This is a genomic window from Brackiella oedipodis DSM 13743 (genome assembly GCF_000621025.1).
In the GTDB taxonomy this organism is placed as follows: Bacteria; Pseudomonadota; Gammaproteobacteria; order Burkholderiales; family Burkholderiaceae_B; genus Oligella; species Oligella oedipodis.
The window spans coordinates 385,521-443,191 of record NZ_KK211205.1 but is presented as its reverse complement, the minus strand read 5'-3'; the positions used below and the strand labels follow the sequence as shown (position 1 = coordinate 443,191).

Below are 57,671 nucleotides of genomic sequence, written 5' to 3'. Positions count from 1 at the left end.
CCTAGCCAATATGGCGCGAGAAATTTTTGGTACCCATTGGATTAAGCTGGAGGTCATCGGTGATGATTACACTTTGCAACCCGATCCCTTCGCGCTCGTCGAAGCCGCTAGAGAATTGATCCAACAAGGCTTTTTTGTGTTTCCGTATTGCACTGATGATTTAGTCACGTGTAATCGGCTCTTGGACGTTGGCTGCCAAATCTTAATGCCTTGGGGCGCACCGATTGGCTCTGGTCAAGGCTTGATCAACACCTATGCGCTCAAAACCCTTCGGGCGCGTTTACCTGAGGTTCCTTTAGTGGTTGATGCCGGGATTGGCAGCCCTATGCATGCGGTCTTGGCCATGCAGATGGGCTTTGATGCGGTGCTTTTGAATTCGGCCGTGGCGCAGTCGCATGATCCAGTGCGCATGGCCGAAGCCTTTAAGTTGGCGATTCAAGCTGGCCGTCTAGCCTATCATTCGGGCGTTATGGCCCAACAAGAAATGGCCGTGCCGAGCACACAAGTGACGGGTCGCCCATTTATGCTCTAAGCACAAGTGTTGCCTGAGCAACAGCGCCTTAGCGAGCCCCTTGAGTACGCTGGCTAAGGCGCTTTTTTTAGTTCAGAAAGAACTGTAAAATGCCATAAAACACTAAGCCGATTAAAACGCTCAAACCAATGTTTTTGGACCATTTAGCGCAGGCAATGACCAGAGCGACCGTCAGCAAATAAGCGATGGCATTAGCATTATCAGGCGCATGACTAACATCATCAAAAATCACCACTAGCGTCGTGGACAATAAGATAGCCGGTCCCATCACCGCCAGACGGCCTTGTGCAAAATTTATTTGTTTGCCCGTCAAATGCAAAATAATAAAAGGTACGGCGCGCATTAACCAAGTAAATATCGCTAAAGCAAGAATCGCCCAGAAAAAACCATTCATCGCTCGTCTCCTTGTAGTGCGCTCGCCTCATCCTGGAGCGTCACAGCGGCCGGTTGCGGCGCGGGTCTATAGCACAATAGCGCGCTTAACGCCCCAGCAAAAATCGCATAACTCGATTGTTGGCTATAGAAAAAGACCACGAGGCAAACCACACTGCTAATGATTAAGGCTAAGGCCATAGACTTATTAATACACAAGACGGTTAAGGTCACGAATAAAGACGGTAATGCAAACACTAAGACGTTTTTGAGAAGGGGGAAATGCTGCAGTAATTGATCACCCAATACTACGCCTGTCACGGTCCCTATTTGCCAACTTAACCAAGCAGTCACACCAACACCCATATACCATGCAAAACGGCCTGCAGGCGGCACTTCTTTGAGTTTTAAGAAAGCCGTGGCAAAGACTTCATCTGTCAGAAAGAACGCCATGAGTAAGCGTTGTTTAGTGGATGGTGGTAACACATGACTCAATATAGGGCCGTAGAATAAATGTCTTGCATTCAATAGCGTCACTAGCAGCACCATTGAACTTAAGGCACCATACATTTTTAGGATCATAAATTGACCCGCCCCCGAATAGACTATCAATGAGATAAGACTTAATTCAGGCAAGCTAATCCCTAAGCCCGCACCACTAATGCCAAAGGTTAAAGCGACCGGCAAATACCCTAATACGATTGGAATGGCACTACGTATTCCTACTAAAAAATAATTGTTCCTCATTTCTCATCCCTACTTAGCATGGCAGACACCCAGACCTAGGCGGGTCATCATTGTAATCTTGTAGCTTATTATGGTGTGGTATCAATGCTGCAAATGCTGTCTTAGTGTCCTGATCCAGGATCCTTAATTTGCAATAATTTGTAAACAAAAATTTTACAAAATTTATCAGATTATGCGGTTAAAAATGCAATTTTTGAGAAATTGAACTGGCTTGAGCTCAACGTTTTTTATGTCAGCGCTCATCGCTAAAAGAATATTAGAAGTGAGTAATTTCTGGCAAAAGCACTGTCTGGCGCGACTTCTGACAATTTTGCACAGGTTTTGTGCGTATCTTTTATTGAATATTCTTTTTTAAACTAAAAATAATTTTAAAAAAATTTATAGATTATTATAAGTTATTGTTTTATAAGGGTTTATTAAAGACTTAACGAACTTATCCACAAGCTTTGTTACGCACAATTTCTGTGAATAACTTTGTGCATAGAACAGTAATCAAGCCCCTAAGCTATTGATATTCCCTAGATTTAATTACTACTGGATAAATTTTATACACTAAAAATTCGTCTAAATTCATGGTCTTGATTTTTTAAAAAAGTTGTAGATCACCAAAAAAATGCTCTGTTTTTTGGCGGCAATTTTGCGTCGATCAATTTGGCAACGGCTCAGTGATCCAAGCGTTGCTTATTTACATTCATGCATATTTTTTAAATTAATTTGAAAAAAGGTGTTGACAAGGTCTCAAAAAAGCTGCATAATTATATCTTTCTACGGGGGGCTGGTAGCTCAGTTGGTAGAGCAGCGGACTTTTAATCCGTTGGTCCCGAGTTCGAGTCTCGGCCAGCCCACCATTTTTTTCCCCTTGTCTATGACCTATCTGGTTGTAGCCGCCTCTAGTTCTTACACTTCTTCTTATATCTCTATCCTTTTTCTTCTCCCCTTAACTTTCCCTCATTCTTCTATTGTCTTATTCTTAATTCCACTTTTTATTTAAATATTTTGGATATTTCTCTGCAAAGTATTTAGTGGACTGCGCCTGTGCTGGTCACTAAGCCCCTTAGAGCGATCCCATCTCGTCATCCCTAGCTTTTTGGGACGTTTGAACTCTTTGTATCGTGTCTACCTCTTAACGACGTAAAGTAGATGGGGATTGGCTACCTTTGGCACGGCTATGTGATTAAATGGACTCACAAAATATCATGGCCGCTTAGACAAGCGCCACGAAGGCGATGCCATGACATACAATAAACCAGTGTTTTACATACCCTAAGGAAAAACTATGTCTGCATTGGCCTCTACTTGTCGTTTTGCCGCGACTCGATTCAAGTCAAGTTTCACGCCAGTACTGGCTGGTTCCCTGGTGGCTCTGTTGAGTGCCTGCACTTCACATACGCCAAACAAGGAAACAGTCGTCACCGATACTGAGCCCTTAGTTTGCCACTCAAACTATCAATGTACGCGTTACTGGTCGCGAGCTCAGCAGTGGATCTCCAAGCACTCGCCCTATAAAGTACAGTCGGTCAGCGATAATGAAATCAGGACCTTTACGCCTGCCTTTTACTCAACCGCCATCGCCGTTAAAATCACTAAAAAAGCCCAATCCGATGGTTCCTATCGGATTGATTTTTACCCAGATTGTGCAGGTTTTGGTAGTTGCCAGCCCACTAAAGAAGAAGCCACTGCTGACTTTAAGCGCTATGTGCGCTTAGCCGATGAGGCGATAACGATTCCCGAAAAAAGCTCATAATAAAAGCCGCCCTGAGGCGGCTATTTGGGATTAGAGGCGATCACACAAGCGTTTTGCGTTGGTATTACTCGGATCACTTAAATCTAGTTTTTGGGCCTGCTTGGCCGAACCTACACGGCTGTTAGTGATGCGTCCCTGCCCCATATGTTCACTATAAAAATCGATGCGATGAGTGACGGCCATTTGGGTTTGGCAATTGAGCGTAATATTAGCAATAGCTGATCCAGCTTTAGCATTAACCGTTTGTGCTGAACCTTTAAAATCCGTCAACAGATCAAAAGTGACACTGCTACCCTCTTTGTCATACTCAACATTCGCAATATAGCTATCGGTTTGACCGTCTGCATCGACGGATTTCCAATTAACTTCACTACCACATGCACTCAATATAGCCGTGAGTGCAATGAGTCCAACTATTTTTTTCATTTTTAGAGCCTCATTCAATAAAAATTCAGGAACGTTTTAACCATTGACGCAGGGCTTTACGTTTGCTTTTTTTGAACGCTTTGAAACGATGATAAAGCCCACCCATCAGTGGTTGCCGTGCCAGCCATAAACGCTTGATTAACCATGAGCCAGGGCGATCCCTATCACTAATACGATAAATATAGCGCGGATCCATATAAGCCTTATTAAAACCAAAGGCTTGCGTTGTATACAGAATTTCAAAACCATGCGCTTGAGCGATTTGCACATAGTCATCATCAAAGTAACCCTGTGGCCAGCATAATTGATTACTACAGGTCCCTAAATGCTGTAGCAAAGACTGACGTGACTGTGCCAATTCATACTGCATTTTTTGGTTCTTTTCGGTAGCAGGTAACTGTTTATCCCAACGTGTATGAGTATGGGTATGGCTATGAAACTCAAACGTGCCTGCGGCTTGCATGGCCTTAACTTCGGACCAACGCAGCATGACTTTATCAGCCTGATGATCTTGAATTAGCTGCTGACTTCTTTTGTGATCGTAAGCTTGAGGCAGCACGGCATTAGCCATCCCCGCATGGGGTCGTGCTTCTCCGGAACCGATCAAATCAGTAATCAAAAACAGCAAGGCATGCATGCCGTATTTTTGTAATATAGGATGCGCATACACCCAATTATTCAGATAACCATCATCAAAAGTCAGCAAGACCGACTTCTCTGGCACGGGTTGGCCTGCTAAAAAAGCAGCAAACTGCTGACCCGTTAAGGTGTGGTAACCCGCGTGCTGTAGCGCCTTTAGTTGGGACTCAAAATGCTGTGGAGAGGTATTAATCATGCCACCTGCAGGACTGACATGATGAAACATGACAACGGGGACGATCTGGCTCATGATATTCCTTACCGTTAGCTACAGGGCTAACGTTCTGGTGAGATCCTAACCTCGGCGCCGCGCCGTTTGACTTCTAAGCCCTCAGATGTCAGGATTTTGAGGCCTTCTAGGCCTTTGATATAGCTCGAACCTTGCATTTGCATGACTCGGATCTTATTACGCATCACTGCTGGATTATGTTTTGGTCGGCCAAACATCCATATTTCGTCTAGCATCCTTGCGGTATTGAACTCGCCTAAATGCTTAAGATCAGGACCAATACTAAGCATATGCCCTTCAAGACCAAACACGGGTAGGGTCTGGGTATCGCACTCATAAGTGATAACTTGGCCACCCTCATAGCGTTCACCCGTATTCAAATCCCACCACGCATAACCAGCAGGTAAATATAAAGTCTTTTGGTCTGAGTCGTCGAGAATGGGCGCGACGAGTAAGGCAGGACCAAACATATATTGCTCATCAAACTCGGCTGCTTGAGCATCTTCTGGGAAGGCCAGCGCCATAATGCGTTGTACAGGTAACCCGGTACGAACGCTATCTTCGATAATCCCCAAAATATAAGGCATCAGGCGATAACGCAAGGCCAACCACATTTGCGCACATGCCCTGCTTTGTTCATCAAGTTGCAAAGGCAAGAGCTCAGCTTTGGCCATAAACGTAAAATTACTGCTAAACACCGAAAAGGCCAGAAAACGTAAGTAGGTTTTTGACGCAAAGGCGCCACCTTGGAGATGGCCGAACTCATGCACGACACACGTAGTAGCACTGGCTTGGAGACTAAGCAATTGACGATAAAGTTGCTTAATTCCTTGCCAATCATTACTGGCGAGCGGACGCTGAATCCAGGGTGTGCGCTGCGTCATGGGTGCGACAAAATCGCGGTTTACCAAGGCCTCTGGCGGCGTCGATTTGGCGCTGAGGGCCTGATATAAAGATTGCTCCAAGAGCATTGGATATAAGGTTCTTAGTACCGCCCCACTCTCCCCTTGACGGTTCTCAACCTCGTCGGGAATATGCACATCCGCAAAACTTAGCTGGCAACTCTGACCTTGTTCAAATAACTGTTCATGGCGTTCGCGCCAAAATTGCAGAGCATCTTTGTAAGTGAGATCAAGTAAACCAAAGGGCTTGCCGCCGGAAGCGGCCGTACCTGGAAATTGATAAGCTAAACCGTCGGGTCCCAATAATAACCAAGCACGGTCTTCGAGTTCCTCGAATAATCGCGTATCGGCCAACACACCAGGAAAAGTCGGAATGACGCAGTGCCAATCTTGATTCTTGAGGTCATCAAAATAATGCCGTGGGTTATCTTCAAGGCGATTGCTATCAAACTCCAATTGGAGGCGATCCGCTTGGAAAGTGATGAGTGAAGGGTTGGCAAACTCTAATGTGTCTAAAGGGATTCCTTGCTGACGACATTGCTCAGCTAAATCAATAAATTCAAATTCTTCTTGTTGTGGCAGCTGTTTGAGACCTAATCCCATGGCCGCAAAGCTTGGCTGACCGCTGCGCCCCGTTAAAGCCGTGAACTGATTAAAAACCTCAGCAACGTCACCGACGAATACAAAAAGGTCTAGCTGTTGATCTTGCAGCTGAATTTGATAGCTATTAGTGTCCTCTTGAGTGCCCACACTATGGATGCTACGACCCGCGCTATTTACAAATACGCCCCACCCCTGTGGACTCCAGGCCAAGGGTAAATATTCAAATTGAGCCTCATCAGAGACGATTTGCTCTGTGCGGCGATTAAAATTCTGTGCCGTCGCCCCTAAGCCATAGACAGGCTCTTGGGGTTGCAGATTAAATAACAAAGCCCAGTGATCCTGATCAAAGGCAAAAGCACTGTCGTAATGTGTGGCTGTGCTGAGCACTAGACGATTTTTGAGGAGAAATCGTAACTCGAAGTTATCTTTGGAAATTTGTAGACAACACTCGCCTTGCTCGATCTGCCAGGCCTGCTCAAGCTCGGTGAGTTGTAACTCTCCAATGGCTTCGGGACGCGCCAAAAATAACTCTTGCAATAATTTCTGACGTGAGCTGGGTGTCTCAAAGTGTTTGCTAAGACCACAACGTAATCGAAACACCCCAGGGGCACTCGCTTCTACCTTAAAAATATAATCTGGATGGTTGGTGTGAAACTCAATGAAATTAGATTGATTTGAAAGGCTTCGGAGTTGCTCAAATAAAATCATAATGGCTTTGTTCTTGTCATCCGCGCAATGCGGCTTATATAAAACATATCTCTGAGCCGCTCAAGGACTTTCCAGCGGCTATAAGCTATTATTTTGACTGATTTTATATAAAATATAAAGCCCATCTAGGGCTTTATACAAATCTTTCGATATAGCGCAAATAAGGCCCTAAGAATCACTCAAAAAACGCCTATATCCTGCTTCAAGATGCCACCGAGGCGACGTTTAAATTACCTGAGGCCAATCGCCTGCCATAAATCCCGCTCTAAGGGGATAGGCTCATCCTCAAGGGCTGATGCCAGCAAGTCGCCAGCCAAGCGACTCCAGGTCAAGCCATGAGAGCCATAAGCCGAGGCCATCCATAGCCCTTGACACACTTGAGCAATCACCGGTAAGCGATCGCACACAATCGCGCGACTACCTGACCACCCCTGATAGGGCAAAACCGGCGTTGTTTTGAATCTAAGCAGAGGCATTTTTTTCAGTAAAAGGGCTTGCGCTTGCTCACTAATCGGTGCCTGGGGTTGATCACGCTCGTATGTACTGCCAATCACATAATGCGCATCTGTCGGTAAAACATATCCCTCAGCGCCTATATTCATATTGAGTTGTGTGTAGCACTCATCTTTGGGTACGTACATAATTTGGCCACCCACTACATGCAGGCTAGCGGCGATTTTGGGTAATAAGCTCTGGCCTTGGCTAGCATTAGGGCGTTTTTTATGCTGTGCTGTGTTTTGATCTAAACCACTATGACGCAATAGCGTCAGGCTTTGATGCGCAGCGGCAAGCACCACCTGAGCATAAGTACGGCAGCCTTCAGAACTTTGTAACTGCACGCTTTGATCCGGATTTAAACAAAGCTTGAGCACCTTGGCTGCACAACGCTGTATACCGGGCTGCTGTGTTAAATAGCTAATAAGCGCTTGTGGGTTGATTTGCCATGCATAGGGCCAATATACTGCCGCTTGTTGTAAGTCGATACCACATAGGGCTTGCGCCTCGGTATTCGAGAGCACCCTGACCCATTCTTTAGGAAAACTTGAGTCCTGAATAATCTGCGTCAGTGCTAAGCCATAGCCCTGTTGTCGATTAATTTCAAGCGTACCCGTTTGTTTGATAATACTGGCGGGCAACTCACTCCAGCAGGCATGCGCGCGCATTATGCCGGCGCGACTCAAGCGTGATTTCAGATCATCATCGGCACTGATAAAAGGTGTCATGGCGGCAGCCGTATGACCGGCGTGCATGGCAGCGGGATTGGCAGCATAAGCAGGATCATAAATAGTCACTGACCAACCTCGCTCGGCCATGGCATCGGCAATGCCTGCGGCGGCCAAGCCGCCACCCACAATGGCCATTTGTTTATGTTGCGCTTGACTGTTAAAACACAATGGCGGTCGATAACTGTATAAAAGTTGGCAATGCACTTGCCAATCGCCGGACTCAAACCGCAGGTGCTGACGTCGCTTCAGTCCTGAACTTTGCAACAGCGCTAGCGCTTGACCATCAGCGTCTATGTTAGAAATTAATGCGCTTTGTTGCCGTGCTTTTTTGAGGTAGAGCGGCACAATGGCAGTCTCGGCCTGCCATTGCCAACGCACATAGACATCGACATTAGCCAACCACTGCTTTTGCATGCTTTGAGGCTCGACATAGGCCACGGTAATACTTTGTCGACGTGCTGTACCCAGCGCATGATTAGGCTGACACAGACGATCTAAACGCTGTACACCAGGCAAGGCTAAGGCCCAGCGACGTTGCAATTCACATCCCACAGGTAATAGTGACGGGCAGGTCTGACTTAAAAACTCACAGAATGGCTGCCAAAACTCATTGCCGGGCGCTTGTTCGAGCGCCAACATAATATGAAGATCCTGGGCCTTTACCTGTTGTTCATGCCATTGCAAAAGTATAGGTAATAGCAGCAGACCCGCATCACTTTCAATCAGAATATTATGGGCTGTTTTGCTGGCGGCGCTCTGGCTATACGCCTCTAGAGCTTGGCATAGCAATTGCCGACACGATTGGAACTGCACTTGGCGGATGACCAGTGTAGTATTCAAACAAATGGCAGAGTCTATATTTTGGGCAATAAGGGGGCTTAACATGCCCCTATTCTATACCTTTGTTTTGCTTTCGTAAGCCAGCCGCACAGGCTTTTGCTGTCAATAGACAATCCGTATTAAAACTGTCATATAAAAACAACTATCACCATGTATAATAGCGGCTAGTTACGAATTCACCCGCTTGTCTTAAGCATATCGCTCACAATATGCGCTGGTCCTGATTTACCATCGGGTTGATTAAACACAAACTGGTAAAGACTATGAATGATTCTACTGAAAACAACAACACCAAGACGAAAGTAGATGCGCGCTCCATGCCTAAGCGCTTGGATCCCGAAGACGCCCAACATGCCTTAGAAAAGATCGAGAATATTCTCAGGCGTCAAGAGAACAAAGAAGAGCGCCTAGAAAATAAGCATGGCTCGCTTAGCAAAGCGAAGCGTTTAGCGCTGACACAGCAATATAATTTAGAACTCAGCAATGTTCTTGAAGGCCTGCATCCAGCCGATATTGCGTTTATTCTGGAATCCCTGCGCTCAGAAAACCGGCATCGTATTTGGAATTTAGTCAATGCCCAATACGATGGTGATATTCTCCTAGAAGTCGAAGATTGGGTCCGTGAAGAGCTGATTGCTTCGATGAACTTCGATGATCTCTTGGCGGCTACCGAAGATCTCGACGCCGACGAATTAGCCGATTTGGCCCCGGATTTACCACCAGAAATTGTGGCCGAGGTACAAAAAGGCTTAAGTGATGAAGAGCGCAATCAACTCTTGGCCGCCATGGGCTACCCAGAAGGTACTGTGGGCTCGATCATGGACTTCGAGATGGTGCGTGTCCGCGAAGATATCACGCTCGAGGTGGTGGCCCGTTATTTGCGCCGTCTTGAAGAACTGCCAGCGCATACCGACCAACTGTTTGTGGTGGATCGTCAGGACATTTTGCGAGGCACCTTAGCGCTCTCGACGATTCTAGTCAACGATGAAGAAACCATGGTCAAAGACGTCATGGAGACCAATTATTTGTGTCTAGATGCCGAAGACGATGATGCCGAAGCCGCTTCGGCGTTCGAGCGCTATGACTTGGTATCAGCACCCGTGATTGATCAACAAAGTCGCTTGATCGGTCGCGTCACGATTGACGATATCGTGGACGTTATTCACGAGGACTCGCGTGAACGTGATTTATCCCGTGCGGGTTTGCAAGAAGATGACGTGTTCTTGCCAGTTAGCAAGGCTATTCGCAACCGAGCACCTTGGTTGATTGTCAACTTAATTACGGCGTCTACGGCCTCTCTGATTGCTTCACAATTTGAAGGTACTGTAGAAAAAATCGTTATTCTCGCCTTCTTAATGTCGATTGTGGCCGGGATTGGAGGCAACTCTGGCAATCAAACCATGACCATGGTAATTCGTGCCATTGCCGTAGGACGGGTCAATACGCATAACGCCAAAGCCATTTTAACGCGTGAATTTATTGTCACCATCTTAGTGGGCATCGGCGGTAGCTTAATTGCTGCGGGGTTTGCATGGTATATATCGCATTCCCTCAAAATCGCCCTCGTTATGGCCGTCGCCATGGTCATGAACATGCTTATTGGCGCCACGATTGGTGTGATTATTCCTGTCGTCAGAGCGAAATTTGACAAAGACCCTGCCCTCGGTTCCTCCGTGATGCTCACTTTTGTCACAGATTCATTAGGCTTCTTTATTTTCTTGGGGCTAGCCCAAGTATTTTTATTGTAGTCTGGCTCAGTTAGCTGCCTATCGCCTAACTAGGCACTGTATACCTTAAGCAAAAAGCCCAATATCAACACGAGATATTGGGCTTTTTTGTGACGAGGAAGGCGGCTTTAGCTTAATTTACCATGGCAATGCTTGTATTTTTTGCCGCTACCGCAAGGGCAAGGATCATTACGGCCGACATGACGCATCATATTCTTAACCGTTATACCACCAGCGGAGACATCGCCATTCTCGTGGATATCAGCGGAGGCCAGTGCTTCTTCATAGCCCTCGGAATGATGCAATTGCATATTGTCTAAATTCGCATCGGTCGAATTGGCTTGATTAGTGGCTTCGGCGGCCTCTTCTACTTGTTCGGCACTTTGCACTTGAACGGTTAGCAGGATTTTGACCACTTCATCGCGAATCCGATCCAACATATGGGAAAACAAATAAAACGCTTCTTTTTTGTACTCTTGTTTTGGATCTTTTTGGGCATAGCCACGCAAGTGAATACCTTGACGTAAATGATCGAGGCTGGCTAAATGTTCACGCCAACAACGGTCAATCCGATCCAGAACGACCGAACGCTCGAACTGATTCCAGCTGTCTTTACCCACTAAATGGATTTTGTCGCGGATCGTATCCTCGGCGACTTGCAACACCTCTTTGAGAATGTCTTCATCATCCATTTCATCGTTGGCGGCGACTTTTTGGCGTAAATCAATGCTGAGATTAAATTCACTCTTAAGGGCATTTTCGAGAGACTCTAATTGCCATTGCTCTTCCATAGAGTCAGCGGGAACATATTGCCGAACAAAGACGGTGAGACTATCGTAACGCAAGCCCTTGACCATATCGCTGATAGAAGCCTCTTCGAGTACTTCATTACGCATGCTATAGAGCACTTTGCGTTGATCATTCGCGACATTGTCGTACTCGAGCAATTGCTTACGAATATCAAAGTTGCGACTTTCTACCTTGCGTTGTGCAGATTCAATCGAGCGTGAGACGAGACGAGCCTCAATCGGTTCGCCATCCGCACCTAAACGGTCCATAATCGTACGAATACGATCGCCCGCAAAAATTCGCATGAGCGAGTCATCTAAGCTTAAATAAAAACGTGAAGAACCAGGGTCCCCTTGACGTCCGGCACGACCTCGTAGCTGATTATCGATACGACGAGATTCATGACGCTCTGTACCAATAATCCGCAAACCACCCACGTCTTTGACTTGTTGATTGATAGGTTTCCAGGCCTCGCGGATAGCGGCAATTTTTTGTTGGCGCTCTTCGTTACTTAGATTAGGATCGGCATACACCTCGTTAATTGGTTTTTCTATGCTACCGCCTAATACGATATCCGTACCCCGGCCCGCCATATTGGTAGCGATAGTGATTTTGCCAGGTTTACCGGTTTCGGCAACGATTTGAGCCTCGCGTTCGTGTTGCTTAGCATTCAGTACATCGTGCGGTAGTTTTTCTTTTTTGAGTAAGGCGGAAAGCACCTCTGAGTTTTCAATGCTAGTGGTACCCACAAGCACAGGCTGACCACGCTCGTAACAATCACGAATATCTTTGACAATGGCTGCGTATTTTTGCTCATCATCCTTAAAGATCTGATCGTTTTGATCGAGACGAATCATAGGTAGATTGGTCGGGATAATCACGGTTTCAAGGCCATAAATATCCTGGAACTCGTACGCCTCGGTATCGGCTGTACCTGTCATACCTGCCAGTTTGTCATACATCCGGAAGTAGTTCTGGAACGTAATAGAGGCCAAGGTTTGATTTTCGTTTTGGATAGGTACCCCTTCTTTGGCCTCGACGGCTTGATGCAAACCATCTGACCAACGTCGACCCACCATAAATCGACCCGTGAATTCATCGACGATCACGACTTCATTGTTCTGGATCACATAATGCTGATCTTTGTGGAACAAATTGTGGGCACGCAAGGCCACGATAAGATGATGCATCAAGGAGATATTACGAGGATCGTAAAGTGATTGATCTTCGGGGAGAATCTGTAATTTACGCAAAATCTCTTCGGCATGTTCATGTCCTGCCTCTGACAAATACACTTGTTGGGCTTTTTCGTCGAGCCAGAAATCACCTTCAGGTTCTGGTTCGCCTTGGCGTGGTTCACCCGCCATTTTGGTGAGTAAAGGTGGCACTTGATTCATCACACGATATAAATCGGTGTTGTCTTCGGCTTGACCAGAAATAATCAGTGGTGTGCGTGCTTCGTCAATCAAAATAGAGTCAACTTCGTCCACAATGGCGTAATTGAGGCCTCGTTGGCGGCGATCCTCGACTCTAAACTCCATATTATCGCGCAAATAATCAAAGCCGAATTCATTATTCGTCCCGTATGTAATATCGGCTTGATAGGCTTGGATTTTTTCGGGATTGGATTGATTGGAGTTCACAACCCCCGTGGTTAAGCCCAAAAACTCATAGAGTCGACCGTTATTGCGAGCATCGCGTGCGGCTAAGTATTCGTTGACCGTGACCACATGCACACCCTTGCCGGATAAGGCATTTAGGTAAACCGGTAAGGTACTCATGAGTGTCTTACCCTCACCCGTGCGCATTTCGGCAATTTTGCCACAATGTAAGACAATACCACCAATTAATTGCACATCAAAATGGCGCATCCCCAAGACACGTTGAGCCGCTTCTCGCACCACAGCAAAGGCTTCTGGCAATAAATTATCTAGGCTTTCACCTTTTTCGATGCGATCCTTAAATTCTGCGGTTTTTGAGCGTAAGTCTGCATCGTTTAACGCTTGCATCTCAGGCTCGAGCTTATTGATTTTGTTAACAATTCTTCGGTATTGCTTTAGTAAACGATCGTTACGGCTACCAATTATTTTTTTTAAAATAGATTTCATGTCTTACTTATGTCTGGATTCGTCAATAAAACTTGTTGTGACAACCATTGCAAGTTAATTTTTGATTTTAACCTATCAATACGCGCTTTGGCTTATTTAACGTCTAATTGATCTGATTCTTGTTCGAATTCGTCAAGGCCTTGATGCGCTCCAGCATCGGTAAATGACTAGCCACATATTGGCGATAATCCTTGCCCATGACCAAAAAAGGATTCACCGGCACGTCATTGATACGGATTTCATAATGCAAATGCGGTCCTGTGGCATAACCAGACGTGCCGACATTGCCAATCAATTGTTGTTTGCTAACAATATCTCCCTCTTTGACGGTGATCTTGGACAAATGGGCGTAGCGCGTCACAATCTGATTGCCATGATCGATATCGATGACACGCCCATAACCAGTTTTGGTCCCCGCAAACACCACAAGTCCACCACTAGAGGCCTGCACGGGACTACCATAGCTCAAGGCCAAATCTACGCCCGTATGCAATTTATAAGTGCCTAAGATGGGGTGATAACGATAACCAAACGGCGAAGAGACTCGAGCTTGCAACATACTGACAGGATATGCGGTTGGCAAGCGCTGCATATTCACATCGCTATTATTAATGATGACTTCAAGAATATTGAAACGATCCTGTTGTAAAGACAGCTTGTTCTTAAGTACATCTAAATCATGGCCAATTTTTTCGGCCGAGTCCGCGTCTTTAGTCTCGTCATTAGCGTTCTCAAAGCCCTCTTCATCGGGTTTTTGCTCATTATCAGTAATCTCTGAAGGGAGCAATTGCGCCTTACTGAGTTCCTCATGAATCATGGGCAATTTATCAGCCATGAGTGTGCTCAGACGTTCTAATTTTTGGGCTTGCACGTTCAGTTCGGCCGTGCGACGCGATAACTCAGTTAAATGTTGGCTGATGAGTTCCTGCTCGTTTTGGTTTTGTAATACACTATGAGTATCCGCGTGTTCTTGCAGTTTTACGGTGCTGCTAGCACCCCAATAGCGTTCAAGCAACATGCCGCCTAGCACTGCCAAACCTAGACTCAAAATCACCAAATTAAAACGCCAAATTTTATGAGTTTTGGTGCGATGTTGCGCATCAGGCACCTTATTTTTTGGCAACATACATCCTCTTTTTATGTTTAATTCAGACCAAAAACAATCGTCTTTTAGGACGGTGACTGAATGGTTGGGACAACACCCCAAACAGGCCCATTTGCTCCAGCAAGTCCAACAAAATATAGCCCTCAGTAAAGACCTTGAAGCGGTCCTAGGCGCTCGTCTTGCCAAGCAATGCCAAATCCTAAAAGTCGAACAACAAACACTTTATGTGGCCACAAGCTCTCAAGCCTGTGCCGCCAAAATACAGCACCTGCTGCCGTCGCTATTGCGTCACTATCAAGACAAGCAACACAGCATCACGAACATACAGGTTAAAGTATTAAAACAAGAAAACGATTCGCTAAGTCGTCATGCAGACAAAAAGCTAACACCCGATTCGGCTGTTGCCGCCTCTTCAACTAAAAGGCTGAGTCAGTCAGCCCCTTCAGGGGGCGCCAAAGCCGCCTGTGAAGCCTTACAAAAACAACTAAAGCCCGGTCCACTTGCGGATCATATCGCTCGTTTGCTTGAACGTTGGCAGTAGAGAAGAATGAAGATACTCAAAGATGAGTACTAGAATAAACAACCGTAAATAACAAGGTTGAGTGACTCATGTGGCCACTTATAGGTCAGCGCGATGAAACGCGCAACACGCTAAACAAATCGAAGCTGGACTATACACTTTAGAATTAATTGTTAGTCCAGCCCAATAAAATGCACAATTTAAAACGACATTAAAACGACATCGGCTAAGCTACCAAAATATAGCTATAACAATAGTCTGATGCCAACTAGGCAAGACGCCAGTCTACACTAAACCCCTCTGCGCCCTGAGCGTGGGTTTGTTCATTTTCGAAAGTGACAATGCGCCATGCATCGGGTTGCGCATATAATTCACGCACCAAGCGGTTATTAAGATCGTGACCAGACCTGCACGCCACATAACGAGCCAATAAGGGCTTGCCTGCCAAATACAAATCACCAATCGCATCTAGGATCTTGTGTTTGACAAACTCATCATCATAGCGCAGACCCTCGGCGTTAAGAATGCGATATTCGTCTAGCACGATAGAGTTGTCTAGACTACCACCACGGGCTAGACCGATAGAACGTAAAGCCTCTACATCAGAAGCAAAGCCAAAGGTACGGGCCCGGGCAATGTCCTTAATGTATGAATCCTTACCAAAATCGATTTCGGCAAAATTAGCGGTCGAATTAATCGCGGGATGCTGGAAATCAATTGAAAATGCCAAGGCAAATCCCTTGTAAGGTTCGAGGCGAGCCCATTTGGCTTGGGGACCCTCACCGAGTTTAACTTCAACCGGTTTGGTGACTTCAATGAAATACTTAGGGGCTTTGAGTTCGACAATGCCGGCAGAGCGCAATAAGTAAATAAAGGTACCTGCGCTACCATCCATGATAGGCACTTCTTCGGCCGTAAGATCAATATGTAAATTATCGATACCCAAACCAGCTAACGCCGACATAATATGCTCAACTGTGGATACACGATGTGAACCATTGACAAGCACTGACGCTAGCTGAGTATTACCTACCTTGTCAGCTAGGGCTGGAAAGCTAATGGTTTCTGGAGTGTCGGTGCGATGAAAAATAATACCCGTATTGGCTTCTGCGGGCCGGAAGGTAATCTCAACACGCTTGCCGGAGTGCAAGCCGACGCCCGTAGTCTTTACGATTTGTTTAATAGTGCGTTGTTTTAACATTATTATTCCCTACGTCAACTATTGCTATTATACGTGAGTCATCATTTCCACAAGTCGATTTTATGGTTTGTATGACAATTTTTCATATTGTTGGGTCGTTGATTCATACAACTACTTTACAACGCATCGACGTCCAACACCGTAATTCAACCGTTATTCTGCAACTTGATACAGCAAAATCCTTAGCACTATTCAATAAGTGCTAAGGATTAAGCGCATGCTTGCAGTCACACAAGCTAATTAAGGATGTGATCCTAGATAATTAGTTGGCTTGACGCTGTAAAAACGCTGGCACATCAACATCGCTCGACTCTGAAGCTGAGGATGACGTAGCACCAAAAGATGAGCTCGTAAAATTATTACGTGGTGCAGGCGCTCTCATACCGTAACCCGTATTGAGGCGGCTTGCCCCTGAACGTGGCGAAGAGAATGGATTGAATGCTTGACGAGCAGCTTCAGAACGGAATGGGCCAGAACTGACATGATCAGTACCCGTTGCTAATTGTTCTTGACGGGTATTATCAACAACCACTTCTGGACGAGCCGCACTTAAACCGCTGGCCAATACCGTCACACGAATAGCATCACCCATTGATTCATCAAGAACCACACCATGTACAAAGGCTTCGGCATCTGAGCTGACTTGAGCCTGACTACTGATAATGTTGATAATGGTTCTAATTTCTTTATTAGAAAGATTATCAGGGTGACCGGTAATGTTGACCAATAAACCACCTGCAGCGCTGAGGTTGACACCTTCTAGTAATGGGCAAGCAATGGCTTGTTCTGCGACTTTTTCGGCACGATTTTCGCCAGAAACGGTCGCCGTACCCATAAGCGCCTGACCTTTGAAGCTCATAATGGTGCGTACATCTTCAAAGTCGACGTTAATTAGACCCGCGACGTTTACGATTTCTGAGATACCTGCACAAGCATTATAGAGAACCTCATCGGCTGCCGCTAAACATTGGAGTTGCGTAGCATCTTCGCCAACAAGTTCGGCGATGTTATCGTTAAGGATAACAATCAAGGCATTTACATGTTTGGACAATTCAGCGATGCCTTCTTCGGCATTGCGTTTGTGGCGACCTACTTCGTAGCTAAATGGTTTGGTTACCACGCCCACGGTAAGAATGCCTAATTCACGCGCGACTTCAGCCACGATAGGGCTCGCACCAGTACCGGTACCACCGCCCATACCAGCAGTAATAAAGAGCATGTCAGCACCATTGAGGGCGGCGCGAATTTGTTCGCGAGAAGCTTCGGCGGCTTCACGACCTTTTTCAGGTTTGGTGCCCGCACCTAAGCCTGATTCGCCAAGTCTGATTTTGAAGTGAGCAGAGGAGTTTTCTAAGGCTTGTGCATCGGTATTGGCACTAATACACTCTACCCCTTTAATGTTTCTGTTGATCATGTGGTTAACGGCATTGCCCCCAGCGCCGCCAACACCAATCACTTTGATGACGGCTTTGCGGGATGCATTTTCTTCCACATTAAAACCTAAATCATCTTCTACATTAAAACCTAATTCTGCTACCATGCTCTGACTCCTTTTGCCCCAAAAATGAAAAATAGCTATTTTTGAGAATACAACTCAAACATAAAGCCAGCGTAAAACTCGTCTTTGTGTTTGAATTGACTCTCAATAAAAAATCCTAGTTCGTTGTACGTATTATGCCTTAAAACCGTCGCAACTTACAAGCCAATTTACAAATAATTTCATTAAAAAAATCAATCATTTAGAATATAAAGATAATCTATTTTATAGTCACTCTTAAGAAATTACTTTAAGTTTAAGGTGTAGCTATCTTGATTCTTAAAACAATGATTGAAATAGGTTCTTAAGGTAGCCAAATATACCTTGCTTAACCCTACCTGAATCTTGGATATTGAGTTGCAAACGCGCTTCGCGAACTAAGCCCATGGCGGTAGAAAATTTCGGATCTGTGACTAAATCTGATAAGGCACCATGATAGATTGGACGTCCAATTCGGGTGGGGGTACGAAAGCATGCTTCAGCCAATTCCACAATGCCTGGCAATAAAGCACTGCCGCCCGTAATGACAATAGATTTGATTTTGTCACGATAGCCAGACTGGATTAAATGGTTATTGACCTCAATCAGGATTTCTTCGACACCTTTTTGGATGATATCGGCTAACTCACCACGTTTCATGATACGTGGCCCTCTTTCACTCAAACCAGGAATTTCGAAGGTTTCTTCGCCATCGACTAATTCGCAAAAAGCCGCACCATACTGCAACTTAATATCTTCGGCCACGTTGGTAGGCACTCTTAGCATACTGGCAATATCTGAAGTCAGTTGTTGCCCCCCCATTTCCATAATTGAGGTATAGCGTACGGTACCGCCATCATAAATAGCCATCCCTGTCGTGCCACTGCCAATATCAATTAAGCACACCCCTAGTTCTTTCTCTTCTGGGGTTAAGCAGACTTGACTGTCAGCCAAGGGTTGTAAGATCAACTCTGAGACTTCGAGACCGCAACGACGAACACATTTGATGATGTTTTGGACGGCACTATGAGAGCCTGTGACAATATGCACCTGCACCTCCAGACGTGTACCGGCCATGCCCTTAGGCTGGATAATGCCTTCTTGGTTGTCGAGGGTGTAATGTTGGGTAATGACGTGCAAAATATCGTGCTCAGCGGGGGTGTGCACAGTTTGTGCCGTCGTGCGCACGCGCTCAATATCCGCTTCGCAGACTTCTTTTCTGTCGGCAACCGCTGCTACGCCACTGGAGTTAAAGCTACTGATATGAGCGCCACCAATACCGGTAAAAACTTCGCGAATATTACAACTGGCAAAAAGCTCGGCTTCGTGCAAGGCATTTTGGATAGATTCGACCGTGTGATCAATATTGACGACAACTCCTCTGCGAATCCCATTGGACGGCACGCAGCCGTAACCTATAACCTCAAACTGATCCTCTTCGGGCAAACTTTCAGCAACGATAGCAGCAACTTTACTGCTGCCAATATCTAAACCAACAATAATTTTTTTAACAAAGTCTCGACTCATTTTTTCTCACTATCCGAAGTAGCTAAAGTTATAGCAAAACCTTTAGTATAACGAAGGTCTACTTGTTTTATATGCTTTCCTTGTACTCTTTTTAATAAAGCTGGCCAAGAGCGAACAAAGCGTTCAATCGTAGAAGCAAAGGTGCCCGCCCCCATACTGTCGTAGGGATTAGCCGTCTCCGCGCCAGGGTCGCGGCCGAGAATTAAGCGTGTGTCATTGCTCAGTTCTATGCTCCAGGCATAGCGTTCATTCAGCGAGAGGCTCTTGATACTGAGTTTAAGTGGAGCTAACCAGCGAACCAGCTCAGCATAACGCTGAACCACTAAATGCTCGGAACCTTCGGGGCCATAAAACTGAGGAAGTTGATCCTCGGCCTCATATTGACCACGATTAGCCACAAAGACTTCGCCCCACGTATTGATCATGGCATTATCGTTCCATAAGGCAAAAGGTTCATGCTCTTCAATTTTGATTAAAAGACTATTGGGCCATAAACGGGTAATGTCGGCTTTACGAACCCAAGGTGACGTTTGCAGTAATTGTTGCACCTCTGGCAGATCCAGCGTAAAAAAATTGCCATTAATGCGACCCGACAAGGTGGCATGAATGGTAGCTGGTGAGACATAGCTTAATTTATCGCCTTGTTTGGGCTGTATAGCGACACCAGTAATATTGAAATACGGCAGATGGATGACGTAGTTAAGCAAAATGGCAAGACAAAACAATAAGGCCATGATTAACATAGGCCCCGTAATTAAGGCGATTTGCCGTGCCAGTGTATAACTTAAACCTTTCAAGATCTATCCTTTGGGTATCGTGATATTTATTTTACACGACGCCTGCGATAATATTTTTAAACAAAGATCAACATAACTCATGCCCGCGGCTTTAGCGGCCATGGGTACCAAGGAGTGCCCCGTCATCCCTGGATTGGTATTGATTTCTAGCACATAAGGCTGTTGCTTTTGATCTAACATCACATCGACACGCCCCCAGCCTTCGCAACCAATGCTTTTGTAGAGGCGTTCGCTATAGTCTTGTAAGGTTTGGCGCAAATCCTCACTAATTTCAGCAGGACAAATATATTGCGTATCGTTAGATATGTATTTATTGGCAAAGTCGTAATTACCCTCTGGCGCAATAATTTCTATCACTGGCAAGGCCTTGGCTTGCTCGTCTTTGCCTAACACCGCTACCGTCAGTTCACGTCCGATAATACATTCTTCTGCTAACAAAGTGCTTTCAAAGGCTTTGGCCGTTTGTAAAGCCTCGGCCAACTCATCAGCGTTGTGGATTTTGGTTAGGCCTAAGGTCGAGCCTTCGTGAGGCGGTTTCAGAATCATGGGGTAACCGAGGCTATCGGCGGCTTGCTGCAAATCGGCTGCGGTTTTGACAATATGAAACTTAGGGGTCGGGATCCCTTGTTCTTGCATGATGCGCTTGGTCATGATTTTGTCCATAGCGATGGCCGATGCCATAACCCCACTGCCCGTATAAGGCAGGCGCATGACCTCTAGCGCGCCTTGGACACTGCCGTCTTCACCCAAGACACCATGGAGTACATTGATGACTCGCTCAAATTGCTGCGCACTTAAATCATTCAGATCTTGTTTACCCAGATCAAATAAATGGGCGTCAACACCCGCCGACTTCAGCGCCTCATACACATTTTTGCCAGAGCTCTCGGAGACACTGCGCTCGGAAGAAAAGCCGCCATACAGTACACCGACCTTACCAAAATCCTTGCTATTTACGCTCATGCCATCTCCTGAATTTTTGCTGGTACTTTGCTGATGGAACCCGCCCCCATCACCAGCACGACATCTCCGTCTTTGACAAAATTTAAAATAGTGTTGGGCAAATCATCGATTTTGGGGGTAAAAACAGGGGTCAATTTGCCATGTTCTTGTAGGGCTTGACATAAATCAGCACCTGTCGCACCGCTAATCGGCGCCTCACCGGCGCTATAAACATCGGTTAGTAGGACTTCATCGACACTACTTAGGACATTGACAAAACTCACAAAGCAATCGCGAGTGCGCGTGTAGCGATGCGGTTGAAAGGCCAGTACCAAACGACGATCTGGCCAAGCGCCACGAGCGGCTGCAATGGTAGCCGCCATTTCGACGGGATGATGGCCATAATCATCGATCACGGTGAATTTGCCACCTTGCTGTTTAGCGGGCACCTCAAAATCACCCACGTAGCTAAAGCGTCGACCCACACCATTGAATTTTTCAAGGGCAGAAATAATCGCTTGATCGCTGACGTCCAATTCGGTGGCCACGGCAATCGCCGCTAAGGCATTGAGCACATTGTGTCGCCCTGGCATATTCAAGGTAATCGATAGCGTGCTGCAGTCTTTGCGATGACCAAGATTGCGTTTGACATCAAAATGCATGCGCGTGCCGTTATTTTTGATGTTGATCGCTTGAATATTATCGCTGTCTTTGAAGCCGTATGTCAGGACTGGCCGTGAGATAAATGGAATAATGGTCGAGACATTCGGGCAATCAGAACACAAGATAGCGCTACCATAAAACGGTAGACGCTGGACGAACTGCACAAAGGCTGAACGCAAGCGAGCTTCTTCGTGACCATAAGTATCCATATGATCCATATCGATATTGGTCACGACTGCAATGACGGGTAATAAATTGAGAAAGGAAGCGTCAGACTCATCGGCTTCAACCACGATAAAATCGCCTTTACCCAAGTAAGCATTGGCCCCTGCGGAATTGAGCTTACCGCCGATGACAAAAGTGGGATCCAGATCTGCCGCCGCCAAAATACTAGCGGTCAAGCTAGTGGTCGTGGTTTTGCCATGCGTCCCGGCCACCGCTATGCCTTGTTTTAGGCGCATCAACTCGGCCAGCATCATCGCTCGTGGCACTACCGCAATGCCATGCGCGCGAGCATATAGAACTTCAGGATTGTTGCCCGTAATCGCGGTCGAAACCACCACCGCGTCGGCGGCACCTACATTGGCGCCTTCATGGCTATGATAAACCGTGGCGCCGAGCTGCTCTAAACGGCGAGTCACAGCTGAGTCATTCAGGTCTGAACCGGTAATTTTGTAGCCCAAATTCAATAAAATTTCGGCGATGCCACTCATTCCTGACCCACCGATACCAACAAAATGTATATGTTTGACTCTATGTTTCATGCGTACTTCCAAGATAGTCAGCGCAACGAGCCGCGATGCTCTCTGCCGCATTTAATACGGCCATTTGTCGCGCTTTCGTGCCCATGGCTATCAGTGTTTGACGATTGCATTCTTGTAAAAATCGACTGACGTTTGTGGGCGTAAATTCTGATTGTTTAAGGATTTTGGCGGCACCGGCATCGGCGAGCCAACGAGCATTGGCTGTTTGGTGATCATCAATCGCACCTGGCAGTGGCACAAACAAAGCAGGCACACCCAGTGCGGCCACTTCAGCAACCGTCATGGCACCTGCTCGGCAAATGATTAAGTCAACTTGTGCCATGGCCTGCGCCATGTCTTTGATAAATGCCATGCAATTGGCTTCGACCCCTCGCACTTGATAGCTTTGTTTGAGATTGTCAATATGCTGCTCACCTGCTTGATGGGTCAACAACGGTCGCTGCTCTGGTGCCAGCGCTGCCATGGCTTGCGGCATCACATCGTTAAGGGCTTTAGCGCCTAAACTACCACCAACGACCATGACACGTAAAGGGCCGGTTCTGCTACTGAGACGTTGTTCTGTACTCGCTTGCTGCAAAAAAGCCTGGCGCACCGGATTACCAACAAGTTGCGCGCCTTTAAGGGCATTAGGAAACCCGCACAAGCTTTGCTTAGCGAGTTTAGCCAAAAACTTATTGGCCGTACCCGCTACCGCATTTTGCTCGTGAATCAACATGGGTTTGCCTTTGAGTCGCGCCACAATGCCTCCTGGCACACTGACGTATCCTCCCATACCCAATACCACATCGGGCTGAGTTTTTTTAAAGGCTTGATTGGCTTCTTTGCAGGCCCGCCATAAATTAAGCGGCAATTTTAACAAAGCCTTCATGCCTTTACCACGTAGCCCCGAGAAATGTAAGGCTTGCAATTCAATGCCATGCTCAGGCACCAAACGCCCTTCCATGCGCTCTGGATTACCTAACCAGACAATGCGCCAACCTTTTTGACTTAATACTTCGGCAACGGCTAAACCCGGCATAATATGGCCACCTGTGCCACCCGCCATAATCATTAGTGTTGGAGTTTTCATAATTGTATTCGTCTCAACGATGATTTCTTCTATCGACTTGACCTCGAGACAATTTGCGATTTTCGTGATCGACGCGCAAAAGTAAGGCAATCATGGCTAAATTCATCACCATGGCAGAGCCCCCAAAGCTCACTAAAGGGAGCGTGAGACCTTTGGTGGGCAGCACCCCAATGCAGACGCAAAAATTAATCAATGATTGTACCCCTATCCAGACGGCAATGCCTTGGGCGACGTACCCCGAAAAATGACGATCAATAATCATGGCATGACGTCCGATTTTGTAGCCACGATAAACCACAATCAAAAAACACGCCATGACGGCCACCATCCCCACATAGCCCAGCTCTTCGCCAATCACGGCCATAATAAAGTCGGTATGGGCTTCTGGCAGATAGTGCAATTTCTCGATACTCGAGCCAAGACCGACGCCCGTCCAACCGCCGCGACCTATGGCAATCAGTGAGTGAATCAATTGATAACCTGTCGACTGCGCGTACTCTTCACTAAAGGGATCCAAATAAGATAAAAAACGGCGCATACGCCATGGCGTCAACCAAATAGTCACAGCAAGTAAAACAATAAACAGACCGCCTAACCCTGCAAGAATTTTTTTCTGGATACCCCCTAAGAACAAAATGCAAAGACTCACGGTGCAAATCACCGCCGTTGCCCCCAAGTCTGGTTCTTTGACGATTAAGCCTGCGACCACAGCGAGAATGATCAAAATGGGAAGTAGCCCCTCTTTGAAGGTCGTGAGCTTTTGTTCTTTGGTTTTGCGAACGACGTAATTTGAGGTGTACAAGACGATCGCAAATTTCATGAATTCCGATGGCTGAAAATTAAAAAAGCCCAATGGGATCCACCGATAAGCGCCATTGATTTGACGGCCCACAAAAGGCACCAAGACGAGTACCAAGAACAACAGTGCCGCCAAAAATACATGCTTGCTATAGCGCTCCCAGATGTCCATTTGAATATGGCACACAAACCAGGCCACGGCCAAGCCAACCCCCACATAGATGAGTTGACGAAACAGGTATTGATACTGATGTTGCAGGGCGTTATTGTTATCAGAAAGCGCAATCGAGGCGGAATACACCATCACAATGCTGGTCATTAACAAGGCACCAATCACCGCCACTAATAACAAATCATAGTCGCGCATGTGTTTGCGCGTCGGTCGGATAGCGTTAATCCCAAACAAAGACTTGCTTGTATTCATGCAATTTCTCCGTGATCGAGCGCAACGTCTCTCACCGCTTCCACAAAAACCTCGCCGCGATGACCATAATTGCGGAACATATCCATGCTGGCGCATGCGGGTGAAAACAACACCACATCACCACTTTGAGCCAACTGCATAGAGGCTTGTACTGCTTCTTCTAAACTGTCACAAAATTGCGTCTGTACTTGTGCGGCAGCGACTTGTTCGGCAATGATGTGCGCATCTCTACCGATTAATAATAAGGCTTTGACTTTTTGTTTTAGGGCGGGGACGAGCGGCGTGAAATCCTGACCTTTACCCAAGCCGCCGGCAATCAGAATAATGGGCTGCGATAAGCCTTCTAGGCCCGCTTGCGTTGCGCCCACATTGGTCCCCTTACTGTCATTGATAAATTCTACCCCTTGCACACTGCGCACAAAATTCATGCGATGGGGTTGTGCTTGATACACCCGTAAGGCATTGAGCAAAGGCGCTAAGGGGATCTTAATGCTTTGACATAAAGCTAAAGCCGCCATGGCATTCAAGGCATTGTGCAGCCCTTTGACAGCCATCGCATCAATCGGCATCAGACGCTTGCTAGCGCCTTGGCCACGTAACGCAGGAACGACTGTTTTTTTCTTGCTAGAAATAGTCTCCTCTTGGGTGTCACTTTGCGCCAAACTTAGCCACAGCACGTCGGCATTTTGTTCCAATCCAAAGTCACCCGCCCAAGTCGGTGCTTGCAAACCAAAACTGCGAACTTCAGGCGCTCTTATATCAGCCACCATAGCGCTTACCATGGCGTCATCACGGTTGATGATTTTGATCTGACTAGATTGCAATAACGCCGCTTTGTGCGCAGCATAATCCGCCATGTCCACATGCCAATCCAAGTGGTCTTGCGTCACATTCATGACGACGGAGGCCTGAGGGTGCAGTGAATGCGTCGTATGCATTTGAAAACTAGACAATTCCAAGACCCATACCTGTGGCAATTGCTCTTGCTCCAGCGCCGCCATGAGGGCCGTCAAGACTGAGGGACTGATATTACCCGCCGCTTGCACAGTAAAGCCAGCCGCCGCTAGCATACTGGCCACCATACTAGTCACCGTGGTTTTGCCGTTGGTACCCGTCACCGCCAGAACCTGATAATCGTAATTCTGTGCTTGGGCTAATTGCTTTAAGGCGCGAGCAAATAACTCAACTTCACCGATGATTTCAATCTTGTGCTGCTTAGCTTTTTGTAAAAAGTGTTTAATCTCGGCTTGGTTAGGGGACAAACCTGGACTGAGTACAATCGCATCCACATCTTCTAGGGGGACTGTTTGTAGGGCGTGCTCACCGAAATAATGGCTTACATTGGCATAGCCAGCGTGCAGTTTTTGCCAGGCCGCGGGATTTTCTCGGGTGTCCACCAGGGTCACTCGGGCGTTATTTTTGAGACACCACAAGGCACTTGCTAAACCAGTTTCGCCTAGACCCAACACCAATACATGGGCGGGCACCAAGAATTGATAAGACATGAAAATTACCGCAATTTAAGAGTAGATAAACCAATTAACACCAACATAATGGTGATAATCCAAAAGCGCACCACCACTTGAGTTTCTTTCCAACCGAGTTTTTCGTAGTGATGATGTAAAGGAGCCATTAAAAAAATGCGACGGCCTTCACCATAACGTTTTTTGGTGTATTTATACCAAGACACTTGCAACATCACGGATAAGGTCTCGACAACAAAGACACCCCCCATAATAAAGAGTACGATTTCTTGACGTACGATGACAGCAATACAACCTAACATACCGCCTAGTGCCAAAGCGCCCACATCCCCCATAAACACTTGAGCGGGATGGGTGTTAAACCATAAGAAAGCAAGACCTGCCCCGCCAAGCGCACAACAGAGAATTAACATCTCACCGGCACCTGGAATATACGGAAAGTATAAGTAGCTGGAGTAATCTACGCGACCGACCACATAGGCAAAAATACCTAAGCCGCCACCAACCATCACCGTCGGCATAATCGCGAGGCCATCGAGACCGTCGGTAAGATTGACGGCATTACTGGAACCGACAATTACCATCCAGGTCAAGAAGACAAAGCCAAAGACGCCCAGTGGATAACTTATGCTTTTGAAAAAAGGCACGATCAGATGGGAGCGATCCGGCAAAGGCATATCAAAGCCACTTAAGACCCAGTGCTTGAATAACAACCAGACATCGCCATTTTCGGGCGCGGAAACGGCAAAGGCGAGATAAATAGCGGCTACCAAACCAATGGACATTTGCCAAAAAAACTTCTCGCGCGAAGACATACCTTCGGGATTACGATGTACAACCTTGCGATAGTCATCGACCCAACCAATGGCCCCAAAACCAAAGGTCACTAATAATACGACCCAAATAAAACGATTACTTAAGTCCGCCCACAATAACGCTGAGACACCGATACCGATTAAAATTAAGACTCCACCCATGGTTGGAGTGCCTTCTTTTTTGAGATGGGTTTCAAGCCCATAGGTTCTGACGGCCTGACCAATTTTGAGTTCAGCCAGTTTGCGGATCACCCAAGGCCCCGATAATAGGCCAATAAATAAAGCGGTGCCAAAGGTCATAATGGCGCGCATGGTGATGTACTGAAATACAGCAAAAAAACTGTAATCTTTACTTAATGCATTAAACAGCTCATAGAGCATTTTAGTAACCCCGATTTATACTTCTAACAATTGATGCACGATCCGTTCCATATGCATGGAACGGGAGCCTTTGACTAAGGCGCTTTGGATCTGATGTTTGGTCATTAAAGCCGTGATTTTATCAATCTTGTCACAATAATACGCCCCTTGACCGAAGGCATTTACAGTTTCTTGGGTGGCTTGGCCAAAACAAAATACAAAATCAATGCCCTGATGTTTTGCATAGGCGCCCACTTCGGCATGCATAGCAGGTCCATTCTCACCAACCTCAGCCATAGAACCCAACACTAAGGCCTGTGGATGCGGCAAGGTTGCCAAGACATCGATGGCAGCACGCACTGAATCAGGGTTGGCGTTGTAACTATCGTCAATTAGAATTTTGTGCGCTTGCCAAACATGCGTTTGCATGCGGCCTTGGACAGCGGCAAACTGCTGCAAACCACACTCAATATGATTTTTGTCTATACCCGCCGCGGCGCAGGCACTGGCAGCAGCCAACGCATTGCGGACATTATGCAGACCCTGTACTTGTAATTGCACCGCTTGCTGCTGGCCTTGACAATGCCACTCAAAATTCATCCCTGTCGCGAGCCTATGAATCTGCGTTGCATAACTTTGCGCCGAAGGTAGCAGCCCAAACGTATGTGTGTTAAGACCAGGGTGTTGCTCAACGATACGACGCCAACAATCACTATAGGTTTCGTCATCAGGATAAATCGCCGTACCTTGATCTCTGAGATAATGAAATACCGAGCCGTTTTCGAGGGCAACTGCCTCAACGCTTTGCATAAATTCCTGATGCTCGCGCTGAGCATTCGTCACTAAAGCCACACTTGGCTGAACCATATGAGCTAACACCGCAATCTCATTAGGATGATTCATACCCAACTCAATGACCGCTGCTTTGTGCGACGGGCGCAAACGTAATAAGGTCAAAGGGACGCCAATGTGATTATTGAGATTGCCTGCCGTGGCTAAATAATGCGGCTCACCATAGGTTTGCTTAAGGATCGAGGCAATCATCTCTTTGGTCGTGGTTTTACCATTGCTGCCCGTCACAGCTATGATTGGAATAGTAAAGCATTGACGCCAAGCTCTGGCCATCACTTGCAAGGCATATAAGGTATCCGCGACTTTAATTTGCGGCAAATCAAGCTCTTCATTGACGGTTTGTACTACCGCCGCCAAGGCTTGTTTTTCTTGGACTTGTGCCAAGAAACGATGAGCATCAAAATTTTCACCCTTGAGTGCAATGAATAACTCATTGTTTTGTAGCTTGCGTGTGTCTGTCGCGATGCTTGGCGCCGTCCGTAATAACAGGCCTAAGCGTGCCCATTCACGATCATCAGAAAAACGCCGTTGCCCCTTAATCTCTTGATAAGTCTCATGACCTTTACCCGCGATTAACACAATATCTTGGGCTTGAGCCTTGAGGGTAGCTAGCAAAATACTGTAAGGGCGCTCAACATCGGCATGTTGTAGCTGCGTAGGAGCACCTTGCAGAATATCTTGAATAATGGCGGCGGGTTCTTCAAAGCGCGGATTGTCACTCGTGACATAGGCCATGTCAGCGGCTTGCGCGACAATCTGCCCCATTAGCGGACGCTTGCTGCGATCACGATTACCCCCACACCCAAAGACACAATGAATCTGACCGCCACGCTCTTGGGCGATGGGCCGTAACGCCTCTAAAACGCGCTGCAAGGCATCAGGTGTATGAGCATAATCCACCATCACTAATGGCATGGCGGCTTGACTAGTCCTTGTGCTTGGCAAATGAATGTGTTGCATCCGCCCTTCAACAGGCACTAACTGTGACATTACTGCATCGAGCGCCTGCTCTGGACAACATTGTTGTAGTACGGCATAGACCAGTAATAAATTGCTAAGATTATGGCAACCCAAAATAGGCGTCCGCACACGACATTGATGGTCGGCTGCTGTAATCGTAAACGCCATCCCCTCATGGGTTACTTGATAATCACTCGCATGAACGCTAGCGTCTAAAGCCGTTGCACTATAGCTAATTTTGTGCTGGGCTTGGCAATTTGCATATATTCGTTGACCGGCCGCATCATCAAGATTAATGATGGCATTTTGTAATTGTGGCCACTGAAACAATAAGGCCTTGGCATTTTCATAATTCGCCATGGTGCCATGATAGTCCAAGTGATCTTGACTAAGATTGGTAAAGGCAGCGGTATGAATGCGAACCTCCTGCAGACGGCCTTGTTCTATGCCGATAGAAGAGGCTTCGAGAACTAAGTAAGAGATTTGTTGTTGGCGTAGTTGTGCGAGCACGCTTTGGACGGTCAGAATATCCGGGGTCGTGAGACTACTATTGATCCGAGTCCCATCGGGTAAAAAAGTCCCTAATGTCCCCATCACCGCACAGCTGTGACCCAATAAATTCAGGCCACTGGCAATCCAATTGGCGCATGAGGTTTTGCCATTGGTACCCGTGACAGCAATCACTTTGACAGACTCAGATGGGGCTTGATACCAGTCATCGGCTAATTGGGCCAGTTTTGCATGTAAGTTCTCAACGAATAAGTACGGAACCTTGTGAGCCTCGAGCTTGGCTTGTGCCTGTGTGAATACGGCCTGCGCATGGCTGTCGGCTTCTATTAGAACGGCTTTACAACCGTTGGCTAGCGCCTGTTCGCAGTAGGCGATGCCATGCTGTTGCAAGCCCTTACAAGCAACAAAGACATCGCTGGCTTGGATGTCTCTGGAGTCAAGTCTTAAATGAGCATGGCTACAACCTTGCTGTTGTAGCCATGTGATGATATCTGTGGAACTCATCCTCGATTACCTTTTGTTGGAGGATTACTGGCTTCTAGCACTGGGACAGTTTTAGCATCAGGGACGATACCAAGATGTTTGAGTGAAGATTCAATGATTTCTGCCACAATCGGACCGGCCACCAAACTACCATAGTAACCGGCTTTGGTTGGACGATTGATAGTGGCAGCCACGACAATTCGTGGTTTAGAGATAGGGGCTAGGCCCACAAAGGAGCCGCGGAAAGCACTATGGCTATAGGCACCATTCACAATCTGTCTAGCCGTACCACTCTTGCCGCCAATACGATAGCCTTCTACTTTGGCTTGAATTTTGGTACCGGTAGCTCCTGCCGCCGCTTCAAGCATATTACGTACATCGATGGCGACACTAGGGCTATAGACTTGTACACTTGTTGGTCGTTGTTTATTTTTGATGAGGCTAAGCGAAATCATATCGCCATCGCGCGCCAAAGCGGTGTATGCATGGGCAATTTGCAACAAGGACACTGAGACGCCATAACCATAGGACATGGTCGCTTTTTCGATGAGTTTCCAGCGCTCCCAAGGACGTAAACGGCCAGGCGCCGCGCCAGGGAAACCAATATCTGGACGTTGACCAAAACCAAGTGCCTGAAAGACTGTCCACATTTGTCTGGAGTTCAAACGCTCAGAAATCATGGTCATACCGATATTAGAAGAACGACGCAAAATCCCGGCGACATCTAGCGTACCGTTCCAACGACTCACGTCAGTAATCGTATGACCTTGGTATTGGTAGCGGCCATTACCAGTAGCGAATTTTTGGGTGCGGGTAATCGCCCCTGAATCCAATGCTAACGCCGCCACTAATGGTTTAATAATCGAGCCTGGCTCAAAAGTATCTGTAATGACGGTATTGCGCAGTGCCTTACCTTTGCGCGCAAAGGGATCGTTCGGATCATAAGAGGGATAGCTCACCATACTCAGGATCTCACCAGTGGTCGTATCAATCACCACGGCGCCACCGGATTCTGCTTGGTGTTCTTTGACGGCTTTCTCAACAGCCTTGTAGGCGATCAACTGTAATTGGCTATCGATAGTAAGTTTGACATTTTCACCATCCTTGGCCGGTTCAGCATTAAACACATCTTGTACCACACGACCGAGGCGGTCTCGCAAGACCACACGTTTACCCGGCGTACCATTGAGACTGCCATTGAGTTGTTTTTCGAGGCCCTCAATACCGAGGTTTTCAATATTGGTAAAGCCGACGATGTGCGACATTAACGGCCCTTGTGGGTAGATGCGTTTGACCTCGGGTGAAAAATAAATACCAGGGATTTTGGCGGCTTTAAGAATCTCTACATTAGCCATAGGCACTTGGCGTTTGAGATACACAAAGGTCTTGCCTTGATTTTTGGTCACGCTTTTTTGGATGTCCACAGCCTTGAGACCCGTTTGCTGAGACAAGGTTTTAAGCTGCGACATAGACGCCTGAGCCACCTCGTCTGGAATCATCCAAACCCCTGATACAGGAATACTAGTGGCTAAGAATTGACCATTTCGATCCTCTATACGGCCACGAACCGGTGGCAAAGTGATTTCACGTTCGTAACGTTTTTCGCCCTCGGCGCGGTAAAAACCACTTTGTGAAAACTGTTGAAAAGCAGCGACCCCTACCAAGACAATAATCGCGAGGATTAAGATGGCAAAGACCCATTTGCTGCGCTCAGCAAAGTACTCTTGCGATAACACAGGCGTGCTGTAACGATTATTTGGGGAGTGATGGATGGCACGTGGTGAGGGTCGAGAATTGCGCGTATAGGAATTGCGGGACTTACCGACAGGTCGATGTTTGAAAGATTTTTTGTTATCCATGTTAGTTTCCCTTGACCTGTGGTTTGAGATGTTCGACGGGTGCTAATTCAGATTCGGGTAAATACAAAATGTCGTTCACCGAAGGCGCTTGCATATCGAGTTTTTCGGTGACGACCTTATTGACGCTCATCGTATTGGTCAGATTGGCGCGTTGTAATTCCAAAAAACGCCAATCCGTTTGTAATTTCTTGGTACTTTTGGCCTCACGCTCAATATCGATATAGAGCTGGCGCTGCTCATAACGCACCGTAACGAGTGTGACTGCACTGTATAAGAACAAGGCGATTAGACTAAATAAAACGAGCTTGCTCATTGGCTGACCTCCGCCGTGGTGCGTTGCGCCACCCTGAGGGTGGCTGAACGGGCGCGTGGATTATCGCTGACCTCTTGGGCAGAGGCCTTGAGCTTGCCTAAATTAAGCAGCTGCGGCGGCGGCAATTGATCCTGCCTTAGGGGCAAACGCGCCAACTCCGCATCTAGCTTAGAAGCCGCAGCAATGGCTTGCTTAACCATACGATCCTCGAGGGAGTGAAAACTAATCACCGATAATCGACCACCCGCTTGCAATAAGCCTAGTACAGACGAGAGGGTGCTAGCGAGTTGCGATAGTTCTTGGTTGAGGTAAATCCGTATAGCTTGAAAGGTCCTTGTAGCCGGATGTTGCCCTTTTTCACGCTGCCTGACCGTATTTGCGACGAGCTCGGCAAGTTCGAGCGTAGTGCGCAACGGTTGGGATTGGCGGCGATTTGCAATCGCCTTTGCAATCTGGAAAGCATACCGTTCTTCGCCATAATCTTTTATCACTCCTTTCATGTCATCAATGCTGGCCTGAGCCAACCACTCTGCCGCAGTCATCCCACGACTTGTATCCATCCTCATGTCCAGCGGACCATCCCGCATGAACGAAAATCCTCTGGTAGCGTCATCGATTTGCGGCGATGACACGCCTAAATCCAACATAATGCCGCGGACGTGGCCAATCCCATTGTCGGCCAGGACTTGCGGCATCTGTGCAAAACCTTCGTGGACCACGGTCACTCTTGAGTCTTGTGCGGCCAGCTCCTGAGCGACAGCAATCGCTTGGGGATCCTTATCAAACACAAACAAGCGCGCCTCTGGGCTTAGGTGGCTCAATAAATAGCGACTATGACCGCCGCGACCAAAAGTGCCATCGACAAAGACACCACTCAGATGCTGCGGCGCTAAGGCATCGTGCACATGTTTGGCTTTGGGATTAAATTGCTCATCCACTAGGCCATTGACAGCCGCATGTAACAAAACTGAGCTGTGACTAAACTTTGTTGTCATGATTTAGAGAGAGAAATCTGATAAATCTTCGGGAAGTCCTGCTGCCAAATCTCGAGCCAGTACAGCCTCGTATTGCTCGGCATCCCAAAGATCGAACCGATTACCCATACCCACAAGGACCACGTCTTTGTCAATTTGCGTTTTGGCACGCAATTGTGGTGGCACTAACACTCGACCCGCTTTGTCAATATCTACATCAAAGGCATTACCGAGTAATACCCGTTGCACTCTCGCGTGCGAAGCAGGCAATTGGATCAAGCGCTCGCGCAGTTTTTCCCATTCGAAACGGGGATACACCAACAAGCTATTTTCAAAATTCAAAGTGAGCGTCAGACCCCCATGGGCCTCCTCGAGAAGGCCGTCACGATACCGAGCCGGTATAGTCATACGGCCCTTGGCATCTAACGTTAATGAATGGCTTCCCTGGAAAATCACTTTTTATCCCACTTTGTACCACTTTCTTGCACTTTCTCCCACTTTAAGACATTTTCATTTTTATAGCAAGGTAATATTGTGTTTCTTAGAAAAAAATTTGCTATTTTTCAACAACTTGCAGCGTTCCAAAAACAAAACCGCAGGTGCTGACCTATGGTCATGACCCTGCGGTTGAAGTTTAGTTTTGGAGTGTGGGTGGGAATTTATTTTTCTTTGCTTTCTAGGGCTTCCCAACGCGCAAATAATTGCGTCATTTGTTCTTCTAGTGCTTGTAATTGTGCCTGCAGTGCTTGCGCTTTGTCGGGACCCTCATTGTACAGATCAGGATCACTCAGCGCTTGTCCTAAGCGTTCTTGCTCTTGCTCGATGGCCGCTATCTTTTCAGGGATTTGCTGTAATTCCTCAGCTTCCCAAGGACTCAATTTGCTGGCTCGTTTGGGTTTATCTCCTTTTGCTTTCGGCGCCGCGGCTTTCGGAGTGGAATTCGATTGGCTTTTGCTAGACTGAGTGGGTGCCTGATCTTGACGTTGTTGCAGCCAGTCCTGATAACCACCAACATAATCGTGCCACCGGCCGTCACCCTCGTAAGCAATTGTTTGGGTAATGACATTATCCAAAAAGGCTCGATCATGACTGACCAACAGTACCGTGCCATCAAACTCTTGTAATAACTGCTCCAATAACTCCAAGGTTTCAATATCTAAATCATTGGTCGGCTCGTCCATGACTAGAACATTGGCAGGGCGCGCAAATAAACGCGCCATCAGCAAGCGCGCCCTCTCACCCCCTGATAAACTACTGACGGGTGACTGCGCACGAGCCGGTGAAAACAAAAAATCACCTAAATAACTCATCACGTGTTTGCGTTGGCCACCGATTTCTATCCATTCACTGCCCGGATTGATCACCTCCATGAGACTGGCCTCTTCATCGAGTTGGTCTCGCATCTGATCAAAATAGGCAATTTGCAGATTGGTACCGACCTTGACCCGGCCGCTGTCTGGCTGTAAAAGACCAAGGATAATTTTTAGGAGCGTGGTTTTACCTGCGCCATTGGGTCCGATTAAACCAATCCGATCGCCTCGTAAGATGGTGGTCGAGTAATCCTTAATCACGGTTTTGGAGCCAAAGGCATGGCTAATATGTTCAAGTTCCGCGACGATTTTGCCGGAGTTCTGCCCTTTATCGAGGGCAAAACTGACATTGCCCATACTTTCTCGTCGAGCCGCCCGCTCACGACGCAATTGCTCAAGGCGTCTGACACGCCCTTCATTGCGCGTGCGTCTAGCTTCAATACCTTTGCGAATCCAGACTTCTTCTTGGGCTAAAAATTTATCGAAGCGCGCATTTTGTTGTGCTTGAGCTGCGAGCCATTCGGCCTTTTTGACTTGCCATTGACTAAAGTTACCAGGGAACGAGAATAACTGACCGCGATCAAGCTCGACAATGCGTTGCGTCACATCATCCAAAAAGCACCTATCATGCGTAATAATTAAACAAGCCCCAGACATTTTGTTGAGCATCTGCGTCAACCACTGTATCCCTTCAAAATCCAAATGGTTTGTCGGCTCGTCTAGAAGTAATAAATCCGGTGCTTCGACCAGTGCTCGCGCTAAAGCGATACGTTTGCGGGTACCTCCTGATAAGCCCTCAATCAAGGCCTCTGGATTTAGATTTAGTTGGCTAATTAAACTACTCACGCGCGCGGGTCGAGACCAATCTTCTTGATCTTGATGATCGCCTAGAATACTTTGATATACCGTACTTTGCGCATCGAGCTCTGGCTCTTGCTCTACCGTCAGTACGCGTACACCGTTCTGGACAGAGACTTCACCATCATCGGCCTGCACCCGTCCGTCAAGCACCTTAAGTAAAGAAGACTTACCTGCTCCATTGCGACCAATAAGGCCAATGCGCTCGCCTTGTTGAATAGTAAAATTAACCTGATCTAATAAAGCGTGATGACCAAATGCCAAACTCGCATTCGTCAAGGTAATTAAGGTTTCTGCTGCCATAACAATGAATGCACCAAGATAATCGCTAAATAGTACATTATCCCATACTTAAAAATGGCCTTCATAAAGCCAGCACCGCGCTCGACTTTTTGCCTATGCGCTTACTGAGCCCTTTTATATTTATAAAAAAGCCATGAAATTAAGCAGTTAGCCTCTATAATCGCTACAATTGAGGCACAGAGCAAATCGGGCAATCGCGTGCACACGTACGAGGAAAGTCTGGACTCCACAGGACAAGGTAGCGGCTAACAGCCGTCCATATGTTTTCATATGAGGAATAGGGCCACAGAGACGAGGCTAACATGTGGGTATAGTTCGCTATACACTGATACGGCTTAGGTTCGCCGACCCGTATGGCATTTAGTTTTCTAAATAGCATGTTAGAGTGAAACGCGGTAACCTCTACCTGGAGCAACATCAAATAGGCATACATATCAGGTGGTCCGCTTGGGTATGCGGGTAGATGGCTTGAGTCTATGGGTAACTATAGATCTAGAGGAATGATTGCCGATCAATTTATTGATTTACAGAATCCAGCTTATAGATTTGCTCTGCAAAAAAGGCAAGTGCTCAACACTGAGCACTTGCCTTTTTTTAGGGCTGAGCTGATTGAAGATATGACTGGTATGACTACTTGACAATACTCAGGGCAAAACCATCCCAGGTCTTGCGGCCAACCAGTTGCAAAGCCAGACTATCCAATAGCGGCGAACGGCTGATACGTTGTAAATAATCGCGCGTACCCACTATATTGGCGGCTTGATTGCTTTGTTTGACGATTTTGCCACGACGCACCATATTGTCGGCAAAAATAATCGTGCCCGGGCGCGACATTTGCAACACATACTCTAAATACGTACTATTGCTGGCTTTATCAGCATCCAAGAACACAAAATCAAAAGGATCCGGCGCTTGTTGCACCAGCGTTTTGAGGCTCTCTTGGGCGGCGCCTTGAATGAGCTGGATTTTAGGCGATAAGCCCAAGACTGTAAAATTCTCTTCGGCTAATTGCGCGTACTCGGCTTTCATTTCCAGCGTGATGATTTTGCCATCGTTGGGCAAGGCCGTCGCCATCCAGGCCGTACTATAACCAGCAAGCGTGCCGACTTCGAGCACACGCTTAGCACCACTGATGCGCACTAAAAAAGCCAGTAATTTACCTTGATTTGGTGAGACTTGAATATTAGGAATCTCGGCATGGGCACAACGCTTGAGTAATTGCTGTGGCAGACTGTCCTCGTCAATAAATAAGTCCTCAAAATAATCATCAACCTCAGCCGTAAGTTCCTCTTGAATCACACCGGCTGATTTTGAATGCGCTTGACTTTGCATACAGACTCCTTTGTTGATTATCCCTGGAGTGACCAATTCAGGGTTTGTTTGGCGGCTAATGGAATTAATGATTGTCCTTCAACGTAAGGGAGCCGTTCGGGAATTTGCATGTCTTGGCGCACTAAGGTAATGGTCTCGGTATTCGTCGGTAAACCATAAAATTTAGGACCATTGAGACTTGCGAAGGCTTCGAAATGTTGCAGGCTATTTTCTTGTTCAAAGACCTGTAAATAGAGGGCTAAAGCGTGGTGTGCACTGTAACAACCCGCACAACCACAGGCTTTCTCTTTTTGGTTTTGGGCATGCGGTGCACTATCGGTCCCCAAAAAGAAGCGCGGGTTGCCACTCGTGGCCGCGCGTACTAAAGCCTGCCGATGTTTTTCGCGTTTCAAGACCGGTAAGCAATAAAAATGCGGTTGCAAACCTTTATTAAAGATGGCATTGCGATTAAAAAGCAAATGCTGAGGAGTGATGGTCGCTGCCACAGGCCCTTCAGCCTCGCGCACATAGTCGGCGGCATCGGCGGTAGTAATATGCTCAAACACCACTTTGAGCGCTGGGAAGTCGCGGCGTAACGGCGTCATCACTCTGTCAATAAAGACGGCTTCGCGGTCAAAGATATCGATATTAGGATCATTGACCTCACCATGCACGAGCAAGGGCATATCCGCCGCCTGTAGCGCCTCAAGAACCTGACGACAATACTTGAGAAGATCGGTCACGCCCTCGTCAGAATTGGTGGTCGCACCGGCAGGATAGAGCTTAACCGCCTTGATGAAACCACTAGCGGCCGCAGCTTTGATTTCGGCAGCGGGGGTATTGTCGGTTAAATATAAGGTCATGAGCGGCTCGAAACTATCGGCCGCAATACCATTATGAGCCATCGCTTGCAAAATCCGCTGACGATACTGCTCCGCTAAGGCCACTGTGGTGACAGGGGGTTGCAAATTAGGCATGATGATGGCCCGCGCGAACTGTCGACAGGTGTCAGCCACCACCGCTTGTAAGGCTTGGCCATCACGCAGATGTAAATGCCAATCATCGGGTTTGATAATGCTAATTTGTTGTGTTGTCATGGAGGTACAAGCCTTTTTAAATCAAAAAATAATCGGCTTTATTTTAACGCCTTATAGGAAGTAGTTTATTTTTCTGGAAAATTTAGCTTACAATACAAATCCTAATGGTGCTGTCGGCACCCTTATGAAACCCATTAACAAGGAGCATTTATGCCTTCTAAAAAATCTGCAAGCAAAAAAGCACCTAACAACGCTTTCATGAAACCCGTTACGCCAAGCGCCGAATTAGCAAAAGTAGTTGGCTCTGAACCATTACCACGCACCGAAGTGACCAAAAAACTTTGGGACTATATCAAGAGCAATAACTTACAAGACCCAGCTAACCGCCGTAACATCAACGCTGACGACAAATTACGCCCAATCTTTGGTAAAGACCAAGTTAATATGTTTGAAATGACTAAACTTGTCAGCGCTCACCTTAAATCATAAGTAACGCGACTGGTTTTTTCTCGAATACAATCTTTGTAACGCCAACCTATGCTAGTCTTAACATAGGTTGATTTACAAAATTTAATTTTCTCCATAGGAGGTTCAGCATGTTCCACGAATTCCGTGATTTAATCGCCGAGCTACGCCAAAACGACAACCATTTTGCGGCTTTATTTGATAAGCACAACAAACTGGATGACGATATCAAACGTCTCAGTAACGATCCAGTCGCCGCCACTGCAGAACCAGAACAAATCGAAACCCTAAAAAAAGAAAAACTAGCACTTAAAGACGAAATCTACCGCATCTTGCAAAGCAAAAGCAAAACAGCGTCTTAATCAGTGATCGATTGCTTCGATTTGACAGCCCCAACGTCCGCCACTGTGCGGGCGTTTTTTTATTTACCTCTTCCCTCCCGTTATGCAAATCCTAGGGTTCACCAGCGAGCACGTTAAATAAAAGCCCCTCGCCATCGGCTAAGGGGCTATGAAGCTATGAGGTTGAGGTGTGAAGGGGTTGAGAGCTTAGAGCGCCGACTAACTTAGGGCGATTCTTTGCGAATGGAACGCTAAGCACGCTGGCGACTAGCGCGTACTAATGGTGTATAAAAAAACCTCAACACGACGATTGAGACGACGCCCTTCTGGCGTTTTGTTGTCGGCGATCGGGTCTTGGGCGGCACGGCCTTCTGTGCTCACACGCGTGGGCACAATACCGCGACGTTGCGTGAGGTAATTGGCGACCGCCATGGCACGATTTTCGGAGAGGGGTTGGTTAATGCCGTTATTACCACTGCTATCGGCGTGGCCAACGACTTTTATCCGAACTTCGGGATGCTGGTTAGTGGCCATGGCAATACGATCTAAGACAGGGAAGATGCTCGCTTTGAGATCATATTGAGAGCTATCAAAAGCGGCACTCTCTGGAATATTAATGCGTAGCGTACCATCATCCTGACGGACCGTCGTGACCCCCAGACGACGCGTACTCGCGTTATCGATGATATTGATCGCTGGATTCCAATTGTAGCGTTGGATATGGCCCGTCACGGTACCAATCCCTACCCCAAAGCCACGCGCATGGGTGACGTTGTCATTTTGTGGGTCTGGCATCGATGGGCTTACTGGGCCGGTAGATTCAGAACTGGCGCAGGCTGCCAGCGCAAGCACTAAGAGGCTGGTCCCGGTGATACGTAATAAACCTTGCATGAGTCTCTCCTTTGCGATTCATAAATCTTAATCTTAACTGAATTTGCTGCTGTCTTGACTGCGCTAAAGCCCTTAGGGGCACGCGTTAAGCCTTAGCGTCTAGCAACATCACTAGTTTAAAATCCAGATGCGTCGCCAAGCGATAGGTCAATTGCTGGTACTCAACATACCCTCTGTCAGGATGATTAAAGCCTCTTACGCCACCCTCACGACCTTCGACTACTTGGCGCTCCCACCAATAATTGAAGACATCACTTTGTTGGCGCAAACGCTCAATCTCTGCTAAGACCTTATTATCTTCTAGATAGGCACTGACGTCAGCTCGAAATTCCGATACCGAACGTTTGGCCCGTTGCTCCCATCGGTCTACAAATACACGCGCTTTTGGATTCAAAAAGATGAAATCCAATAAAGAGTTATTTTTGCCCTCTTTGGGCCAACCAAAAAATAACTCTTCAAAGGGTTTATTGAAATACAGAATATTCCAGTATCTGTCTAGGATATAAGCGGGATCGGTGATTTTTTTTACACAAAGTTCGAGCTCTGCGGGTAGACTGGCGAGCTCGACCTTGCCCTGGTCAGGATCAGAGATACCCGCTAATTCGAATAAATAAGCCCGCTCTGTAGGGTTGAGATGGAGGGTATCGGCCAAACTAGACCAAACACTACTAGAGACCTTGACGTCCCGTCCTTGTTCGATCCAGGTATACCAGGTGACACTAATGCCACATAACTGCGCCGCCTCTTCTCGGCGTAGACCTGGGGTGCGACGCCGACCGATGGCGGGCAGTCCAGCCATGGCTGGCGTGATTCTTGCTCTGGCATTGCGTAGAAAATCTGCTAACGCCTGCCTCCTAACCGAAGTAGATATTATTTTTGATTGATTGTTTGGCAATGCCAACTCCTTACTGCCAGCCACGTAAGGTTACTGAGATGCTAAACCTCACTGCTGCAGTTCAACTGTTGTTCATTTTTATTTTGTCTTTACAGAGCCTAGCCCTAAAGATTTGCAAAGGCCTTTGCTGAATCGTCAGAATGCCGAACTGTAATTTTACTGTATTTTGTTTTTTTAAAAATTGATAATTGTAAATTATTTTGATCTACTATTTAATTAATTGATTGCATTTTTTAATTATATAAATATTTCAAATATAAACTATTTTTTAAATAAACCCTCAAGCACGCTGCAACGCGGCTAAGCAGGATGGCTGGCCTAGGAATTTACCTAGCTTTACTTTTGGGGCCAGTCGCTCTATAACAAAAGATAGAACTTGTCGCTTATAAGGAGAATGCATGATGACTAGCCCATTTATTTTTTCCAAAAAACTTCTCGGTTTAGCAAGTAGCACACTGATCGCCAGCAGCTTGGCTTTTTCGGCACATGCCGCCGATGAACTCGATGGTACGAGCTGGCGCACCATCAACGAGGACACCCATCAAGCTGAGTCTGTCATCACCTTCAAAAAACAAGGTGACGGCACCTACAATGGCATCGTCACAAAAGTCCTCAAAGAAGAGCCCACTGGGGTTTGCGAAGAATGCAAAGGTAAATACCACAAGAAATCTCTGCAAGGCGCTGTCATTGCCAAAGGCCTAAAGGCAAATGGTCCGGGCAAATATTCTGACGGCCATATCTATGACCCTGTCAACGACAAAACCTACAGCATGAAAGCAGAAATCACCAAGGGCGGCATGGCCCTTAAGGTCAGGGGGTTCTTGGGTGTTTCTTTGCTGGGCCGCAGCCAAGAATGGCAAAAAGCTAATTAATTAATGGTCGCGATCGTGGCTAGTGTTTGAGGTTTTCAGCTTGGCGTGCAATCGCCACGGCCGCACACACACCATCAGCCATAGCCGTCACCACACTTGGGTGTTGCCGCTGACTTAACTCCCCAATCGCATATAGATTGGGGATATTCATTTCGCAGCTCGAAAAATCTGGAATGAGGTAACCCTTGGCATCGCGTTTTAAGGGCAAATGCTGTGCATAGGCTAGCGTGGGCTCATAGCCATAAAACACCAACACCACATCAAACGCCTGCTGATTGACCCGTAAGTGCTCAGCATCAAAATCATAAGCTCCGACCTGTACCATCGTGTTGGGAATTTGAGCGACAAAGCGCTGCCTAGCTCGCACATGACGCGCAAAAATCTGCAGGCTTTCAAGGTGACCTTGTTGTAGCAAGCGGATGGCGTTTTCAAAGGCGTTATCGCCGCCCCCGAGAACCGCTACTTTTTTGCCCCTGAAGTCATACTTATTGAGTGCGGGACTTGCACCGACAATAATGGCCTGGCGGACGGGTGAATCAGGCGCCAACTGTTGCACGGACTCAGCCCTCTTAAAGTGCACGCCACTGGCTAACACGACAAACTTAGCACTGAAAATATGTGACTGACATTGCACTCTAAAACCTGCTTGATTGGCTTGCTGATCCAGTCGTAGCACGCGACTGTGCGTTTGCAGAGGTAATTGCCACTGCTCAACGGTGGCCTGCAGGCGCTTTGCGGTTTCGAGACCTGTCATATCGCTTTGCAGTGCATTCCAACTATCAATAAAAGGGTTTTGTGCACAAATCCCGCCTACCTCTGCATTCACCTCCAGCAACAATGCCGATACCCCTAGCTGCTTGAGCCAGAGAGCGCAAGACACACCCGCTGCACCAGCGCCAATAATGATGACTTCATAGTCCATGCTTTTGCCTCATTAATGATCCATGCCCATGCTCTTTGGCGCTGCTGCGCGAACCCATGGAATTTTTGTGAAGAACTCGCTTGCATTAGGCAAGGCTCGTCTTAAACTATTTAAAATAATAGTTTACAAATGATATGGCAATTCTCATGGCAATTACGCAAATTTTTTTCAAGCAATTATCAGTCAACACCAGTGTGGGTGTCTTAAATCACGAAATCAACAAATACCAACGGGTATTGATTGATGTGAGTCTCGATATTACCCTATCGGACGACACCATTAATGACACGGATATCGCCAGTGTCTTGGATTATCGCTTTATTCGTAATGCCATCATCGAAGAATGCCACCAAAAACATGTGCATTTGATTGAAGTCCTTGGCACGCAAATTGCGCAACGATTAATTCGCGATTTTGCAGAAGTCAGTACAGTCCGCTTACGTATTAGCAAACCTGAAGCCTTTGGTGATTGTGAAGCCGTAGGGATCGAATGCATTGAACATCGCCATTCCGCCTAATTTTGTCCCCATTTCTCCTATCCACATCACTATGTTATCTGCACCTCAAGATCCTCAGCCCAATTCCGATACACTCGACCTAAAGCAACGCAGCGAGCAATCGCAACGCAAACGCCAGAACCAAAATAAGCTCAGCAAAAAAATCATTCGCGAAACCTCTAAGGCGATTCTCGACTACAACATGATCGAGGACGGCGATAAAGTGATGGTGTGTTTATCGGGGGGCAAGGATTCTTATACGCTCTTAGATGTCCTGATGACGTTACAGAGCCGCGCGCCGATTCGTTTTGAGTTGGTCGCCGTTAACTTGGATCAAAAACAACCGGGCTTTCCAGCGCATGTCTTGCCAGAATACCTGAGTAGTCTCCAGGTTCCTTTTCATATTGAAAACCAAGACACATATTCGATTGTCAAACGGGTCATACCAGAAGGTAAAACTACCTGTTCCCTATGTTCACGCTTGCGCCGCGGCATTCTGTATCGCGTCGCCGAGGAACTGGGCGCTAACAAAATCGCTCTGGGTCATCATCGGGACGATATTATTGCCACTTTCTTCTTGAATTTGTTTTACGCGGCCAGGCTCAAGGCCATGCCACCTAAGCTCGTCTCTGATAACGGCAAACATACCGTGATCCGGCCCTTAGCCTATGTCGCCGAGAGTGACATTATTAAATTTGCACGCTTCAAAGAATTCCCTATCATCCCTTGCAATCTGTGCGGCTCTCAAGAAAATCTCAAACGTGCCGAAATCAATCAAATGATTCGCGATTGGGAGCGTCAAAGTCCCAAAAAAGTGTGGAATATTTTTAAATCTTTGGCCAATACCGTGCCTTCACACTTAATGGATAAGCAATTATTTGATTTTGTGGGGCTGCAACCTACAGGATTGAGCAATCCAGAAGGCGACATCGCCTTTGATAGCGAACAATTTGACGATCTCCAAGAGGATCTTGAGTTAGCGTCCTATGAGGAATACCAAGCCCAGCAGAGCTCTAATGGCCCTACCGAGACTGACAAAGCACCCAAAAAATACATTAACATCCAACACTTATAAGGGCGATAATCACCATGACAAATAATGCGAGCGAGTCATCTTTGCAACTAAGCGGCCTCGGTAAAGAGACCCAATACCCTAGCGCTTATGACCAGAGCCTTTTATATGCAGTCCCGCGTCAACTCGGTCGTCAAGCGCTCAACAGCGCGGCTCCGCAGACGTGGATTGGCGCCGATATTTGGACGGCTTTTGAGGTTTCATGGCTCAATCCTAAAGGTAAGCCGCAGGTGGCTATCGTGAGCGCTAGTTTTGACCCCAATAATCCCTACTTGGTAGAGTCCAAGTCCTTTAAGTTGTATTTGAATTCTTTCAATCAGACGGTTTTTGACAACTCCGAAACAATGCTAGCCCTGATGCAAAAAGATCTAAGTGCCGTCGTTCAAGGCCAAGTGAGCCTGCAGCTATTTAGCACCGATCACTTTGCACAACTGCAATTGAGCGCGTGGAACAAAGACAGCTTGGCTTGCCCCATTGTGGCGCTCGATGAACTCGATATCAGTACCACTATTTATCACTACGATCCTCGCCTATTACGTTTGCAGACGCCGCACCGTCAAACCCAAGAAGTCGTTTTTTCCAATCTTCTTAAATCCAATTGTCCGGTCACAGGACAGCCGGACTGGGCCAGCCTTTTGATTGCGTACCAAGGTCCGGCCATCGATCATGGCAGCTTGCTGCAATACATTATTTCTTATAGAGAACATACTGGCTTTCATGAAGCTTGTGTTGAACAAATCTACTGTGATTTGCAGATGCTGAGTGGCGCTCAAGAATTGTTGGTCTATGCTCGCTATACACGGCGTGGCGGCTTAGATATTAATCCTTGGCGCGCGAGCAGCGAGAGCTTTGCCAAAAATTACAGCACTATACTCGGTGCAGAGCAGCGTTTAGCCCGACAATAATACTAGGCAATTGTTTTGTTAGAGGATAATTAGCAGTATACTGGTATGCATCCTCTAATTATTACAAACGCGTTAGTCTTCTTATGTTGTCCATTATTAATATCACCCTCCCCATTTTCATTATGATTGCTTTGGGGTATGCGGCGGTACGTTTTGATATTATCAATCCCGTACAAATCACTGGACTAGGGCGTTTTGTCGTGGTCTTTGCCTATCCCGCCGTGATCTTTCATGCCTTTGCGAGTAAGCCTGTCACTGCGCTGTTTGTGCCCTCATACATGCTTGCCTACGGCAGCGCTACGATTCTGCTTTTTATCGCCACCTATTTGCTCACTCTCAAATTCAAAAAAAACGGTGGTAAGCATGCAGCGCTCAATGCCATGGGCGTCACTTACTCCAACTCCGGCTTTATTGGTTTTCCCGTCTTATCATTGGTCGTAGGCCAACACGATGCCGCCGTGTTTCTCGCCATGAATCTTTTCATCGAAAACCTCATCTCCCTATTGCCGATGATTGTTATTGCCGAATCACACGGTCAATCCAAACGCGCTTTGCACTTGATTTGGGGAGCCATCAAAAAGCTCTTACAAACACCACTGATTATCGCGATTTTCTTGGGCATGTTTTTTTCACTGGCACATATTCCCTTGCCTACCATTGCCAATCGCGTCATCGATATGCTAATGATTTCGGCCGCGCCTGTCGGTATCTTCGTGATTGGCGGAGGCTTGTACGGCGTCAAAATTCGCTCTAATCTCAAAGAAGCGATTTGGCTCACTCTGGCCAAACTCTTGGCCTTGCCATTATTGGTGCTCGCCTTTTTCGCACTGATTCCGAACGTCCCTAATGAGGTACTGATGTCAGGCTTCCTAATGGCTTCTACCCCAATGGCTACTATGTACGCGCTTATCAGTCATCAATATGGCGAAGGCAAAGACTCCTCCAGTAATCTTTTAGTCTGCACCATGCTGTCTTTCTTTAGTCTGAGTGCTGTTCTCATGATTTGGCAATATTTATTCCCTTATCACTAAGACCTAATCAGCGCCCAAAAATCCATGCCAAGACCGCGAGGCATGGATTTTTTTTAGCCGTAAATTTCAGCGATGGCCAATAGTACAAGCACGCTAGCTAGCTTGACAGAGAAATATTTTGTGATTTTTTTTGTTTTAGCCCTTGAAACTCTGAATTATGACCCTATCTCTGTGACATCCAGGTTTAATTACTAATACAGTTTTTCCTGTTTTATTATTTTTAATTTAAAGGAGTTTTCTATGTCATTGCGCCCTTTACAAGATCGCGTAATCATCAAACGTTTAGACAACGAACGTAAAACCTCTTCTGGCATCGTGATTCCAGATAGCGCCGCCGAAAAGCCTGATCAAGGCGAAGTCGTCGCTGTGGGTCCGGGTCGCAAAACCCCAGAAGGCCAAACAGTTGCCCCAGAAGTCAAAGTTGGCGACAAAGTTCTCTTTGGCAAATATGCTGGTCAAGCTGTAAAAGTTGATGGCGAAGAATTGCTTGTAATCCGCGAAGAAGAAATCCTAGCTGTTTTTGCCTAATACCCTAGCTAAATTGGGCTAACTGACTACAGCTATGTCACTGTAAACTTCTTACTGAACATACAAAATCAAGGAAAAAGGAAACTATAATTATGGCTTCAAAACAAGTATATTTTGGTGATGATGCACGCGTTCGTATCGTTCGTGGTGTTAACACCTTAGCAAATGCGGTCAAAACTACCCTCGGTCCAAAAGGCCGCAATGTTGTCCTAGAACGCTCTTTTGGTGCACCTACCGTCACTAAAGACGGTGTCTCTGTCGCCAAAGAAATCGAACTCAAAGATCGCTTCGAAAATATCGGTGCGCAACTTGTCAAAGAAGTAGCCTCTAAAACCTCCGACAATGCGGGTGATGGTACCACTACGGCTACTGTACTCGCCCAAGCCATCGTCGAAGAAGGTATCAAATACGTGGCTGCGGGTATTAACCCAATGGACCTCAAACGTGGTATCGACAAAGCGGTCGCTGCCGTCGTCAAAGAATTACAAAGCCTTTCTAAACCTTGCGAAAACAACCGCGCCATCGCACAAGTCGGCTCTATTTCTGCCAATAGCGATAGCTCTATCGGTGAAATCATTGCTAGCGCCATGGAAAAGGTCGGCCAAGAAGGCGTGATCACTGTAGAGGACGGTAAATCTCTCAATAACGAATTAGACGTGGTCGAAGGTATGCAATTTGACCGCGGTTACTTGTCTCCGTACTTCATCAACAATACCGAGAAACAAGTTGCTGAATTCGATGATCCGTACATCTTAATTTTCGACAAAAAAATCAGCAATATCCGTGACTTATTGCCAATTCTAGAACAAGTGGCCAAAACCTCTCGTCCACTAATGATCATTGCGGAAGATGTCGAAGGCGAAGCATTGGCGACCCTAGTGGTCAACAATATGCGTGGTATCCTCAAAACCATCGCTGTCAAAGCCCCTGGTTTTGGTGATCGTCGCAAAGCCATGCTCGAAGATATTGCTATTCTTACGGGTGGTACTGTTATTTCCGAAGAAACTGGCTTATCTCTAGAAGCTGCTACGCTTGAACAATTAGGTCAAGCTAAACGCATCGAAGTCGCCAAAGAAAACTCTACCATTATCGATGGCGCAGGTAATAGCGCCGACATCGAAGCACGCGTCAAACAAATTCGTGCCCAAATCGAGCATGCCACTTCTGACTACGATCGCGAAAAACTCCAAGAACGCGTAGCCAAACTAGCCGGTGGTGTGGCTGTGATCCGTGTAGGCGCAGCGACTGAAGTCGAAATGAAAGAGAAAAAAGCGCGCGTTGAAGATGCTCTACATGCCACTCGTGCTGCTGTCGAAGAAGGTATTGTTCCTGGTGGTGGCGTCGCGCTCATCCGCGCTAAAAGCTCTGTCGCTGATCTAACGGCTGACAATGCTGACCAAGAAGCGGGTATTCGTTTAGTCTTGCGTGCCATCGAAGCACCTTTACGCACGATCGTCGCCAATGCGGGCGAAGAGCCAAGCGTGATTGTCAATGAAGTTAGCAACGGCAAAGGTAACTATGGTTACAATGCGGCCACGGGTGAATACGGTGATCTAGTTGAACAAGGTGTACTTGATCCAACTAAAGTGACTCGTACAGCACTTCAAAACGCCGCTTCTGTGGCTAGCTTATTGCTCACTTCCGAAGCAGCTGTTTGCGAAATCCCAGAAGAAAAACCAGCCCAAGGTGGTATGCCTGATATGGGTGGTATGGGCGGCATGGGTGGTATGGGCGGCTTCTAATCCCCTCGCCATCCGAGCCAATTTAGCGAATTTCGCTAACGCTTAATCTCCAAGCACTGCGTCACTATGGCGCAGTGCTTTTTTTTGTGTCGTGCTAGCTTTGGCTTTGTGCGTACTGATTTTGGAATAAAATACGCTCATGACTCACACTCCTAATTCCAATAGTTTCAAGAGCAAAGCGGGCATCAAGCGCATTTTCAAGGCCGGTCAGTATTCTATGCAGGGCTTTCGAGCCGTCTTTAAAACTGAACATGCCTTTAGACAAGAATTAACCTTGAGTTTAGTGCTATTTGTGTTGTCCTTTTTTGTGGCTCATAACATTCTGCAATGGTTGATTCTATTTACCTCCCTCATCATTATTCTCATCACAGAACTGCTCAACTCCTGTATAGAAACGCTCGCTGATCTTATCACCACAGAGTTTAATCCACTGGTGGGTAAGACTAAGGATATGGGGAGTGCTGCCGTGTTTTTGTCTTTAGCGCTTTGCGCCGTCATTTGGTTAACTATTATTGTTGTAAATCTGAGTTAATATGCTTTCTTTTTCTGAAAAATTACAAAACGCCTGGCAACAGCAAGATTCTATGTTGGTCATTGGTTTAGATCCTGATCTTAACCGTTTACCATTGACCTTCCGCAATCAAAAAAAGCCGATTTTCGATTTTTGTAAAGGCATTATTGACGCCACTGCAGAATATGCCTGTGCCTTCAAGCCGCAAATCGCTTATTTTGCCTCACAAGAAGCCGAGACAGAATTGCAGCGTTTATGCCATTACATTCGTGACGAATATCCGCATTTACCCATCATCTTGGACTCCAAGCGTGGCGATATCGGTACTACCGCGGAACATTACGCTAAGGAAGCGTTTGAGCGCTACTGTGCCGATGCCGTGACAGTCAACCCCTATATGGGTTTTGACTCCGTCGAACCTTATTTGTGCTGGCATAACAAAGGGGTTATAGTGCTGTGCCGCACCTCCAATCCTGGTAGTTCGGAATTTCAAACCATAGAGACTGCAGATGGTCAGCCTCTGTACCTTAAAGTCGCTCAGACCGTGGCCGAAAAATGGAACCAAAATCAACAGTGCGCACTGGTCGTCGGCGCGACCTATCCTGAGGATCTCGCGCAAGTGCGCCAGTGCGTAGGCGACGATGTGCCCTTTTTGATTCCTGGCATTGGTGCTCAAGGGGGTGATATCGAGCTAACGGTCAAAGCAGGCTGTAATCGTCAAGGCAATGGCATTATGCTCAACTCTTCTAGAGCAATTTTGTATGCCGATGCTGGTGAGCAATGGCAGGCAGCCGCGGCTCGAGTCGCCCAGCAAACCCGTGACAGCATCAAGCAGGCTCTTGCTAAGCGGTAAGTGAGCGCTTCGCTAAGCGTTGGCTAATGTTAGCCATTACAATTAGCTACTGATGTGAGCCAATCAACGTCCTAAGCCTTGCTTAGGGTCTTATAGAGTTGCTCAAGAATAAAATAAACAGCTTGATGTCTGACCTGGTGACGATCACCTTCAAAAAATTGCGTATACGCTTGTGCCTGGGTGCCTGTGGAGGCGCGCTGTGCCACCGCAAAACACACCATGCCCACTGGTTTTTGGGCCGTGCCACCGCCAGGTCCGGCGATCCCCGTCGTACTCACAAAATATTGGCTCTCTGGCGAATGACGTAGGCCACCTGTAGCCATCTCTGTGGCGACGGCTTCGCTGACGGCGCCGTATTGTGCTAGCGTCTGCGCTTGTACCCCCAATAAATCGATTTTGGCCTGGTTGGTGTAGGTTACTAAACCACGATCAAACCAAGCACTGGAACCCGGCACCATGGTCATGGCCGCTGCACATAATCCCCCTGTGCAGGACTCCGCCGTGCCTAGCATGGCCGCATTAGCTTGCAGCTGCTGACCCAGGTTTTGCGCCAATTCATAAATAGCTTCGTTGCTGATTTCACATCTCGTCATCATGTTTAAAACAAAAAAAAGACCAGTTATTATGATAACTGGTCTTGATCAGAATTGAATAAGCTTAATTCATAAATATACCACCTAGACGCATTAAAATGGCCAAGGTAAATAAGGTATATAAGGCGGCTAGAATATCGTCTAGCATCACCCCCAGGCCATTTTTGAGAGAACAATCTAGGGTCTTGATGGGCCAAGGTTTAAAGATGTCATAAATCCTAAAGATAAGCAGCGCCAACACACTCCAGAGTAGATTATGCTGCACTGGTGTGATCACAAACAACACCAACCAAAGCGCAATCATTTCATCCCAAACAATGCCACCATAATCGTGCACCCGCAGATATTTACCGGTTTTGTGGCAAGCATAACAACCAAACACAAAACCCAAGGTTAAAAATGCTACGATCAGCCATTCATTATCAAGGATATGCTTGAGCGGCAACCACAATAAAAAGGCAAGAATACTGCCCCACGTACCCGGCCCAGGCTTAATCAAGCCTGCACCGAAACCAAAAGCCACTGCAAAATTAAAACGACTATAAACCCATTTAAGATCTGGCTTGAACGCCAATTGATGAGATTGGGGATGACCGCGATGAATGAAATTTTCGGCTTGATGATTTTCTTTCATAGGCGAAACAATACTACTTAAAGTGATTGAAACCACTCACTGCCAACTCGAAAGCTTGACCGTGCTGATCTATTAATTCTATGCCACTACTCGTCATGATACTACCAATACGGCTCAAATGAAGCTGATTAGCCTGTGCCAGCGCCTCTAGCTTAGGTCGATCATGGGCAGCGGCGGTAAAACATAGCTGATACACATCGCCACCATTAAAAACCGCTTGCCGCCTAAATGCCGTCTCTGCCGTTTGCAACTCAGGGATGACAGGTAACTTCGCTTCAAAAAGCCGTGCCCCCACATGACTGGCTTGCAAAATATGATTGAGATCCTGTAATAAGCCATCCGATATATCAATCATGGCGTGGGCAATATTTCTGAGTTGCAAACCAAGTGCCACTTGGGGCTGCGGCAATTCGAGGGCATCGCGACAGGCCTGTAAGGTCTGCTTGTCGCGGTCACTCAACGGCGCTTGCTGAGCTTTTTGGAGTAAGGTCAGGGCTAAATGCGCCCCACCTAATTGACCACTGAGCCAAATATCATCACCGACCTGAGCCCCGCTACGCAAGGGAGCTGTCACCGTTAAAGGTAAAGTACCCATACAAGTGACGCTAATGATCACACCTTGCTGACTGGCACAGGTATCGCCACCTTGCAAAGGGCAATTAAACTGCCTTGCCAAGTCCATAAAACCTTGGCTAAAGGCCTGTAACCAGCGAGGTTGCGCTTGCGCGATGGCCAGTCCCAAGAAACAAGCCGTTGGCTGAGCCGACATGGCCGCCAAGTCTGATAAATTGACAGCTAGGGCTTTGTGACCTAAGCGATAAGGATCGACATCGGCAAAAAAATGACGCCCTTCTAACAATAAGTCTTTCGTAACGGCCAAGCGCTCTGTGCCGACATGTATCAGGGCGCAGTCATCACCAGGACCGAGATCCTGCTGCGGCGCCTGACTGGTGAAATATTGTTTAATTAGATCAAACTCGCCCATAAGTAGCGGAGGACAATTAGGATTTGAGGGCAGCCTCTAGTGGCCGAACCTGTGGCGCGATTTTATCGAGCACACCATTAATGAACTTGTAGCCGTCCGTAGCACCAAATTCTTTGGCGATTTCAACGGCTTCATTGATGACGACACGATAAGGAATATCAGGGGCGTGCTTAAGTTCAAAGGAACCAATTAATAACACCGCAAATTCTACCGGTGAGAGTTCATCACTACTACGATCCAAGGCGGGCTCTATGAGGCCTTTGAGTTCATCGAAATGTTTGATAACACCGTGATAAATCGTTTTGAACCACTCAGCATCAGCATTTTGAAAGGTGGGTTGATTGCGTAAATTCGCCTCTAATAGGCCAATTTCAGATTGATGTTTGCTCAGTAACCAACCATAAAGACCTTTGAGGGCAAATTCTCTGGATAGTCTACGAGCGCTTTTTTTGATACTCACGTTGAAAACCTTTTTTATTATGAAAGAACACCGATCTGAGCATGACTCTGACCGGTGTTAGGTAATGAGGCGCTTAACTCTGCTTAGAGATGCGCAGTATGGCAGAGACTAAAGACTACTGCTCATCATCGTCGAAATCTTCGTCGTCGATGTCATCTTCTTCGTCGAGATCGGCATCATCGGCATCTTCATCGGGCTCTGGGACTAACGCATATTGTAAATTGGCCATTTCGACGGCACAAATAGCGCAATCTTGACCTTTTTGTTCGGCTCTTTCTTGTGCTTGCTCGGTGGTCTCGGTGGTTAAAATACCATTAGCAATTGGAATATTGGCTTCTAGACCAATCCGTGTAATGGCTGCCGCGCTCTCGTTGGAGACGATTTCAAAGTGGTAAGTCTCACCACGAATCACGGCGCCTAAAGCGATGAGGGCGTCAAATTCGCAGGTATCGGCCAATTGATAAAGAGCAAGACCACATTCTAGAGCACCTGGTACTGTGACCACCATAATGTTGCTCTCATCGACGCCTAAATCGGCAAGTTGTTGTAGGCAGGCTTCTAGCTCTGCATACATGACTTCTTCGTTGAAACGGGCACAAACAATGCCAATATGCAGCTCTTCGCCGCGCAAATCAGGGGTCAAAGTATATGGTTTCATAGAACAGTCCTCTAAAAAGCCCAAAAAAGATGCAATACACTATCGCTACATAAGCATTGCAAGCTCAGGCTATTTTAACCTATGTACAGTTAAATTAGTGTGTCTCGTAAGCTGTCACAGTTAAATTAAAACCTGCCATATTTGGCATCTTGCGTGGTTGTGATAAGACCCGCATTTGACTAACACCGAGATCTTTAAGAATTTGGGCACCCACCCCGTAGGTGCGCAGACTGTGCACATCAAAATGATCTTGTTGGTTTTGTGCTTGCGCGTCCCAAGAGAGGACTTGTTGCTTAAGCGCCGCGGTGGTCTGATTACAGTTCATCATCAGCATCACGGCTCCGTGCTCGTAGGCCTGGATTTTTTGGAGCGCTTTGGCGATAGACCAACTATGACTGTCATCATCCAAATCTAGAACATCGATGATCGAGGTCGGTTCATGCACGCGCACTAAGGTTTCTTGGTCGGCCTGAATATCACCTTTGACCAAGGCGATATGAATGGCATTAGAGGTTTTGTCTTGATAGGTTACGGCCTTAAATTGGCCCCAAGCCGTACTTAAGATTTTGTGGCCAAGGCGTTCGATCATAGATTCGGTTTGGCTGCGGTATTGAATCAAATCTGCAATCGTACCGATTTTGAGGTGATGCTCTTTGGCAAATTCGAGTAAGTCTGGCAGACGCGCCATCGAACCATCGGGTTTGAGCACCTCGCAAATCACGGCAGCGGGGGTGAGCCCAGCCATGGCTGTGAGATCACACCCAGCTTCAGTGTGACCCGCGCGGACTAAAACGCCCCCTAACTCGGCGCGTACCGGAAAAATATGACCAGGCGTGACCACATCTTGTGGTTGCGCATTAGGCGCCACGGCCGCCTGTACAGTAGCCGCGCGGTCAGCGGCCGAGATACCCGTTGTGACCCCCTTGGCGGCCTCTATGGACACTGTAAAATTGGTACCAAAACCACTTTGATTTTGGGTCGTCATTAAGTCTAACCCGAGTTGTTGGCAGCGCTCTTGGGTAAGGGTTAAGCACACTAGGCCACGCGCATGTGTCACCATAAAGTTAATGGCTTCGGGCGTCACAAAATCTGCCGCCATCAATAGATCGCCCTCGTTCTCGCGATCCTCTTCGTCGACCAAAATCACCATTCTGCCTGCCTTGAGTTCGGCAATAATTTCGGGCACCGATGCAATCTGACCAAATTCGGATGACTCACAGGCGGGGGGTTGATGATGTGACATAAAAAGACCTCTTAAGACTAAAACTTTAAGTTAATCTACACTAATCGTGTAAACACCTTAATTGATCTATTTTACCTGACATGACAGTTGCGCGCTTGCTCAATTAACTTCTACAAAAAGCCCTTCATCACTATAAAGTCTGTGCAGACGCAAACCAAACTCGAGGTTATAACGATTTATCTACTTTCTTTTTTACAACAATAAAATTGATAAAAGCCAACTTCAGTGTACGTACTAAAAGTATAGATACATTATGAAAAGCGAATTTAGTATAATAGTTCATAATAGGCATTAAATATTAGTTTTACTAATATTTATGTTACTCTATATAAGTTTTAGGTATAAAAAAACATCCCAAAGTTATAAGAATAAAGTGATTAGCACTAATGGAAGCACTCATTGAACCAATGGATCCGAGTGCTCATACGCTTTTTTACATTGATATGAATTTGCAACTATGCGCTGTATTCTGAAATTGTAACAACAATAAAAAGGATACCCAAACATGTTTAGTGAATATGAGGTCAGAATAAAAGCTGCACCTTCTCCCGCTCACAAACTATGGTTGCGTCTTTATTCCTGCACGAATTTAGTGGAGCATGAGCTACGCAATCGCTTTCGTACTCATTACAACAGCACTTTGCCGCGTTTTTATTTCTTGGCGCAGTTATCTCGGAATCCCGAGGGACTGAAGATGGGTGTATTATCGCATCGCCTCATGGTCAGTAATGGCAATATCACTGTCATTGCTAATCAACTCGAAAAAGAAAATCTCATTATCAAGTTTACTAACGCCAAAGACCGCCGCAGTAGCTATCTAAAGCTGACACAAGCCGGTCAGCAACTATTCGACGATATGTACAATAGCTATTGTCGTTGGGTTGATGAATTATTTGAGCAGGTGCAACCGCCCTTTCACAAGAAAAGCTTTGAAGCCCTCTCGGAGGTCAGTGCAGCTATTAAGCAAACCATCATGCAACAGCAGGCGCTGCACGAATAATACATCTTTCTGCCCCAAACAATACGCTCTAAACTTAACGCCCGTATAATCAACATGGGCGTTTTTTAAATAATGAGACGGCTATTTTTTAGGGAATTCAACACTGATGTTTGAACACGAAATCAAGTTTTATTGCCCACATGCGGCGATGCAAGCGATTAATGAACATATTTTGGCGTCTCCTTCTGCACAGACTGTGCCGCTGAGGGCTTTGTATTTTGATACCCGTGATGCTCAGCTCGCTCAACAAAAAATCGCCATCCGTCTTCGTCTAGAACCTGAGGGCTGGATGCAAACCCTAAAAATGCCCAGTCAACATGACTTCAGTCGCCTTGAGCTAAACCATCGCCGTCCAGAGCCAAGTGTAGATCTAAGCGTGTATGAGCAAGACGAGGTGGTGCGCGCGCTGCAAACCATAGACAGCGAAGCCTTGCAGGTGGTCTATGAAACGGATGTACAACGCTGCAAATATCTGCATAAGCTGCCTGACGCCACTATAGAAATTGCCTTTGATCAGGGTGAAATCAAAGCTGCAGACACCCACTTGGCTGTTTGCGAAGTAGAGTTTGAGTTGCTCGACGGCGCCATGCAATCGCTGTATAAAATCAGCCAAGAATGGGCGCAACGCCATGAGCTATTGCTCGATCTCAGAAGTAAGGCACATCGGGGTCACGAGCTCGCTAGCTTTGCAGCCAAACATACCGTCCATACGATTTACAACTGCGAGGAATTTTGGCAAGTCCCCTCGTCAGCGACGGCGAACGATCATTTCAGTCAACTTATCAACACCTGCTGCACACAGCTGGTGATGGTCGCAGAGCTGCTCGATAATTATCCACAGGCGAGTTTTATAGAGCCGATGTGGCAGCAGGCCACCGCAAGTTTGCAGCATTTATTGGACAGATTGACTTCGGAGACTGATCTCAACCCGGACACACAGGCTAAAGCACAACAAGTACAGACCATACTAAATTGTTTACAAGCCGATGCTTGTGCGCCGTCTGTACAGCTGGTGCAATTAGAAGACAGTCCCTTGCAAGCTTTGTTTTTAGATATTTTGGCGGCGCAAGCTTAAGGCTGAATTAATAAAAAAGGCTGTCTCGGTTATGAGAGACAGCCTTTTTTATATCTTAAATCCGCGAACGTCAATACCTACTCACCTAGCAAAGCTGAGGCAAATTCAGCGGCATTAAAGGTTTGTAAATCATATAGCGACTCACCCACACCAATCCAATAGACCGGGATGGGACGCACACCCTGACACCCTGCTGCCACCGCCGCTAAGGTTCCACCTTTGGCCGTACCATCGAGTTTGGTGACAATTAGGCCAGTTAAGCCCAGTGCCGCATCGAAGGCACGAATTTGGCTAATGACATTTTGTCCGGTATTCCCATCTACCACGAGCAGCACTTCGTGGGGCGCTTCAGCATCCGCTTTGGTGACTACTCGCTTGATCTTTTTGAGTTCATCCATCAGATGCAATTGCGTCGGTAAACGGCCAGCCGTATCGACCATCACCACATTACAGGCACGTGCTTTGCCGGCATTGACGGCATCAAACGCCACAGCGGCCGGATCGCCACCATTTTGTGCAATCACCGCCACATTGTTACGTGCGCCCCACTCTACGAGTTGTTCACGCGCTGCCGCCCTAAAAGTGTCACCCGCAGCTAAAAGTACCTTGGCTCCGCCACTTTGAAAATGATTAGCGAGCTTACCAATCGTAGTGGTTTTACCCGCACCATTGACACCGGCAATCATCACTACCGAAGTACCATCCTCTGGCAACATAAAGGTTTTTTCAAGAGGTTTGAGATGTTCAGTCAAGACCTCACGCAGCGCTTCTTTAACCTGCATAGCCTCTTTTAAGCGGTCTTTTTTGACTTTATTGCGCAGGTTTTTGAGAATTTGTGTGGTCGCTTCTATACCTGCATCGGCCATTAATAAAGCCGTCTCGAGTTCCTCAAATAAATCTTCATCGATTTTGGCGCCCACAAATAAAGCACCAATACTGGAGCCAGTGCGTGATAAGCCCTGACGTAAACGTGCAAACCACGATTGACGTGACTCTTGTAAGGATTCGGCTTGGCCTGGTTTGGCTGTCAACGGCTGAGGTGCGGCTTGCTTGGTCTGATCAAGCTCTGTCGCAGGATGAGAAGCCGCCCTTGAGATGGCTTCCGTTCTTTGTACAGGTTCTGTTCTTTGTACCGGTTCCGTTCTTTGTAC

The 57,671-nt window shown here is 46.9% G+C and carries 53 protein-coding genes, 1 tRNA gene and 1 other RNA gene (1 of these 55 only partly in view); 19 read left to right on the top strand and 36 right to left on the bottom strand.

From position 1 onward, the window contains the following. A protein-coding gene (locus Q335_RS0105375) for a thiazole synthase (protein ID WP_028357754.1) crosses the window boundary here: on the top strand, positions 1 to 532 show its 3' portion. The gene continues 281 nt to the left of window position 1, outside the view; 532 of the gene's 813 nt are visible here — the last part of the coding sequence; its start codon lies beyond the left edge, outside the window; the stop codon is at positions 530 to 532. A 67-nt stretch (positions 533 to 599) separates the two neighbouring features. Here the strand turns inward: Q335_RS0105375 and Q335_RS0105370 are convergent, their stop codons facing one another. Both Q335_RS0105370 and Q335_RS09400 read right to left on the bottom strand, forming a co-directional pair. Next, complete coding sequence (locus Q335_RS0105370) at positions 600 to 926, bottom strand: AzlD domain-containing protein (RefSeq protein WP_028357753.1); 327 nt, start codon at positions 924 to 926, stop codon at positions 600 to 602. Continuing rightward, complete coding sequence (locus Q335_RS09400; protein ID WP_084493549.1) at positions 923 to 1,651, bottom strand: AzlC family ABC transporter permease; 729 nt, start codon at positions 1,649 to 1,651, stop codon at positions 923 to 925. Before Q335_RS09400 ends, Q335_RS0105370 begins: the two co-directional genes overlap by 4 nt. Positions 1,652 to 2,423: 772 nt before the next feature. Here Q335_RS09400 and Q335_RS0105360 point away from each other — a divergent pair. Further along, positions 2,424 to 2,499, top strand: a tRNA-Lys gene (locus tag Q335_RS0105360). A 428-nt stretch (positions 2,500 to 2,927) separates the two neighbouring features. Next, entirely contained in the window at positions 2,928 to 3,395 is a 468-nt protein-coding gene (locus tag Q335_RS10030) for a hypothetical protein (protein ID WP_051532319.1), read from the top strand. Positions 3,396 to 3,425: 30 nt separating this feature from the next. Here Q335_RS10030 and Q335_RS0105350 read toward each other — a convergent pair whose 3' ends face one another. From Q335_RS0105350 to Q335_RS0105335, 4 genes are all read right to left on the bottom strand, one after another. Further along, complete coding sequence (locus Q335_RS0105350) at positions 3,426 to 3,821, bottom strand: surface-adhesin E family protein (RefSeq protein WP_028357752.1); 396 nt, start codon at positions 3,819 to 3,821, stop codon at positions 3,426 to 3,428. Between the two features lie 25 nt (positions 3,822 to 3,846). Further along, on the bottom strand, positions 3,847 to 4,710 hold the full coding sequence (locus Q335_RS0105345; protein ID WP_028357751.1) for a polysaccharide deacetylase family protein: 864 nt from the start codon (positions 4,708 to 4,710) through the stop codon (positions 3,847 to 3,849). A 26-nt stretch (positions 4,711 to 4,736) separates the two neighbouring features. Continuing rightward, a complete protein-coding gene (locus tag Q335_RS0105340; RefSeq protein ID WP_028357750.1) occupies positions 4,737 to 6,902 on the bottom strand; it encodes a TIM-barrel domain-containing protein in 2,166 nt (721 codons plus the stop codon). A 230-nt stretch (positions 6,903 to 7,132) separates the two neighbouring features. Continuing rightward, on the bottom strand, positions 7,133 to 9,013 hold the full coding sequence (locus Q335_RS0105335) for an FAD-dependent oxidoreductase (protein WP_028357749.1): 1,881 nt from the start codon (positions 9,011 to 9,013) through the stop codon (positions 7,133 to 7,135). A 218-nt stretch (positions 9,014 to 9,231) separates the two neighbouring features. Between Q335_RS0105335 and mgtE the strand changes: the two genes are divergently transcribed. Further along, complete coding sequence (gene mgtE, locus Q335_RS0105330) at positions 9,232 to 10,716, top strand: magnesium transporter (RefSeq protein ID WP_028357748.1); 1,485 nt, start codon at positions 9,232 to 9,234, stop codon at positions 10,714 to 10,716. A 107-nt stretch (positions 10,717 to 10,823) separates the two neighbouring features. Here mgtE and secA read toward each other — a convergent pair whose 3' ends face one another. Together secA and Q335_RS10025 are read right to left on the bottom strand one after the other, a co-directional pair. Then, positions 10,824 to 13,592, bottom strand: a complete 2,769-nt coding sequence (secA, locus tag Q335_RS0105325; RefSeq protein ID WP_028357747.1) for a preprotein translocase subunit SecA — start codon at positions 13,590 to 13,592, stop codon at positions 10,824 to 10,826. A 103-nt stretch (positions 13,593 to 13,695) separates the two neighbouring features. Further along, positions 13,696 to 14,718, bottom strand: coding sequence for a M23 family metallopeptidase (locus Q335_RS10025; protein WP_051532318.1), 1,023 nt, complete (start codon positions 14,716 to 14,718; stop codon positions 13,696 to 13,698). Positions 14,719 to 14,731: 13 nt separating this feature from the next. Here Q335_RS10025 and Q335_RS0105315 point away from each other — a divergent pair, with 13 nt between their 5' ends. Further along, positions 14,732 to 15,238 carry a DciA family protein gene (locus Q335_RS0105315; RefSeq protein WP_028357746.1) on the top strand — a complete coding sequence of 169 codons (507 nt, stop codon included), beginning with the start codon at positions 14,732 to 14,734 and terminating at the stop codon, positions 15,236 to 15,238. Between the two features lie 247 nt (positions 15,239 to 15,485). Here Q335_RS0105315 and lpxC read toward each other — a convergent pair whose 3' ends face one another. The 16 genes from lpxC to Q335_RS0105235 form a co-directional block, all read right to left on the bottom strand. Next, the gene (gene lpxC / locus Q335_RS0105310; protein ID WP_028357745.1) at positions 15,486 to 16,418 is read right to left on the bottom strand and encodes a UDP-3-O-acyl-N-acetylglucosamine deacetylase; all 933 of its coding nucleotides are present in this window, start codon (positions 16,416 to 16,418) and stop codon (positions 15,486 to 15,488) included. Between the two features lie 262 nt (positions 16,419 to 16,680). Then, positions 16,681 to 17,958, bottom strand: coding sequence for a cell division protein FtsZ (gene ftsZ, locus Q335_RS0105305; protein WP_051532317.1), 1,278 nt, complete (start codon positions 17,956 to 17,958; stop codon positions 16,681 to 16,683). A gap of 276 nt (positions 17,959 to 18,234) precedes the next feature. Further along, entirely contained in the window at positions 18,235 to 19,461 is a 1,227-nt protein-coding gene (gene ftsA, locus Q335_RS0105300) for a cell division protein FtsA (RefSeq protein ID WP_028357743.1), read from the bottom strand. Next, positions 19,458 to 20,258, bottom strand: a complete 801-nt coding sequence (locus Q335_RS0105295) for a cell division protein FtsQ/DivIB (RefSeq protein WP_245588285.1) — start codon at positions 20,256 to 20,258, stop codon at positions 19,458 to 19,460. Before Q335_RS0105295 ends, ftsA begins: the two co-directional genes overlap by 4 nt. Positions 20,259 to 20,261: 3 nt before the next feature. Further along, positions 20,262 to 21,221 carry a D-alanine--D-alanine ligase gene (locus tag Q335_RS0105290; RefSeq protein ID WP_028357741.1) on the bottom strand — a complete coding sequence of 320 codons (960 nt, stop codon included), beginning with the start codon at positions 21,219 to 21,221 and terminating at the stop codon, positions 20,262 to 20,264. Next, positions 21,218 to 22,627, bottom strand: a complete 1,410-nt coding sequence (gene murC / locus Q335_RS0105285; RefSeq protein ID WP_028357740.1) for a UDP-N-acetylmuramate--L-alanine ligase — start codon at positions 22,625 to 22,627, stop codon at positions 21,218 to 21,220. The genes Q335_RS0105290 and murC overlap by 4 nt, the downstream gene beginning before the upstream one ends. Beyond that, the gene (gene murG, locus Q335_RS09385) at positions 22,617 to 23,696 is read right to left on the bottom strand and encodes an undecaprenyldiphospho-muramoylpentapeptide beta-N-acetylglucosaminyltransferase (protein ID WP_051532316.1); all 1,080 of its coding nucleotides are present in this window, start codon (positions 23,694 to 23,696) and stop codon (positions 22,617 to 22,619) included. Before murG ends, murC begins: the two co-directional genes overlap by 11 nt. A 13-nt stretch (positions 23,697 to 23,709) precedes the next feature. Further along, positions 23,710 to 24,918 (bottom strand): putative lipid II flippase FtsW, encoded by a 1,209-nt coding sequence (gene ftsW, locus Q335_RS0105275; RefSeq protein ID WP_028357739.1) that lies wholly within the window; start codon positions 24,916 to 24,918, stop codon positions 23,710 to 23,712. Further along, a complete protein-coding gene (gene murD / locus Q335_RS0105270; RefSeq protein WP_028357738.1) occupies positions 24,915 to 26,423 on the bottom strand; it encodes a UDP-N-acetylmuramoyl-L-alanine--D-glutamate ligase in 1,509 nt (502 codons plus the stop codon). The genes ftsW and murD overlap by 4 nt, the downstream gene beginning before the upstream one ends. 5 nt (positions 26,424 to 26,428) lie before the next feature. Continuing rightward, positions 26,429 to 27,598, bottom strand: a complete 1,170-nt coding sequence (gene mraY, locus Q335_RS0105265; RefSeq protein ID WP_028357737.1) for a phospho-N-acetylmuramoyl-pentapeptide-transferase — start codon at positions 27,596 to 27,598, stop codon at positions 26,429 to 26,431. Positions 27,599 to 27,613: 15 nt separating this feature from the next. Then, the gene (murF, locus tag Q335_RS0105260) at positions 27,614 to 30,403 is read right to left on the bottom strand and encodes a bifunctional UDP-N-acetylmuramoyl-L-alanyl-D-glutamate--2,6-diaminopimelate ligase MurE/UDP-N-acetylmuramoyl-tripeptide--D-alanyl-D-alanine ligase MurF (RefSeq protein WP_028357736.1); all 2,790 of its coding nucleotides are present in this window, start codon (positions 30,401 to 30,403) and stop codon (positions 27,614 to 27,616) included. Beyond that, a complete protein-coding gene (locus tag Q335_RS0105255; protein ID WP_028357735.1) occupies positions 30,400 to 32,241 on the bottom strand; it encodes a peptidoglycan D,D-transpeptidase FtsI family protein in 1,842 nt (613 codons plus the stop codon). The genes murF and Q335_RS0105255 overlap by 4 nt, the downstream gene beginning before the upstream one ends. A 1-nt stretch (position 32,242) precedes the next feature. Further along, entirely contained in the window at positions 32,243 to 32,554 is a 312-nt protein-coding gene (ftsL, locus tag Q335_RS0105250) for a cell division protein FtsL (protein ID WP_028357734.1), read from the bottom strand. Beyond that, entirely contained in the window at positions 32,551 to 33,549 is a 999-nt protein-coding gene (gene rsmH / locus Q335_RS0105245) for a 16S rRNA (cytosine(1402)-N(4))-methyltransferase RsmH (RefSeq protein WP_028357733.1), read from the bottom strand. The genes ftsL and rsmH overlap by 4 nt, the downstream gene beginning before the upstream one ends. 3 nt (positions 33,550 to 33,552) lie before the next feature. Further along, entirely contained in the window at positions 33,553 to 33,981 is a 429-nt protein-coding gene (mraZ, locus tag Q335_RS0105240) for a division/cell wall cluster transcriptional repressor MraZ (protein ID WP_028357732.1), read from the bottom strand. Positions 33,982 to 34,187: 206 nt separating this feature from the next. After that, a complete protein-coding gene (locus tag Q335_RS0105235; protein WP_028357731.1) occupies positions 34,188 to 35,999 on the bottom strand; it encodes an ATP-binding cassette domain-containing protein in 1,812 nt (603 codons plus the stop codon). A gap of 178 nt (positions 36,000 to 36,177) precedes the next feature. Between Q335_RS0105235 and rnpB the strand changes: the two genes are divergently transcribed. After that, an RNA gene (gene rnpB / locus Q335_RS10055) (RNase P RNA component class A) lies at positions 36,178 to 36,556 on the top strand. 73 nt (positions 36,557 to 36,629) lie between these two features. Here rnpB and Q335_RS0105225 read toward each other — a convergent pair. Together Q335_RS0105225 and pyrC are read right to left on the bottom strand one after the other, a co-directional pair. Then, complete coding sequence (locus Q335_RS0105225) at positions 36,630 to 37,331, bottom strand: O-methyltransferase (protein ID WP_038369417.1); 702 nt, start codon at positions 37,329 to 37,331, stop codon at positions 36,630 to 36,632. 17 nt (positions 37,332 to 37,348) lie between these two features. After that, positions 37,349 to 38,407, bottom strand: coding sequence for a dihydroorotase (pyrC, locus tag Q335_RS0105220; protein WP_028357729.1), 1,059 nt, complete (start codon positions 38,405 to 38,407; stop codon positions 37,349 to 37,351). 150 nt (positions 38,408 to 38,557) lie between these two features. Between pyrC and Q335_RS0105215 the strand changes: the two genes are divergently transcribed. Together Q335_RS0105215 and Q335_RS0105210 are read left to right on the top strand one after the other, a co-directional pair. After that, entirely contained in the window at positions 38,558 to 38,836 is a 279-nt protein-coding gene (locus Q335_RS0105215; RefSeq protein WP_028357728.1) for an SWIB/MDM2 domain-containing protein, read from the top strand. Between the two features lie 107 nt (positions 38,837 to 38,943). After that, positions 38,944 to 39,174 (top strand): HP1242/YdcH family protein, encoded by a 231-nt coding sequence (locus tag Q335_RS0105210; protein WP_028357727.1) that lies wholly within the window; start codon positions 38,944 to 38,946, stop codon positions 39,172 to 39,174. A gap of 246 nt (positions 39,175 to 39,420) precedes the next feature. On the opposite strand, the gene Q335_RS09380 is transcribed toward Q335_RS0105210, so the two are convergent. Together Q335_RS09380 and Q335_RS0105200 are read right to left on the bottom strand one after the other, a co-directional pair. Further along, positions 39,421 to 40,044, bottom strand: a complete 624-nt coding sequence (locus Q335_RS09380) for an OmpA family protein (RefSeq protein WP_051532315.1) — start codon at positions 40,042 to 40,044, stop codon at positions 39,421 to 39,423. Between the two features lie 85 nt (positions 40,045 to 40,129). Continuing rightward, on the bottom strand, positions 40,130 to 40,963 hold the full coding sequence (locus Q335_RS0105200; RefSeq protein WP_342664085.1) for a helix-turn-helix transcriptional regulator: 834 nt from the start codon (positions 40,961 to 40,963) through the stop codon (positions 40,130 to 40,132). Between the two features lie 374 nt (positions 40,964 to 41,337). On the opposite strand from Q335_RS0105200, the gene Q335_RS0105195 reads away from it, so the two are divergent. Beyond that, positions 41,338 to 41,811: a DUF2147 domain-containing protein gene (locus Q335_RS0105195; protein WP_051532313.1), complete on the top strand. Its 474-nt coding sequence runs from the start codon at positions 41,338 to 41,340 to the stop codon at positions 41,809 to 41,811. 19 nt (positions 41,812 to 41,830) lie between these two features. On the opposite strand, the gene Q335_RS0105190 is transcribed toward Q335_RS0105195, so the two are convergent. Continuing rightward, positions 41,831 to 42,733, bottom strand: coding sequence for an NAD(P)/FAD-dependent oxidoreductase (locus Q335_RS0105190; protein WP_028357724.1), 903 nt, complete (start codon positions 42,731 to 42,733; stop codon positions 41,831 to 41,833). A gap of 146 nt (positions 42,734 to 42,879) precedes the next feature. On the opposite strand from Q335_RS0105190, the gene Q335_RS0105185 reads away from it, so the two are divergent. The 8 genes from Q335_RS0105185 to pyrF all read left to right on the top strand — a co-directional run bounded on the left by Q335_RS0105185 (position 42,880) and on the right by pyrF (position 49,872). Continuing rightward, positions 42,880 to 43,251 carry a dihydroneopterin aldolase gene (locus tag Q335_RS0105185; RefSeq protein WP_028357723.1) on the top strand — a complete coding sequence of 124 codons (372 nt, stop codon included), beginning with the start codon at positions 42,880 to 42,882 and terminating at the stop codon, positions 43,249 to 43,251. A 31-nt stretch (positions 43,252 to 43,282) separates the two neighbouring features. Continuing rightward, the gene (gene ttcA, locus Q335_RS09375) at positions 43,283 to 44,305 is read left to right on the top strand and encodes a tRNA 2-thiocytidine(32) synthetase TtcA (protein ID WP_084493572.1); all 1,023 of its coding nucleotides are present in this window, start codon (positions 43,283 to 43,285) and stop codon (positions 44,303 to 44,305) included. A gap of 14 nt (positions 44,306 to 44,319) precedes the next feature. Beyond that, positions 44,320 to 45,207, top strand: a complete 888-nt coding sequence (gene queF, locus Q335_RS0105175) for an NADPH-dependent 7-cyano-7-deazaguanine reductase QueF (protein WP_028357722.1) — start codon at positions 44,320 to 44,322, stop codon at positions 45,205 to 45,207. Between the two features lie 83 nt (positions 45,208 to 45,290). Further along, positions 45,291 to 46,238: an AEC family transporter gene (locus Q335_RS0105170; RefSeq protein WP_028357721.1), complete on the top strand. Its 948-nt coding sequence runs from the start codon at positions 45,291 to 45,293 to the stop codon at positions 46,236 to 46,238. A gap of 240 nt (positions 46,239 to 46,478) precedes the next feature. Further along, positions 46,479 to 46,766 (top strand): co-chaperone GroES, encoded by a 288-nt coding sequence (gene groES, locus Q335_RS0105165; protein WP_028357720.1) that lies wholly within the window; start codon positions 46,479 to 46,481, stop codon positions 46,764 to 46,766. Between the two features lie 92 nt (positions 46,767 to 46,858). Further along, entirely contained in the window at positions 46,859 to 48,508 is a 1,650-nt protein-coding gene (gene groL, locus Q335_RS0105160; RefSeq protein WP_028357719.1) for a chaperonin GroEL, read from the top strand. Positions 48,509 to 48,647: 139 nt separating this feature from the next. After that, positions 48,648 to 49,040 (top strand): diacylglycerol kinase, encoded by a 393-nt coding sequence (locus Q335_RS0105150; protein WP_028357718.1) that lies wholly within the window; start codon positions 48,648 to 48,650, stop codon positions 49,038 to 49,040. Position 49,041: 1 nt separating this feature from the next. Next, positions 49,042 to 49,872 (top strand): orotidine-5'-phosphate decarboxylase, encoded by an 831-nt coding sequence (gene pyrF / locus Q335_RS0105145; RefSeq protein ID WP_028357717.1) that lies wholly within the window; start codon positions 49,042 to 49,044, stop codon positions 49,870 to 49,872. 71 nt (positions 49,873 to 49,943) lie between these two features. On the opposite strand, the gene Q335_RS0105140 is transcribed toward pyrF, so the two are convergent. The 6 genes from Q335_RS0105140 to ribBA form a co-directional block, all read right to left on the bottom strand. Beyond that, entirely contained in the window at positions 49,944 to 50,468 is a 525-nt protein-coding gene (locus Q335_RS0105140; RefSeq protein WP_051532312.1) for a CinA family protein, read from the bottom strand. 61 nt (positions 50,469 to 50,529) lie between these two features. Next, entirely contained in the window at positions 50,530 to 51,099 is a 570-nt protein-coding gene (locus tag Q335_RS0105135; protein WP_084493548.1) for a phosphatidylglycerophosphatase A family protein, read from the bottom strand. Between the two features lie 13 nt (positions 51,100 to 51,112). Further along, complete coding sequence (gene thiL, locus Q335_RS0105130; RefSeq protein ID WP_028357714.1) at positions 51,113 to 52,084, bottom strand: thiamine-phosphate kinase; 972 nt, start codon at positions 52,082 to 52,084, stop codon at positions 51,113 to 51,115. A gap of 16 nt (positions 52,085 to 52,100) precedes the next feature. Then, positions 52,101 to 52,544, bottom strand: coding sequence for a transcription antitermination factor NusB (gene nusB, locus Q335_RS0105125; RefSeq protein WP_028357713.1), 444 nt, complete (start codon positions 52,542 to 52,544; stop codon positions 52,101 to 52,103). 115 nt (positions 52,545 to 52,659) lie between these two features. Continuing rightward, positions 52,660 to 53,202, bottom strand: coding sequence for a 6,7-dimethyl-8-ribityllumazine synthase (gene ribH / locus Q335_RS0105120; protein ID WP_028357712.1), 543 nt, complete (start codon positions 53,200 to 53,202; stop codon positions 52,660 to 52,662). A gap of 94 nt (positions 53,203 to 53,296) precedes the next feature. Beyond that, positions 53,297 to 54,445, bottom strand: coding sequence for a bifunctional 3,4-dihydroxy-2-butanone-4-phosphate synthase/GTP cyclohydrolase II (gene ribBA, locus Q335_RS0105115; protein WP_028357711.1), 1,149 nt, complete (start codon positions 54,443 to 54,445; stop codon positions 53,297 to 53,299). A gap of 505 nt (positions 54,446 to 54,950) precedes the next feature. Here ribBA and Q335_RS0105110 point away from each other — a divergent pair. Both Q335_RS0105110 and Q335_RS10020 read left to right on the top strand, forming a co-directional pair. Then, positions 54,951 to 55,445: a MarR family winged helix-turn-helix transcriptional regulator gene (locus Q335_RS0105110; protein ID WP_028357710.1), complete on the top strand. Its 495-nt coding sequence runs from the start codon at positions 54,951 to 54,953 to the stop codon at positions 55,443 to 55,445. A gap of 106 nt (positions 55,446 to 55,551) precedes the next feature. Next, positions 55,552 to 56,520 (top strand): CYTH domain-containing protein, encoded by a 969-nt coding sequence (locus Q335_RS10020; protein WP_028357709.1) that lies wholly within the window; start codon positions 55,552 to 55,554, stop codon positions 56,518 to 56,520. A gap of 77 nt (positions 56,521 to 56,597) precedes the next feature. On the opposite strand, the gene ftsY is transcribed toward Q335_RS10020, so the two are convergent. Further along, positions 56,598 to 57,617, bottom strand: coding sequence for a signal recognition particle-docking protein FtsY (gene ftsY, locus Q335_RS09365; protein ID WP_084493571.1), 1,020 nt, complete (start codon positions 57,615 to 57,617; stop codon positions 56,598 to 56,600). Between the last annotated feature and the right edge of the window lie 54 nt (positions 57,618 to 57,671).

Excerpts from the sequence above, each read along its gene's own strand:
- Q335_RS0105140 (WP_051532312.1), bottom strand. The coding sequence starts at position 50,468 with ATGATGACGAGATGTGAAATCAGCAACGAAGCTATTTATGAATTGGCG.
- Q335_RS10025 (WP_051532318.1), bottom strand. The coding sequence starts at position 14,718 with ATGTTGCCAAAAAATAAGGTGCCTGATGCGCAACATCGCACCAAAACT.
- Q335_RS0105255 (WP_028357735.1), bottom strand. The coding sequence starts at position 32,241 with ATGGATAACAAAAAATCTTTCAAACATCGACCTGTCGGTAAGTCCCGC.
- Q335_RS0105350 (WP_028357752.1), bottom strand. The coding sequence starts at position 3,821 with ATGAAAAAAATAGTTGGACTCATTGCACTCACGGCTATATTGAGTGCA.
- groES (WP_028357720.1), top strand. The coding sequence starts at position 46,479 with ATGTCATTGCGCCCTTTACAAGATCGCGTAATCATCAAACGTTTAGAC.
- murF (WP_028357736.1), bottom strand. The coding sequence starts at position 30,403 with ATGAGTTCCACAGATATCATCACATGGCTACAACAGCAAGGTTGTAGC.
- Q335_RS0105190 (WP_028357724.1), bottom strand. The coding sequence starts at position 42,733 with ATGGACTATGAAGTCATCATTATTGGCGCTGGTGCAGCGGGTGTGTCT.
- Q335_RS0105135 (WP_084493548.1), bottom strand. The coding sequence starts at position 51,099 with ATGAAAGAAAATCATCAAGCCGAAAATTTCATTCATCGCGGTCATCCC.
- Q335_RS0105340 (WP_028357750.1), bottom strand. The coding sequence starts at position 6,902 with ATGATTTTATTTGAGCAACTCCGAAGCCTTTCAAATCAATCTAATTTC.
- queF (WP_028357722.1), top strand. The coding sequence starts at position 44,320 with ATGACAAATAATGCGAGCGAGTCATCTTTGCAACTAAGCGGCCTCGGT.
- ftsW (WP_028357739.1), bottom strand. The coding sequence starts at position 24,918 with ATGAATACAAGCAAGTCTTTGTTTGGGATTAACGCTATCCGACCGACG.
- Q335_RS0105185 (WP_028357723.1), top strand. The coding sequence starts at position 42,880 with ATGGCAATTACGCAAATTTTTTTCAAGCAATTATCAGTCAACACCAGT.
- Q335_RS0105315 (WP_028357746.1), top strand. The coding sequence starts at position 14,732 with ATGTTTAATTCAGACCAAAAACAATCGTCTTTTAGGACGGTGACTGAA.
- thiL (WP_028357714.1), bottom strand. The coding sequence starts at position 52,084 with ATGGGCGAGTTTGATCTAATTAAACAATATTTCACCAGTCAGGCGCCG.
- groL (WP_028357719.1), top strand. The coding sequence starts at position 46,859 with ATGGCTTCAAAACAAGTATATTTTGGTGATGATGCACGCGTTCGTATC.
- Q335_RS09380 (WP_051532315.1), bottom strand. The coding sequence starts at position 40,044 with ATGCAAGGTTTATTACGTATCACCGGGACCAGCCTCTTAGTGCTTGCG.
- mraY (WP_028357737.1), bottom strand. The coding sequence starts at position 27,598 with ATGCTCTATGAGCTGTTTAATGCATTAAGTAAAGATTACAGTTTTTTT.
- murC (WP_028357740.1), bottom strand. The coding sequence starts at position 22,627 with ATGAAACATAGAGTCAAACATATACATTTTGTTGGTATCGGTGGGTCA.
- Q335_RS0105225 (WP_038369417.1), bottom strand. The coding sequence starts at position 37,331 with ATGCAAAGTCAAGCGCATTCAAAATCAGCCGGTGTGATTCAAGAGGAA.
- Q335_RS0105345 (WP_028357751.1), bottom strand. The coding sequence starts at position 4,710 with ATGAGCCAGATCGTCCCCGTTGTCATGTTTCATCATGTCAGTCCTGCA.
- Q335_RS0105170 (WP_028357721.1), top strand. The coding sequence starts at position 45,291 with ATGTTGTCCATTATTAATATCACCCTCCCCATTTTCATTATGATTGCT.
- rsmH (WP_028357733.1), bottom strand. The coding sequence starts at position 33,549 with ATGACAACAAAGTTTAGTCACAGCTCAGTTTTGTTACATGCGGCTGTC.
- ribBA (WP_028357711.1), bottom strand. The coding sequence starts at position 54,445 with ATGTCACATCATCAACCCCCCGCCTGTGAGTCATCCGAATTTGGTCAG.
- Q335_RS10030 (WP_051532319.1), top strand. The coding sequence starts at position 2,928 with ATGTCTGCATTGGCCTCTACTTGTCGTTTTGCCGCGACTCGATTCAAG.
- Q335_RS0105215 (WP_028357728.1), top strand. The coding sequence starts at position 38,558 with ATGCCTTCTAAAAAATCTGCAAGCAAAAAAGCACCTAACAACGCTTTC.
- ribH (WP_028357712.1), bottom strand. The coding sequence starts at position 53,202 with ATGAAACCATATACTTTGACCCCTGATTTGCGCGGCGAAGAGCTGCAT.
- mgtE (WP_028357748.1), top strand. The coding sequence starts at position 9,232 with ATGAATGATTCTACTGAAAACAACAACACCAAGACGAAAGTAGATGCG.
- Q335_RS0105150 (WP_028357718.1), top strand. The coding sequence starts at position 48,648 with ATGACTCACACTCCTAATTCCAATAGTTTCAAGAGCAAAGCGGGCATC.
- pyrC (WP_028357729.1), bottom strand. The coding sequence starts at position 38,407 with ATGACAACACAACAAATTAGCATTATCAAACCCGATGATTGGCATTTA.
- Q335_RS10020 (WP_028357709.1), top strand. The coding sequence starts at position 55,552 with ATGTTTGAACACGAAATCAAGTTTTATTGCCCACATGCGGCGATGCAA.
- Q335_RS0105210 (WP_028357727.1), top strand. The coding sequence starts at position 38,944 with ATGTTCCACGAATTCCGTGATTTAATCGCCGAGCTACGCCAAAACGAC.
- Q335_RS0105335 (WP_028357749.1), bottom strand. The coding sequence starts at position 9,013 with ATGTTAAGCCCCCTTATTGCCCAAAATATAGACTCTGCCATTTGTTTG.
- secA (WP_028357747.1), bottom strand. The coding sequence starts at position 13,592 with ATGAAATCTATTTTAAAAAAAATAATTGGTAGCCGTAACGATCGTTTA.
- murD (WP_028357738.1), bottom strand. The coding sequence starts at position 26,423 with ATGTCTTATCAATTCTTGGTGCCCGCCCATGTATTGGTGTTGGGTCTA.
- ftsZ (WP_051532317.1), bottom strand. The coding sequence starts at position 17,958 with ATGGTAGCAGAATTAGGTTTTAATGTAGAAGATGATTTAGGTTTTAAT.
- Q335_RS0105290 (WP_028357741.1), bottom strand. The coding sequence starts at position 21,221 with ATGAGCGTAAATAGCAAGGATTTTGGTAAGGTCGGTGTACTGTATGGC.
- ftsA (WP_028357743.1), bottom strand. The coding sequence starts at position 19,461 with ATGAGTCGAGACTTTGTTAAAAAAATTATTGTTGGTTTAGATATTGGC.
- lpxC (WP_028357745.1), bottom strand. The coding sequence starts at position 16,418 with ATGTTAAAACAACGCACTATTAAACAAATCGTAAAGACTACGGGCGTC.
- ftsL (WP_028357734.1), bottom strand. The coding sequence starts at position 32,554 with ATGAGCAAGCTCGTTTTATTTAGTCTAATCGCCTTGTTCTTATACAGT.
- Q335_RS0105110 (WP_028357710.1), top strand. The coding sequence starts at position 54,951 with ATGTTTAGTGAATATGAGGTCAGAATAAAAGCTGCACCTTCTCCCGCT.
- Q335_RS0105370 (WP_028357753.1), bottom strand. The coding sequence starts at position 926 with ATGAATGGTTTTTTCTGGGCGATTCTTGCTTTAGCGATATTTACTTGG.
- Q335_RS09400 (WP_084493549.1), bottom strand. The coding sequence starts at position 1,651 with ATGAGGAACAATTATTTTTTAGTAGGAATACGTAGTGCCATTCCAATC.
- ttcA (WP_084493572.1), top strand. The coding sequence starts at position 43,283 with ATGTTATCTGCACCTCAAGATCCTCAGCCCAATTCCGATACACTCGAC.
- Q335_RS0105195 (WP_051532313.1), top strand. The coding sequence starts at position 41,338 with ATGATGACTAGCCCATTTATTTTTTCCAAAAAACTTCTCGGTTTAGCA.
- murG (WP_051532316.1), bottom strand. The coding sequence starts at position 23,696 with ATGAAAACTCCAACACTAATGATTATGGCGGGTGGCACAGGTGGCCAT.
- pyrF (WP_028357717.1), top strand. The coding sequence starts at position 49,042 with ATGCTTTCTTTTTCTGAAAAATTACAAAACGCCTGGCAACAGCAAGAT.
- Q335_RS0105235 (WP_028357731.1), bottom strand. The coding sequence starts at position 35,999 with ATGGCAGCAGAAACCTTAATTACCTTGACGAATGCGAGTTTGGCATTT.